Consider the following 57351-nt stretch of genomic DNA (forward strand, 5'->3'; position numbering starts at 1 on the left):
AGGTCATGGCGCCGGGCGCCTTGCGCTTGGCGAACTCCTGGTAACCCAGCTGCGGCGCGGTGTCGCGGGCGTACCGGTTGCCGTTGTAGACGCAGATTGTGCCCACGTCGAGGCGGTCCAGTGCCGGCTTCAACTCGGCCGGCGTCGGGCTGGCGGCGCCGTCCGCGAAGCCGGCGAGCAGCAGTCGGTCCTTGGCGAACTGGGAGTTGAGGTCGTACTCGACGAGGTAGAAGTCACGGGGCAGGACAACCCGGACCTCGCTGGTGACGATCGGCGTGGTGCGCATGATCGTCTTCGGGGCGAGCAGCAGGCCCTGGGGACGGTCCAGGTCCTTGATCCAGAACGCGATCGCCTGACGCTGCTGCGGAAGCTTCCAGGTGGGGCGGTCGTGCACCTCGACCCAGCTCTTCGGCGACCACATCGGCGTGGCGAACAACGCGAACGAGGCGACCAGCAGCACCGCGATCCCCCCGGACGCCGCCCGGCGCAGCGCCCGGGTCGGTGCCGGCACGCGCACCGTGCAGAGCAGACCGATCAGCGTCGGCAGGGCGAGCAGCCACGGCACGCGCCAGAGCACCACCGAGATGCCGCTCAACGCGCTCAGCAACTCCAGCACGCCGGGCACGAACAACACGCTCAGCGCTAGGGCGGCGCCGGCGGCGAGCAGCGCGGGCGTACGCCGACGGGCGATCAACGCGCCGCACCACAGCGCCAGACCGCTGATCACCCCGACCACGCCGAACAGCAGGGTCCGCCGGTAGGTGTACGCCGCGTCGAAGAAGGCGTCGTCCGCGCCGGTCGCGCTCATCCCGCCGAGCAGCAGGCGGGAGACCACCAGCGAGCCGATCGGGTACGCGAGGGCGGCGACCGCCGCGACCACGGCGGCCTTCCACCGGCCGACCAGCAGCATGGCGAACCCGGCGGCGCCGACCAGCATCGGCAGGATGATCGCCGCGGTGTTGGTGAGCCCGATCGCGGTGATCGAGAGCGCCACGATGAGCAGCAGGCTGCGCCGCGACCGGTTGTCGAACCACTCGGTCAGGTAGAGCCACATCAGCGGGATGACCGCCGAGACGAACATGCCCTTGCCCTCGTGCAGCCGGGGAATGTGGAACGTGCCCAGTGCGGCGTCCCCGCCCGCGACGAGGTAGAGGTACGCGATCGCCACGGTGAAGGCGAGCACCGGACGGCGCGGGGCCCACCGGTGCGTCAGCCGCCACAGCGCCAGCGCTGCGAGCACCGCCATGATCGGCAGCAGCACGTACCAGAGGGCCGAGCTGGCGTGGATGCCGATGACGTTGGCGAACGCGCCGTCGAACACCTCGATCGACGGGATGGGCGGCTGCGAACCCATCGACGGCAGCACGTTCTCGGAGAACAGGAAGTCGTTGAGCGGGATCAGGTCACGCTCGGCGATCCACACCGACTTGCCGACGTAGTAGACGTCGTCCGGGGTGTTGCGGGCCATGAAGAACGACGAGATGCCGACCAGGACCGAGACGACCAGCGCGTACGCCGACTGCGCCGGGGTGGGCGCCGGGGCGGCCGGCGTGGGCGTCGGGCCGTTCAGCCAGGCCTGGCGCACCAGCAGCAGCCCGCCGACGGCCGCGAGCAGGCCGGACACGGCCGGGATCCACCAGGAGACGTTGACGCTGGTGTTGGCCAGACCGGCGGAGACGGCGGCCACGGCGGCGGCGACCAGCACACCGATCAGCAGGCGACGGTCGGCGGCGGGCCGCGCGCTGACGGGCTCCTCCCGTGCCGCCGACACGCTGTCGGCCGGGGCGCTGTCGGCCGGGGCGCGGCGGCGGGCGCGCAGCACGGCCACGACCGCGAGCACCACACAGGCCAGCAGCCAGATCCGGAAGGTGACCGACGGACGCAGGTCACCCAGGAAGGCCAGGTGGTAGAGCACTGTGAAGAGCGCGAATGCGATCACCGCACCATCGGTGAGCACCGCCGGGGCGACGGCCACCAGCGCGCGTACCCGGGACAGCCCGGTGCGGGCGTCGGCGGGCCGGGATGCCTGCCCGGGCCGCGGCGTCGGATCCGGTTCGGCGGGCGCTACGGCGATGCTGTCGACGTTGGCCACGGGCGTCCTTACTCGTCGGGCGGATGAGGGGCGTCGGCACGGTGACGGCCGGGTGTCAAGGGGGCAGCGTAGCGGAATCGGGCAGGGGGGCCGTTGCTGCCGACGACCGGGTGTCGGGGAGCTGGTCAACCCGCCATCGGTGCCGCCCGCGGGCGGGGCAGCGCGCTGTCGGCGCCGAGCCCGGCCGCCACGGATTCGACCAGATTGTCGAGGTAGCTGTCGGTCAGTGGGAGACGGGCGATGGCGAGCCGCCAGTAGAGCGGCCCCACGATGAGGTCGACGGCGGCGTCCAGCTCCGTGTCGGCGGGCAGTTCGCCACGCTGCACGGCCCGGGTGACCAGGTGACCGCCGATCTCCTGCTGCCGGGCGTGCAGCACCTGACGCAGGGTCGCGTCGATGCTGGGGTTGCGGGCGGCCTCGGCCAGGAGATCCGGAATGATCTGCGACGCCAGTGGGTGGCGCAGCGCGTGCGCCACCGCCTGGAACAGCAGCGCGAGATCACCGCGCAGCGTGCCGGTGTCCAGTGCGGGGAGCTTGCCGTGTGCCGCAGCGGCGACGACCTCCAGCACCAGATCGAGCTTCGAGCTCCACCGTCGGTAGATCGCCGTCTTGCTGACGCCGGCCCGCCGGGCCACCGCCTCGATGGAGAGCCGGCCGTAGCCGACAGCGGCGAGCTCCTGCATCAGCGCCCGGCGGATCGCCGTGGTGATCTCGTCGCGCAGCACCGCCGCGCCGGCCGGCGCCCGCCTCTTCTCGGTGGTCATCGAGGGCTCTTATCGCAGGTCACGCCGGATAGCGTAGCGCAACGACGGTACGGTTGCGTCCCGACGTGTTTCGGACTACTGTCCTCGCAGCGACGAGGCGGCGCCCCGCGCAAATTTCCCACTAGGATTCGATCGTCGCGAGCAACCCCCGTCTGCACGAAAGATCGGAGCGCCATTTCCATGGCCACCACCGCGCTGGTCGACCCCGACACGGGCCTGACCCAGGCGCAGCTGGCCGCTCGGCACGGGCTACGGGTCGCCGGTGAGCGACCCAGCCTCGTCGAGTACAGCCGCCGACTCTGGGCCTACCGGCACTTCATCGCCGCGTACGCCAATGCCAAGCTCGTCGCCTCGTACAGCAACGCCAAGCTGGGTCAGCTCTGGCAGGTGCTCACCCCGCTCACCAACGCGGCGGTCTACTACCTGATCTTCGGGGTGGTGCTTGCACAGAACAGCATCCCGAACTTCATCGCCTACCTGACCACCGGGTTGTTCATCTTCAACTTCACCCAGAGCGCGGTTCTGGCCGGCACCCAGTCGATCAGCAGCAACCTGGGGCTGATCCGGGCGCTGCACTTCCCCCGGGCCAGCCTGCCGCTGTCCACCACGATCACCCAGTTCCAGCAACTGCTGGCCTCGATGGTGGTGCTGGTCGGCATCGTGCTGGTCACCGGCGAGCCGCTCACCTGGGAGTGGTTGCTGCTGGTGCCGGCGCTGCTGCTGCAGGCGGTGTTCAACGCCGGCGTGGTGCTGCTGGTGGCCCGACTGGGCGCCAAGTCGAGCGACCTGAAGCAGGTCATGCCGTTCATCATGCGTACCTGGATGTACGGCTCCGGCGTCCTCTACAGCGTCAGCCTCTTCGACCGGCTGCCCGGCTGGGCGACGACAGTGGTGCAGTACAACCCGCTGCTGGTCTACATCGAGCTGGCACGGTACTCGCTGCTCGAGGAGGCCCCGCTGCTCAACGAGTCGCTGACCCAGCTCTGGCTGGTCGGCGCCGGTTGGGCGCTGGTCGCCGGCATCGGCGGTTTCATCTACTTCTGGCGCGGCGAACAGGAGTACGGCCGTGGTTGATCACTTCGACGCCCCCACCGAGGCGAGCGCGACGATGACCCGAACCCAGGAGCGCATCCCGACAGTGGTCGTGGACGACGCGCACATCATCTACCGGGTGCACCAGGGTGCCGCCGGTGGCACCACGCCGGTGGCCGCGCTGCGCCGGCTGGTCAAGCGCACCCACGCGCCGAACGTCCGGGAGGTGCATGCGGTCAAGGGCATCTCGTTCACCGCGTACCGGGGCGAGGCGATCGGGCTGATCGGCAGCAACGGCTCCGGCAAGTCCACCATCCTGCGGGCCATCGCCGGTCTGCTGCCGGTGAACCGGGGGGCCATCCACACCCAGGGGCAGCCGTCGCTGCTGGGCGTCAACGCCGCCCTGCTCAACGACCTCTCCGGGGAGCGCAACGTCGTCCTCGGGTGCCTGGCCATGGGCATGCATCCCGATGACGTGGCCAAGCAGGCCGCGGGAATCATCGACTTCTCCGGGATCAACGAGCGGGGTGACTTCGCCAGCCTGCCGATGCGGACGTACTCGTCGGGCATGGCGGCCCGGCTGCGGTTCTCCATCGCCGCCGCCAAGAAGCACGACGTGCTGCTCATCGACGAGGCGCTCGCCACCGGCGACAAGGGCTTCCGTAGGCGCAGCGAGCAGCGGGTGCGGGAGCTGCGGGAGGGCGCGGGGACGGTGTTCCTGGTCAGCCACCAGCTCTCCTCCGTACGGGACACCTGCGAACGGACGATCTGGCTGGAATCGGGCGTCATCCGGATGGATGGCCCCACCGACGAGGTCATCCGGGCGTACGAGGCATACGCGAACAGCAAGTAGAGTTCCGGCGAACGTCCGGCATCGACATGGCACCCGAGGACCGCGTCACCCGCGTTGGGGCGACGCGGTCCGCGCGTTAAGGTTCATTCCGTCGCCGCTCGGGCGGAACCTTCCGTTAACGCATCCCTGAGAGTGAGGATCCGGCAATGACGCAGGACCAGACCCCTGGCCCGGACGCCGAAGCGGAGACCCCGACGCCGTGGCGGCCCTCGCGGACAGTGGCGGTGGTTCTGGCCGGCGGCACCGGGACGCGGCTGGGGCTCGGCATCCCGAAGCAGCTGCTGAAGATCGCCGGTAAGCCGATCATCGAGCACACCCTCGCGGTCTTCGAGGCGGCACCGGAGATCGACGAGATCATCGTGCTGATGGCCACCGGCCACGTCGAGGACGCCCAGCAGATCGTCGAGAAGGCCGGCCTGCGCAAGGTCACCAAGGTGATCGAGGGCGGTGACACCCGCAACGCCACCACCCGGATCGCGCTGGACGCGGTCGGCCCGGAAGACTGCAACATCCTCTTCCACGACGCGGTACGCCCGCTGCTCAGCGGCCGGATCGTGCGCGAGTGCGTCAACGCGCTCTGGAGCTACGACGCCGTGGACGTGGCCATCCCCTCCGCGGACACGATCATCCAGGTTGACGACAACGACTGCATCACCGACATCCCGGTGCGCTCCCGGCTGCGCCGTGGTCAGACCCCGCAGGCGTTCCGCTCCCCCACGATCCGGGCGGCGTACCAGATCGCCGAGGACGACCCGGACTTCGCCGCCACCGACGACTGTGGCGTGGTGCTGCGCTACCTTCCCGGCACCCCGATCAAGGTGATCGACGGTTCGGACGAGAACATCAAGGTCACCCACCCGGTCGACGTGCACCTGGCGGACAAGCTCTTCCAGCTCGCCGCCGCGCAGGCGCCCCGACTGACCGACCACCGCAGCTACAGCGAGGAGCTGACCGGCCGGACCATCGTGGTGTTCGGCGGCAGCTACGGCATCGGCCACGAGTTGGCCGAGCTGGCCCGGCGCTACGGCGCCCAGGTCTTTCCGTTCAGCCGTTCCAGCACGGGCACCCACGTGGAGCGGGCCGAGGACGTCGAGGCCGCGCTGACGACCGCCTTCGAGGCCACCGGCCGGATCGACCACGTGGTGGTCACCGCCGGCATCCTGGAGAAGGGCGCCCTCGCCGAGATGGACGAGGAGACCATGGACCGGGTGCTCCAGGTCAACTTCGTCGGCCCGGTGACCATCGCCCGCCAGGCCCTCCCGTACCTGCAGCAGACCAAGGGCCAGTTGCTGCTCTACACCTCCAGCTCCTACACCCGGGGCCGGGCCCGCTACGCGCTCTACTCGGCCACCAAGGCCGCCCTGGTCAACCTCACCCAGGCGCTCGCTGACGAGTGGGCCGACGTGGGCGTCCGCGTCAACTGCATCAACCCGGAGCGCACCGCCACGCCGATGCGGACGCGGGCCTTCGGCGAGGAGCCGGAGCACACCCTGCTCGCCGCGGAGGCCGTCGCCCAGTCGTCGCTGGACGTGCTGATCTCCGACCTGACCGGTCAGGTGATCGACGTACGGCGGGCACCCGGTGACGGGCCCACGCCGAGCGTGCCGGCGCAGTCCGGGTCGGGTCGGGTCGAGACGCCGGCCGGCGCGACGTCCGCGAACTGACGCCGACGGCTGCGGAACCACGAACGGAGCGACATGCGCGGCGACCTGGTCCGAAAACTGGCCGCCCGGTGCCTGACCACCGGGTTGGCCGTGCTGGCCTTTGTCGTGCTGGCGCTGACCGGCGCCACCGGCTGGGGGCTGGCGTTGGCCGTCGCCGCGCTGGCCGCCTCGGCCGCCGAGCAGCGGATCCGGCCCGGCGCCGACCTGGTGGCGGAGACCACGTTGATCGCCGCGGCGATCCTGGTCGGTTACTCCCGGCGGCTGGACGACGGGCTCAACCTCGCGCTGGTCGCCACGGGGCTGGTCCTGCTGGGGCTGGTGCTGCTGGTGGGGCCGCTGCGCACCGCCGGCGGTCTGGAGATCCGGGCGGCCAACCTGCCGGTACGCGCCTGGACGCCGCTGATCGCCGACCGGCTCGGCACGGCCCTGCTCGGGCTGCTCGCCGCCCTGGCGCTCGCCGCCGCGCTCGCCCTGCCGACCGGTGTGGCGCTGGCCGCCAGCCTGCTGGTCGGCGCGGGCGCCGGTGCGGTCGCACTGGACCTCGCCCGGCGGCGGTTCCGGCCGCGGGCCGGTGGCGGGTCGGTTACCGCCGCGCTGCGCCGGCACCAGCCGGAGTTCCTGCTCTACTTCTCCGCGCCTCCCGGCTCGGAATACCAGGTCACCATGTGGCTGCCGTACCTGGAACGGATCGGCCGGCCGTTCCTGGTCGTGCTGCGTGAGCCGGAGTTCCTGGCACCGATCGCGGCAGCCACCGACGCGCCGGTGGTCTACTGCCCCACCCTGCAGGCGATAGACGAGGCGTTGGTGCCGAGCCTGCGGGCGGCGTTCTACGTCAACCACGGTGCGAAGAACAGCCACTGCGTCCGATTCACCCAGCTCACCCACATCCAGCTGCACCACGGCGACAGCGACAAGGCGCCGAGCGCCAACCCGGTGTCGGGGATCTTCGATCGGATCTTCGTGGCCGGGCAGGCGGCGATCGACCGGTACGCCCGCGCCGGAGTGCAGATCCCGGCGGACAAGTTCGTGGTGGTGGGTCGCCCACAGGTCGAGTCGATCGAGGTACGCCCGGAGCCCGCAAGAGGGTTGGCGCACCCGACGGTGCTCTATACGCCGACCTGGACCGGGCACCACGCCGACGCCGACTACTGCTCGCTGCCGGTGGCCGAAAGCCTGCTGCGCCGACTATTGGAGCGCGGCGCGACGGTGATCCTGCGGGCCCACCCGTACACCGCGCAGAACCCGGCATCAGCCCGCCAAGTGGGCCGCCTGACCGAGTTGCTCGTCGCAGACCGGGCCCGCACCGGCCGCCAGCACCTGGTCGGCGCGGCGGCTCGGGAGCTGAGCCTGACCGAGTGCGTCAACACCGCCGACGCGCTGGTCTCCGACGTGTCCGGCGTGATCTCGGACTTCCTCTACTCCGGCAAGCCGTACGCGGTCACCGACATGGGCGACGAGGGCGACCGGTTCGTGGAGCGGTTCCCGCTGGCCGGGTCGGGTTACGTGCTGCGCCGGGACATGTCCAACGTGGACGAGGTGCTGACCGCACTGCTGGACACCGATCCGCTGGCCGAGGCCCGCTGGGCCACCCGCCGCCGCTACCTGGGTGACTTCCCGGCCGAGTCGTACGCTGAGGCGTTCCTGACCGCTGCCCGCCGGGAGCTGGCACCGGCTGAGACACTGACCGCGTCCACACCGGCGTAGGGTCTGTTTCATAAGGGCGGTCGAGCCGAGGCCGGCCGCCCTGACCGCTCAGCGGTACGGGTCCAGCAGCGCCAGCACCGCCGCCGGGTCCTCCACGTGCGCGTTGTGCCCGAGACCGGGCAGCGTGGCGACCGGTACGCCGTACTCCTTGAGCTGTTCGTCGGTGACCATCGGATCGTTCTCCCCGCGCGCCAGCACCACCGGCACGTCGGTCGCCGCCAGCAGCGCGGTCAGGTCGGGCTCGCCGACGGCGAAGGCGGTCGGGTCCATGGCGAGGCGCCACCGGCCGTCGACCTGGCGCAGCCCGGCGTCCACCACGGGGTGGTCCGGCGGGACCAGGCCGGCCAGCCCGGAGACCCGCAGGTAGCGGCGAGCCGCCTCGGTGCGGCTGGCGAACCAGCTCACCGGGCGGGCGGCGACCTCGGCCGCGCGGGTCAGCTCATCGGGTGACCAGAGCGCCTTGATGCCCAGCCCGACGACCGCGTCCACCGGCGTTCCGGCGTCGCGGGCGGCCAGCGCCAGGCCGACCACCCCACCCAGCGAGTGCCCGAGCACGACGAGCCGGTCGTCGGGAGCGAGGGCCTGCGCGACCTGCTGGGCGAAGCCCGCGAAGGAGTACGACGGCAGCGGCGACGCCCAGCCGTGGCCGGCGAGGTCCGGTGCCAGCCACCGCCCGGGCCAGTGCTGCTCAAGGTACGGGGCCCAGGGCAACCACACGTCCCCGGTCGCTCCCATGCCGTGCAGCAGCAGCAGGACCGGCCTGCGGCCGGCGTGACCACCCGTCTTCTCCACCACGGCCGCAGTCTCCCACGGTTCACGGCCGGGTACGAGAGCCGTCGATGACGGACCGCGCGGACAAACGCCGCGGGCGCCGGCCCCTTGTGGGAGACGGCGCCCGCGGCGGTCAGCGTGCCCGGGTCAGGCGGAGTAGCCCCGGCTGGTGATCCAGTTGGCCAGGTCGATAGTGGTGATCCAGTACGACGGGTCGGCCGGGTTCGCCGAGTCGGCGATCCGTACGGTGCGACCGTTGTCCTTGTAGCCCACCACGGCGATGTAGTGCCCGCCGCCGTAGGAGTGCCAGCCGCCGTCGGTGTCGGTGGCGTCCCCGACGACGTTGGCCACCACGCCCCGGCCGTCGGTGATGGCCTTCACCACGTCGGCCTGGAGGCGGTCCATCTGGGCCGGGCTGGGCGCGCCGGGGAACATCCGGGTCCGGTACGGGGAGCCCTTCACCTCGGCGTTGAGCACCCGCGTGGTGTCCTCGGCCGAGTTGGTGCCCATCTCGGTGGTGCCCAGCTCGGCGCCGAGCTCCTGCTGTGTGCGGTCGATGCCGGCGGCGCTGAGCGCGTTCCGGGTGGCCGCCGGGCCGCAGTTGTAGTAGGTGTTCTGCGCCTCGTAGTCGTAGTCGAGCACCTTGGTCGCGGGCGGCTTCGGCCGCTCCGGCTTCCGGGTCAGGTCGGGGTTGCTGCTGGCCTTGGCGGCGGGCGACGCGGCGCTGGTGGCCGGGGCGGCCGTGGTCGGCACGGCGCTGGCCGAGGGGGACGCGTCCCGAGCCTCGCCGCGGGAGGCGGCGACGTCGCTGCGCATCTCGGCGACAGTGGTCGCGGTGCGCTGGCCGGCCGGGGCGTCGTCGGCAGTGGTGAGCAGGGCGCCGGTGGTGGTGGCGATCGCGAGGGCCGCCGCGGAGGCGGCGACGATCTGGTACGGGCGCTCGGTGGCGAGGCGGCGGAGCTGACGCTGCAGGGTGTGCTTCACGGGGTCCTCCACGGATCGGGGGAGAGCGGCACACCGGGGCCGGACCGGTATCCGGGCAGGCGCCAGCGCGCGGACAGTGGTCCGCGGATGGTGAACCGCTCAGGGGAACGCCCGGCGCGGCCGGGCGGGGAAGGCGATGACCCGGGGGGTCAGCTCACCGTCACGCGACGAATGAGCGGGTGCACCGCCGCGCCGTGGAGGCGAGGGAACAACCGAGGGGTGGAAAGGTGCTGCACGAGGATGGGACTCCTTCCGACACCGCCTACCGGGTTAGCTGACGGATTCGGGCGGGAAGACGCCCTACCGCGGGCCGTGGCTCGCGGATTCACCCCGGACTTACTGGTGGGTCCCCGGTTCGTTGATCACGATTAAGCGGGTCGATGCGGCGTCGCGTCTTGCGATCGGTTACCGCACCGGACGGCACGACACTACTGGCGTCTCAACGCCCTGCCAAGCCAGGTTCACCTGCGTAAACCCCAATCGGCGCGACAATTTCTGCGCGTATTGCCGATGATGTGACTCGATGGGACAAGCGGTTACGGCGACGCCTGCGGGCGACAACCGGACAGGCCGCAAAGAATGCGGCCACAATCGCGTGAACAATCCCGCCGATCGCGTCGGACGTCCGGTTTCCCGATTGGGTGACCGGCCTCACATCACGGATTGGGCTCAACCCGCCCGGGCCGGGCGCCAGCGTGCCACGACGGTGGGACGCAACGCCCCGGCCACCGTGCGGCGCGCGGGGACCAGGGTCGGGCGTAGCCGGGCCGCCGCGGCGTACGCCTCCTCGGCGAGGGCACGAGCCGAATCGGCGGCCAACTCCGCGTCGCGCCAGGCGGCCCGCTCACGGTCGGCGGCCACCTGGTAGTCGGCCAGCCGCGCATCCCGGACCACCCGGCTGATCAGCACCTCCTGCTCGACCGGGTGTCGCCGGGGATCCCAGCCGCGCCGGTGCCCGAACACGTCGCCGAGCTGCGCCATCGTCAGGTCGCCCCGCCAGTACGCCGCCATCGCCGCCCGGTGCAGATAGCGTTCCCGGGCGGCGTACTCGGCCGGGGTGTGCGGGGTCTGCGGGGTGGGCAGCGCCCCGGCGCCCGCGAAGCGACGGGCGGCGGTGTCCGCCTCGTCGTACCCGATCCAGGCCTGCTCCAGCTGCTCCTGAGCGGTCAGCCAGGCGGCGCGTCGTCGCTTGGCGGTGGTGGCCGCGCCGGCCGCGGCGACGGCGACCTCCTCGGCGTAGCGGCGCCTGTCGACGGCCTCGGCGGCGGCCAGCTCCCGAGGAGTGGGCCCGGCCGGGAGCGGGTCGTCAGTTGGCCGGTCCCGTTCGGGGCGGGCGGCCAGCACGGCGAGCAGGCCCAGGGTCAGCAGGAACAGCGTCGACCAGATGGCGGCGGCCCGCGGCATCTCGGTCACGAACTGGTAGAAGACGACGGTCTCCATGGTCGGCACCTCGGGGAGAGAGCAGTGCGATGGGGAGCCGCGCCGACCAGTGGGCCACGGCGGGCCACGGATCGGCGGGTCAGGGGGCGGGTGGGTCGACAGGGCGCGGTGTCGGGACGGTCGTCCCGGTGGCTCAGCGCCCGGGTGGAGCCCGGGAAGCCCGACCACCCGCTGCGTCGACGAGGGACGGCCGGTCAGATTCGGCCGCGCGGACCGGCAGCACGCCGGCCGCGATGGTGCCCTGATCGTCGGGGAGCGCCACCGGCGTGTCGACCGACCACGTCGGGACCGACTCCTCGGCGGCCTCCGGCGGTATCGCCGGGGCCGGGCGGGCCGCACCGTGTGCCTCGGAGTGGCGGTAGCAGGCCGTCAGCGACCCGGCGGCGACCGAGGCTGGCACCGCGCTCGACGTCGGCACCGGGCCGGGTGTTGGCGTGGCGGCCGTGGCCGGGCCTGCGCCGAGCGCCAGGGCCGCGACGACGGCGAGGCTGGTCAGCACCCGAGTCGCCCAGCGCGCCACCCACCACAGCGGACAGGTGAACGCGACCGGAAGCACGTCCCCACGCTACCGTCGCGCCGACCCGGGCGCACCGACCACGGGCGTGTCGGAGCACGCCGCGCCGACCTCGTTGACCAGGGTGGACGTTGTCAGCGAAGGTCGACGTACGTTGATCGACCGGCGGGCTGAGCGACCTCGTCGGCAGGTACGTCGACCTCGCCACGGGCGCTGCCTGCGGGGTCCCGTGCGTCATCGTCGCCGGCCGCCCGTTGTCGGGGGACGGGCGCCGGACGGGCCGCACGGCGCGGCGCGAGCCGGCGCATCATCGGGGTTTCGACGAAGCGGTGCAGCAGCCCGGCGAGGATCAGGTTCGCCGCCAGGAAGCCGAGCACCACGGCCGGGCCACGCCAGCCCGCGAAGCCGATCCCCCACGTCCCGCTCCAGCGCAGCACGCTCGTCATCACCAGGACGTGCACCAGGTAGAAGGCGAACGAGACCTCACCGAGCCAGACCACCGGCCGGGACCGCCACGGCGAGCGCCGACCCCGCACGTCCGCGTCCGCGGCCGCGGTGATCACCAACAGGTACGCGACCGCGAGCAGCGTGGTCCACAGCTCGGCGCGGATCCACTGCGCGGCCGCCACCCAGGTGACCACGAAGATCCCGCTGGCCACTGTCAGCCCGGGACCACGCCAGAGCCCCCGGCGCATCAATTCGGCCGCCACCGCGCCCAGCCAGAACTCCAGCGACCGCACCGGCGGGAAGATCTGGGTGAACCACCAGCGGCTCACCTCCGGCACCAACTCCTGTGCCGGCCAGAGCGCGAGGATCAGCAGCGGCAGCACGACGATCAGCGCCCAGAGCAGCTTCGGTCGGGCCCGGCGCAGCAGCGGCAGCGCCAGCGGCAGACAGAGGTAGAAGAAGAACTCGCAGGACAGCGACCAGCTGACGGTGTTGATGCTGTAGAACCAGCCCGGCCGAGGGTCCCACGCCTGCAACAGCAGCAGGTTCTCCAACGCCGCCGCCGGCAGGACCGGGTCGGCGAACCACCAGGCGACCACCAGCGTCGCCGCGAACAGCACCAGGTGGTTCGGGTAGATCTTGGCGATCCGCCGCCGCCAGAAGGTACGCCGGGAGTCCCCCTCCCGGGCCGACCAGACCAGCACGAACCCACTGAGGATGAAGAAGAACTGCACCCCGGAGAGACCGAGGGTGAACAGCGCGTCAATCACGGCCTTGTAGTCCGGCTCGGCGATGATCCGCATGGTGCCGGCGTGAAAGCCGAAGACCAGCAGCGCGGCGATCCAACGCAGCCCGGTCAGCGAGGGCAGCCGGGGCGGGGCCGGTGCGGGCCGGGCGGCCGACGTCGCGGCGACGCTCGTCATGCCGGGATCCCGGCGCTCGGCAGGGTCACCAGCACGGTCGTAGCCTCCTCGTCGCGGCGTCGGACGGCGCGACGGCGACGCCCACGACGACCCGGCAGGGCCGCACCGAGGCACCCTACCGGGTCACTCCCGGGTGAACCGGACGCATCCCACCCGCCCCACGAGCCCGCGATCCGCGGGTCCGAAAACGCCCACCAGCCCGGCGTTAACCTTCCGCTGGGCGGGAGTTCAGAGAGTCCACCATCGGCGGCAACGTCAGGTTCCGGGGCCGGCCACCCGGGTCGTCGAAGGTGGCGGACGTGGTCAATGAGCCGACGCACGCACCGCTGCTGAGCATCGTCGTGCCCGTGTACGGCGTCGAGGCGTACCTGTACCAGTGCCTCGAGTCGATCCGGGCCGACATCCCGGCGGGCGAGTCGGACGCGGTCGAGCTGATCGCCGTCGACGACGCCTCCCCGGACGGCTGCGGCGACATGCTCCGCTCGTACGCGGTCAGCCGCGACGGCGTGCGCGTCGTGCACCTGAGCAGCAACGTGGGTCTGGGGCTGGCCCGCAACGCCGGGCTCGACGTGGCCACCGGCCGGTACGTCTGGTTCGTCGACAGCGACGACTGGTTGCCGCCGGGCACGATCGCGGCGGTGCTGGACCGGTTGCGCCAGCACCAGCCCGACGTGCTGATGCTCGATCACCTGCGGATGCACGAAGGCGGCAGGCGGGAGGTCGACGCGAGCAGCCCGCTGCTGCGCGGGATCACCGGCGTCACCCGGTTGGCCGACCAGCCGCAGCTGCTGCGGGTGCAGCACACCGCCTGGAACAAGGTGGTCCGCCGGGACTTCATGGACGAGTTGGAGCTGCGGTTCTTCCCCGGCTGGTACGAGGACATCCCGTTCAGCCACCCCCTGCTGATCGGGGCCGAGAAGATCTCCGTGCTGGACCGGGTCTGCTACCTGTACCGCCAGGGCCGCCAGGGCGCCATCACCTCCACCCGCAGCGGCCGGCACTTCGACGCCTTCGCCCAGTACGAGCGGCTGATGGACTGGGTCGCCCGAAAGCACCCGGACGAGCGGTTGCAGGCCGAGCTGTTCGAGCTGATGATCAGCCACTACCTGGTGGTGGTGGGCAACGACGGCCGGCTGCACCCACACCTGCGGCGCGACTTCTTCCACCGGGCCGCCGCGCACTACCGTCGCTACCTGCCCACCGGCGGTTACCCGCTGCCCCCGGGAGTGACCGGGCTCAAGCACCGCCTCGTCGGGCGGGGTGACTGGGTGGCGTACTCGGCGCTGCGCCAGGCCCATCGGGTCGCTGGTCGCCTGCGTCGACCCGGCCCGGCGGTCAGCGCCGACGGCGGTTCGCTCGCCGCCGACGAGGACCCGGGGCGAGGGGCGAGCGCCGGGCCGACGCGCGACGGTGGGCTCGCGCCGGAGCGGCGTGACGCGCTGGCCGTCGGCCGGCTGCCGTGATCGACCCCACCGCGCAGCACGCCGGGAGCCGGGGCGGCTCCCGACGCCCTGATTTCCCAGGTCGTCCGCCCGCCGGGTGGACGACGACAGCACCACCGCACCCCGGTGCGGGCGTACCTGAGCAGAGGTCGGAATGACGGCGACAATCAAGATCGGACCGCACGCGGTCGGTGCCGGGGAGCGACCGTTCGTGGTCGCCGAGATGTCCGGCAACCACAACGGCGATCTGAACCGGGCGCTGGCCATCGTCGACGCGGTGGCCGCGAGCGGGGCGCACGCGCTCAAGCTCCAGACGTACCGGCCGGACACCATCACCATCGACGTCGACACCCCGGCGTTTCGGATCTCCAGCGGGCACGAGCTGTGGGGCGGGGAGAACCTGTACCGCCTCTACGAACGCGCGCACACCCCGTACGAGTGGCACGCCCCGATCTTCGAGCGGGCCCGCGAGCAGGGCCTGACCGTCTTCTCGTCGCCGTTCGACGCGACCGCCGTGGAGCTGCTGGAGTCGCTGGGCGCGCCCGCGTACAAGATCGCCTCGTCGGAGCTGGTCGACCTGCCGCTGATCCGACTTGTGGCCAGCACCGGCAAGCCGATGGTGATCTCCACCGGAATGGCGACGGTCGCCGAGATCGACGCCGCCGTACGCACCGCCCGGGCCGGCGGCGCGGCGGGCATCGTCCTGTTGGCCTGCACCGCGTCCTACCCGGCGCCGCCGGCCGACAGCAACCTGCGCCGGTTGCCGGTGCTGGCCGGCGCGTTCGACGTGCCGGTCGGGCTCTCCGACCACACCCCCGGCATCGGGGTAGCGGTCGCCTCGGTGGCGCTCGGCGCCTGCTTCATCGAGAAGCACGTGACGCTGGACCGGGCCGACGGCGGCGTGGACTCGGACTTCTCCCTGAACCCGGCGGAGCTCACGGCCCTGGTCGCCGAGTCCGGCCGCGCGTACGAGGCGCTGGGCGGCACCGCGATCGGACCGACCCCCGCGGAGCGGGAGGCGCTACGGTTCCGCCGGTCCCTTTTCGTGGTCGAGGACGTCCGGGCCGGCGATCCGGTGACCGCGCACAACGTCCGCTCGATCCGGCCGGCCGGCGGGCTGGCGCCCGTGGAGATCGACCGGGTCCTGGGCCGCACCTTCACCACCGACGTCCCGCGTGGCACCCCCCTGAGCTGGGACCAGATCTAACCCCAGCCGCCCCGCCCCGCGATCTTGCAGTTACTGTTCCGGCGAAAGGCGCGCAAGCCGCGATTCGGCGTCAGAAAGTGCAAGATCGCGGGGCGGGAGGGTCGGGGCGAAGCCGACGGTGACCACCAGGTCGGCCACCCAGAGGGTCCGCCAGATCGCCGATCCGTCGGCCGGCGTACCCAGACCATGGCGCCGCCACCACGCCGCCACCGACACATCGGCCAACTTGCACCAGCATTCGGCCCGCGTCCAGCGGGCCCAGAAGTCCGCCGTGCCGAACCGGCGGGCCAGCGCCGGGGGCACCGGGGCATCGGCGCGCTCCGCGTCGACGGCCACCCGCCAGCCGGGCGCCGGTGGGCCGTACCAGCCGACGCACCGTCCATCGTCGAGGTGACTGCGGGTCACCGCGTCTGCCATCGCGGCCGGCGACCCGATGCGCAGATGCTGCTCGGCGGCGACGAGCAACCCCGGCACCGGACGCGGCAGGGCCGCCCCGCCGTGCCGTGCTGGTTGCACCGGCAGGGGAACACCCCGCAGGTCAGATGGCGGCGGCACCGTCCACCACTATGACCTGGCCGTTGATGTTGGTGTGCTCCCGCAGCAGCATCCGCACGACCGGGGTGACCTCCACCGGCTCGGTCAGGTGACCGGTCGGGGTGCGGCGCACGATCTGGTCGAGCTGGGTCGGACCGAGCACGGCGGACATCTCCGAGGCGAAGAATCCGGGCGCGACCGAGTTGACAAGCATCCGGCCGCCCAGTTCGCGGGCGAGCGAGCGGGTGGCGGCGTCCATGCCGCCCTTGGTGGCCGAGTACGCGACCAGGCCGGGGAAACCGCGCTGCCCGCAGATCGAGGTGATGTTGACGATCCGCCCGCGCAGCCCCTTGGCGAGCATCCGACGGATCACCAACCGGGTCAGCTGAAGCGGGGCCGTCAGGTTGGTCTCGATGATCCGGGCGATGTCGTCGGCGGCGGTGTGTGCGTGCAGGGAGTCCTGCCCCATGGCGGCGTTGTTGACGATGCCGTCGATCGGGCCGAGGCGCTGCTCCACCTCACGGACGAAGATCTGCGCGGCGCGCAGGTCGGTGACGTCCACCGAGCCGACGTGCACCCGGTCGGGGTGCTCGGCGGCGAGCTTCTCCAGCTCCGGGGTGACGGTGCGGGCGAACGCGGCCACGCGTACGCCCGCGTCGAGCAGGTCGGTGACGATGGCCAGGCCCAGGCCACGGGAACCGCCGGAGACGAGGACCACTGAGCTGGGCGGGACGAGCTGGGTGTCGGCTGGCTCAGACATCGCTCTTCAGGGTCTCCTTGACGGGAATGTCGGTCAGGACGCGAATGCGGCGTGGCACCGCGTGCTCGGGAAGCCGGTCGGCGCACCAGCGGACCAGCGCGGCCTCGTCCGGCACACCGGTGTCAGCGCCGGACGGGTCGGCAGCGGCGAGGACCACCTCGGCGACCACCATCCGCCCGAGCACCGGGGCGCGGCGGCCGGTCACCCGGGCCCAGGCCACCGCCGGATGCCCGGTCAGCACGCCGCGGACCAGGCCGGCGGAGACCTTGCTGCCACCGACGTTGATCTCGTCGGAGTCCAGTCGGCCGGTGATCAGCACCCGGCCGTCGAGCACCTGCACCCGGTCGCCGGTGCGGATCGGGCCGGCGAGACCGGCCCCGTGGTACGGGGAGGTGACCACCAGCTCGTCGTCGCGGACGGAGAGCGTCGGCCGGCCCGGGGTCTCCCGGTCCAGCCAGTCGACCGGGAACCCGGCCCGCCCGTCGTGCACCACAATGGACGCCCCCACCTCGGAGGACGCGTAGATCCAGGAGATCCGGGCCGTCGGGAAGACCTCCCGCAGCTGGTCCAGGATCGCCTGGTCCACCGGCTCGCCGCCGAGGGTGATCTGACGCAGCGGCACCCGGGCCAGCGCTTCGGCGTCGCGGTAGAGGGTGCGCCGCCAGAAGGTCGGGGTGCCGGACGCCGCGTCCACCCCTTGGGTGGCCGCGACAGTGGGCCAGTCGTCCAGCTCGTCCGGCTCGACCACCACCAGGTGCTGGCCCGGCTGGGTCAGCGACAGGGTGACGACCTGCCACCAGGCGTACGTGCCGGGGGCGTACGGGCAGAGCCAGGTGCGGTCGGGCTGATCGGCCCGCACTGTGGTCAGCGTGTCGAGGGTGTGCCCGACCCGCTTCGGACGCCCGGTGGAGCCAGAGGTCAGCAGCCAGAGCCGGCCCGGCTCGGCGGCTCGCGGCCGGGCCGGTGCGCTCGGGTGCACGCCGTCGTCGTCGAGGACGCTGACGGTGAACCCGGCGGCCAGCAGCTCGGTGCGCATCGCCGCGTCGACCCGACTCGCGGTGCTGAGCAGCAGCTCGGTGCCGTGCACGGCGTGCTGCCGCGCCGCGGTGAGCGCGTGTACTGCCGAGTGGGCGAGCACCGCCACCGGGTCGGGCAGGGTGGGCGTCGGCAGCGAACGCCAGGTCAGCGCGGCGCCACCGACGACGAGCCGGTTGTCGACACCGGCCGGCTCCGGGCTGGCGGGGGTCAGGTGGCGCGACGTCGCGACGGTCACTGGTGTTGAAGCTCGACGAGGAAGTCGAGGACGTCCCCGACGGTGGCGATGCGACGCAGCCCGGGGGCGTCGAAGTTGAGCTCCTCCCCCGTCTCGTCCTCCACCCGCAGGGCCAGTTCGGAGAAGTCGAGCGACCGGAAGCCGATCTCCCGCAACTGCGCCGCGTCGTCCGCGGGCAGCTCCTTGTCCTGATTCTTCAGGACCTGAGCCATGAGGTCGCGGATCTGCGCGCGACTCAATTCGTTCATGCGCCGCAGTCTACAACCCAACGAATGCCTATCTGATTTCCCGGTAGGCCCGGGTAAGGTGCCGGAACCCGACATGAACGGCTAGGAAAGCGAGACGCACGTGCTGCGCGAAGCGACGACGGACGACGTTCATCTGATGTTGTCCTGGCGTAATCAGGAAACCAATCGACAGGTCAGCAAGACCAGTCACGAGATCACCGCCGAGGAGCACGCCCGGTGGTGGTCGGCGGTCCGCGACGACCCGTCCCGGCGAGTGCTGGTGTACGTCCGCGACGACCGGCCCTGCGGTGTGGTCACCTTCTTCGACCTGCGGTTGGACGGCCCCCGAACCGGCGCGTGGGGCTTCTATCTCGACGCCGACGGGCTGGACGGGCGAGGCGAGACACTGCCGGCCTGGCTGGGTGTCATGCGGGAGGCCGTCGAGTACGCCTTCGACGGGCTGCACCTGGACCGACTCGACGGCGAGGTGCTCGGCCACAATACCGTCGTACGACAGATGAACCGGCGTTTCCGATTCGTCGAGGGCACCCCACGACAGGAGCTGTCCGACGGTCGGGAAATCACCGTCATCCCGATTTCCCTGGCTCGGGCCGACCGCCGCCAGCGCTGATTGTCGGACACTTTTCCGTAATGGACGGGAACCATTAACCGACAGTGCTCCCGGTGGACATCCGCCGTTCACGAATAGCGGTGTCCACCGGGGCGGGGTGGGTCAGGCCCGCCGCCAGGCCGCCCAGTGCTGTTCCGGGTTCCCACCGAGTCGGACGAAGCCGTACGCCGTGCCGTCCCAGTCGTCGACCTGCCCCGGTGCCCAGCGGGCGAACACGACCTGCGCCGCCGCAGGCGGCTGCTTGTCGCCGAACCACCGGACGTCGGTCCAGGTCACCTGATGGCTGAGGTTGAACCGGAGGACGTAGTGCACGCCGGTCGAGGCCCACACCCGCTCGCCGGGGCGGACGCCGACGTCGGCCACCCGGGGCGTCGGGGCGGTGCTCTCGGCGGCCGGTCGCACGATCCGTTGGTCGATCACCTGCATCGTGACGAGGTTGACCACCACGAGGGCGCCGAGGATCGGCAGCCGCAGGCGGGGCACCCGGGCCGCGACGACGAGCAGCACACAGCCGGCGATGCCGACCAGCGACCCGACCACCGGTCGCAGCTCCCGCCAGCCCCCGGTCAACGCCACCAGGTCCGGCGCGCTGAACCCGCCGTAGCGCAGCTGATGGCCCTGGCTGGCCACGTACGCGAGTCGGGCCGCGATCAGCGCACCGCCACCGACCAGCAGCGCCACCGCGACCGCCGCCCGGCGCAGCACCACCCGCCAGCCGGCGGTGAACAGCACCCCCAGCCCGACCAGCAGCCAGAACGGCGCCAGCATCTGCACGTACCGGCCATAGATCGCGTCCAGCGGCTTGCCGGTGATGCCGGACAGGATCACCGACGCGCCGCCGGCCACCCCGACGGTCACCACCAGCGCCACGCCCATCGTCCAGCGGGCCGCGTCGCCGTGCCGTGGACGCCACAGCTCGCGCACCGCGCCGGCCCAGGCCACCCCGGCCATTCCGAACGTGATCACCACGAGGTACCAGAGCTGGGTGGTGACAGCGGCGCTCACCCGGGCCACGCCCTGGGCGGAGGCGATCGCCTCGAACGTGCTACCGCCAGGGGTGCTGCCGAGCAGGTAGACCTTGCCGCCGAGATAGCGGATGGCGGCCTCGTTGACGAGCGCCATGGCGAGCACCGGCAGCAACGCCGCGAGCACCACGGGCGGGCTGATCCGGCGACGGACGAACAGCAGCAGCACCAGCCCGGCGTGCACGGCCACGATCACCAGGCCGCGGGAGTGCAGCAGGTGGAACCCGCCGACGAGCAGGCCCACGGTGGCGGCGGCGAGCGGGCCGGGCCGGGTGATCCACCGGTGCACGGCGAGCAGCCAGGCGACCACGAGCGGTGCCATCACCGCGTCGATCATGGCGACGCCCGCGTAGAAGGCGGTGGCCGGCAGGGTCGCCGCCGCGACCGCGCCGAGCAGCGCGTACGAGCGGCGCAGCTGGAACAGGCGGCGACCGAACAGGTACGCCAGCGGCAGCAGCGCCGAGTTCACCATCGCGTTGATCAGCTGGACGATCCGGTAGCTGTCGGTGAAGTCCCGGTCCCCGAGGAACGCCGGCGAGATCAGCATCGGGTAGCCGACCCGGCGCAGCAGGTCGTTCTCGCTGCTGAAGCCCCCCGGACCCCCGGCCAACGCGCGGGCGGTGTTCAGGTAGCTGTCCTCGTCGGTGTGGGCGATCGGCAGCACGACGTGCCGGGACCACCACATGCGCCAGGCCACGCTGAGCACCCAACCGACGACCAGCAGCAGCGGCACCAGCCAACGTCGGGAGGGCGGGCCGCTCGGCGTCTCGGCCACCACCACCGGCCGTTCGACCACGTCACTACCGGGTGCCATGAACGCCTCCAGAATTGCCGGCCGGACCGGGCCCGCGCTGGTCCGACGGGCCCACCGGCCGGCGTCGGTGACGTCCGGGGTGGCCCGCTCGCATCGAGCCGGTGTGGATGTCGGGTGAACGTGGGACCCGGCTGCGCGCCGGGCCGCCGGGTCGTTCGCGCGGTCACTGTAACGGCCCGTTCCGGCCAGGTCAGCCCACATTCGGGACGGTCGGAAGTGTTCGCCTATGCGGTGTTCGGCATTCACGGGAGCAGAGGTCGTGGTTCACCCGCGAGCGCCGAGGAGTTAACCCGCCATGGCTAGCGTGTCACCCCGGTCGGCCGGCCCAGGGCCGCTCGTTCATCCACGAACACGGGAGCACCACATTGAGTGAGTTGAATGGATCGTCCATTCTGATCACCGGGGGAACTGGTTCCTTCGGCAGGACGTTCCTCCGGCACATCCTCAACGAGGCCGACCCCGCCCGCGTGGTGGTGTTCTCCCGCGACGAGCTCAAGCAGTACGAGCTGCGCCAGCAACTCGGCGACGACCCGCGGCTGCGCTGGTTCATCGGCGACATCCGGGACCGGCACCGCCTCACCAGGGCCATGCACGGCGTCGACCACGTGGTGCACGCCGCCGCGCTGAAGCAGGTGGACACCGCGGAGTACAACCCCTCGGAGTACATCGCCACCAACATCACCGGCTCGCAGCACGTCGTCGACGCGGCGATCGAGGCCGGCGTCAAGAAGGTCATCGCGCTCTCCACCGACAAGGCGTCCAGCCCGATCAACCTGTATGGCGCGACGAAGCTGGTCGGCGACAAGTTGTTCGTCTCGGCCAACCACTACGCCGCCCAGCACCCCACCCGGTTCGCTGTGGTGCGCTACGGCAACGTGGTGGGCAGCCGCGGCTCGGTGGTCCCGCTGTTCCGCCGGCTGGCCGCCGAGGGCAAGAGCCTGCCGATCACCGACAAACGGATGACCCGCTTCTGGATCACCCTGGATCAGGCCGTGCAGTTCGTCATGGACTCGTTCGACCAGATGCAGGGTGGCGAGCTTTTCGTGCCGCGCATCCCGAGCATGCGCATCCTCGACCTGGTCGAGGCCGTGGCCCCGGACGCCACCACTCACGAGATCGGGATCCGGCCGGGCGAGAAGCTGCACGAGGAGATGATCGCGCCCGACGACAGCCGGCGGACGCTTCGCGCCGACGGCCGGTTCATCGTCCAGCCGACCATCGCCACCTGGGGCTACCAGGCGCCGGTCGACTGCGACCCGGTGCCGGACGGCTTCGCCTACCAGTCGGACACCAACGACGAGTGGCTCACCGTCGAGCAGTTGCGCGACATGCTCGGCATCAACGGATGACGGGGATGCTCCCGTACGGCCGGCAGTCGATCAGCGAGGACGACGTAGCAGCCGTCGCCGACGTGCTACGCGGCGACTGGCTCACCACCGGTCCGCAGGTCGACGCCTTCGAGGCCGACCTCGCCCGGTGGACCGGCGGAGTCGGTGTCGCCGCCGTCTCCAACGGCACCGCGGCACTGCATGTGGCGTACGCGGCGGCCGGGGTGGGGCCGGGCGACGAGGTGGTCGTCCCGCCGATGACGTTCGTGGCGACCGCCAGCAGCGCGGTCGCCCTCGGCGCGAAGATCGTGTTCGCCGACGTCGACGACGAGACGTTCTGCCTCGACCCGGCGGCGGCCGCCGCCGCGGTCACCTCGCGGACGAAGGTCGTCGCCGCTGTCGACTACGCCGGTCACCCCGCCGACTACGACGCGCTGCGCACGTCGGTCGAGGGCAGCGACGCGCTGCTGCTCGCCGACGCGGCGCACTCGATCGGCGGGACGTACCACGGTCGGCCGGTCGGTTCCCTCGCCGACCTGACCACGTTCTCGTTCTTCCCCACGAAGAACCTGACCACCGCCGAGGGCGGCGCCGTCGCGGCGCTGGACCCGGAGATCCTGAAGCGGGCCCGCCGGTTCCGCGGCGTCGGCGTGGTCCGCGAACGCGGCGACCTGCGTTTCCCGGATGAGGGCGGCTGGCACCAGGAGGTGCACGAGTTCGGGCTGAACTACCGGCTGCCGGACGTGCTCTGCGCTCTGGGTCGCAGCCAACTGCGTCGACTCGGCGAGTTCACGGCCCGCCGCAGCGCCCTGGTCGCCCGCTACGACGAGGCACTGGCCGACCTCGACGGCGTACTGCTGCCGAACCGCAGGTCGTGGGCCGACCCGGCCTGGCACCTCTACCCGATCCGGGTGCTCGACGGGCGTCGCCGCGAGGTGTACGACCGGATGCGGGCCGCCGGCATCGGCGTCCAGGTCAACTACATCCCGGTGCACTGGCACCCGGCCTTCGCCGACCTGGGTTACCGGCGCGGGTCCTGCCCGGTGGCCGAGTCGTTCTACGCCCAGCAGCTGTCGCTGCCGCTGTACCCGGGACTCAGCGACGCCGACCAGGACCGCGTCATCGATGCGCTGACCGCCGCGGTGCGGGTCGGCTCGGTGCGTTCCGCCGCCTGATGGGAACCTGATGCACCACGCCAACCACTTCTACGGCCACGCGCACGTGCTGGCCCGGTACGCCGGCCTCGGTGACCGGCACCCACCCCGGATCAACGGGTACGTGCAGCACGGCTGGAACATCGGTGACGGCCTGGCCCCCGGCCACCCGTACGCCGAACGCACCCCCAGCCTGCTCTGGTCGGAGCAGACCCGCCGCCGGGCCTGGTCCGTGGGGCGACGCAACGTGGTCGTCATCGGCGCGCCGTTCAGCTACCTGTTGGCCATGCGGCCCGAGGAACCACCGGCCGAGGAGCGGGAGGGCACCATCTGGTACCCGTTCCACGGCTGGGAGGGTCAACACGTCAAGGGCGACCACCGCAAACTGATCGCCCTCATCCAGGACACCGAGCCCGGCCCGGTCACGGTCTGCCTCTACTGGCACGAGTACCGGATGCGCAACGTGCGCCGGCTCTACGAGCGCGCCGGGTTCCGGGTGATCTGCCACGGCTACCGGGGGCACTGGTGGAAGGACACCGACCCGGAGTTCCTCGACCGACAGCTCACCGAGCTGCGCCGTCACCGCCGGGTAGCGTCCAACCGGCTGACCAGCGCGATCTTCTACGGCATCGCGGCGGGGTGCGAGCCGGCGGTCTACGGCGACCCGATGATCCTGTCCAACGAGGACCCCACCTTCGGCGGCACCGCTCGGATCCGACGGCAGTGGCCGCAGCTGCACGGCACCACTGTCGACCTGCCCACCGCGGTCGAGATCGCCCGCGCCGAGCTGGGCACCGACCACCGCTGCACGCCGGCCGAGCTACGCGAGCTGCTCGGTTGGGCGAACCTCCAGGAGGAAGAGGAAGACCGTGACGACTGAGACGGCACCCGCCGACCGGATCACCCTGCCGGGCGGCGAGATGCTGGCCTGGTCGGACCTGCCGCAGGAACGGCTGGCCAACGGGGGGCCGCTCGCCGCGCTGGCCGCCCGGTTGGTGCCGCCCGGCGCCCGGGTCCTGGTGGCCGGTCCACACGACCCGGCGCTGCTCGACCAGCTCACCCACGCCGAGGTCACCTGCCTGCTGCGCAGCCACCCGGACGCGGTGGCGCTGGCGCACCGGGCCGCCCGCGTGGTGGTGGGTGGCCCGGCCGGGCTGCCCGACGACGAGACGTACGACGTGGTGATCGCCGCCGCCGGGCTGGACCCGGTGGAGTCGGTGGAGGGCACCCGGCTCGGCTGGGACGCTGTGCTGGCGCGACTCGTCGCCGCGGTGCGACCGGGTGGCGCGTTGCTGCTGCGCCTGGACAACCCGCTGGGCCTGCACAGACTGGTCGACACCACCCCCTGGTACGCCCGCCGCGACGACTCCGCCTGGGCGATCGGCGGCGTGCTGGACCGGGCCCACCCCGCCAACCGGGACCAACTGCGCCAGCGCCTCGGCGCCGTGGGGCTGCGGCCGGCCGCGTGCTGGGCCGCGTACCCCGGTGTCAGCACCCCGACGGCGCTGCTGGACGCCGACCACCTCGACCGGGACGCGGGCTCCGGCCTGTTCGACGCGGTGCTGCACGGCGCCTGCGCCGGGGGTTTCACCAGCGCCACAGTGCTCCAGGACCCGGCCCGGCTCGCTGTGGACGCGCTGCACGCCGGGCGCGCCGCCGACCTCGCACCGGGCTGGCTGACCCTCGCCCACCGGCCCGCCGACCCCACGGACCCGACCACGCCGACCGTCGACCGGAACCTGCCGGTGGCTCTCGTGCAGACCGGTCGCCCCGGGATCGGCGTGCTGGAGGTGCTGAACGGCCCCTCGGGTTGGCGCTGGGGGCTCATCCCGACCACCGAGGCGACGACGCCGGCCGTCGCGCCGTTCGCCAGCCGCGAGGCCGCGTACCGGGACGCGGACGCGCTGTCCGGACCGGTGCCGTCCGGCCGGCTGCTGCGTACCCTGCTGCTCGACGCGGCCCTGCGCCGCGACCTGGCCGCCCTGCGCGCGCTGCTGCGCGGGTACGCGGGCTGGCTCGCCGACCAGGCCGACACCGACGGCCGAATCGCCGGCGCGGCGGCGCTGGCCGGCACCGACAACGTGGTGGTCGACGGCGAGCGGTACGGGGTGCTCGACCCCAGCTGGCGGGCCACCGCCGCGCTGCCCGGCGACGTGGTGCTCGCCCGCGGGCTGTGGCGCTTCGCCGCGGGCCTGCTCACCGGCGGGTACGCCCACCCGTGGTCGTCCACTCTCGACGTCGCGGGCCTGACCGTGGTGCTCGGCGGACTCGCCGGTCACGACCTCGACCGCGCGACCGTCAGCGAGGCGGTCGAGGCCGAGGCGGCCATCGCCGCCGCGCTGCACGGGCTGGGCGCCGACGGCACTGTCGGCCTCGCCACCGAGCTGCACGCCGTCGCGCCGACCGACCCGCCGGTCGGCGGGCACAGCTACCAGCAGCTACGCGAGGCGTGGCTGCGCCAGCGCGAGGAACTCACCCGGTTGGCCGCGCTGACCGCGTGGACCGAGGAGCTGCTCACCTCGCGAGAACGGGCGCTGCGCCGGGCCGAGACGACGATCGGCCTGCTCAGCGGGTCGCTCAGCTACCGGGTGGGCCGGCTCGCCATCACCCCGGCCCGCCTGGCCAAGCGGGGTGCCCGCGCCGCAAAACGTCGGGCCACCGCCGTGCTGGCCCCCAAGCAGGAGGAGCAGCAGTGACCGGCGTACCGGTGCCCGGGGTCTCCGCGGACGACGCGGGGCCACGGATCGTCGGCATCGTTCAGGCACGGATGGGCTCGTCCCGGCTGCCCGGCAAGGTTCTCCGCCCGCTCGCCGGACGCTCCGTGCTGGGCCGGGTCGTACGCGCCGCCTCCGACAGCGGCGTCCTGGCCGACCTGGTGGTCGCCACCAGCACCGACACGGTCGACGACGCGGTGGCCGCCGAGTGCGCGCGGCTCGACGTGCCGTGCCACCGCGGGCCGGTCGACGACGTGCTGGACCGGTTCCTGGGTGCCCTCGCGGCGCACCCGGGGGACGCCGTCATGCGGTTCACCGCCGACTGCCCTCTGCTCGACCCGGAGATCATCACCCTGGTCGCGTCGGTGTACCGGGCGGTCCCCGGGCTGGACTACGCGAGCACGTCGATCGCCCGGACCCTGCCCCGAGGGCTGGACGTCGAGATCATCCGAGCGGAGACGCTGCGTACCCTGGGCCGGCTCGCCACCGACCACCACCGCGTGCACGTCACCTCGTACGCGTATACCCATCCGGAGCTGTTCCGGGTGCTCGGGGTGACGCTCACGCCGGACCGCTCCGCGCTGCGGCTCACCCTCGACACCGAGCAGGACTGGACGCTGGTCAGGGCGATCATCGACCACTTCGGTGACGTCAGCGTGCCGCTGGCCAAGCTCGCCGACTGGCTCGACGGTCAGCCCCGGCTGCGGGCGCTCAACGCCGACGTACGACAGAAGAACCTGGAGGAGTCCTGAGCACCCTGAGGGTCGGGTTGCGCTGCGACGCCGGGCCACGGCGCGGCGTCGGCCACCTCGTCCGCTGCCTGGCGCTCGCCGAGGAGTTCCTCGCCCGGGGCGCCGACGTCACAGTGTTCGGCACCGTCGAACGGCTCGACTGGGCAACCTCGGAGCTGGCCGCGCGAGGCATCCCGCTGCTTCCCGGCCCGGACTCGGCGGCCGAACTGGTCGAGGTGGCCCGCCGACACGACCTGGACGTGCTGGTCCTCGACTCCTACGAACTGGACCCGGCCGGGGCCGGTGCCCTGCGCGCCGCCGGCGTCTACACCCTTGCCATCATCGACGGCGACAGCCGAGGCCAGGTAGCGGACCTTTACCTCGACCAGAACTTCGGAGCGGAGCTGCCCGGGCCGGGTTCCGGGGCGGCACTGCCCGGCCGGCTGCTCGCCGGGAGCGGGTACGCCCTGCTGCGCGACACCGTGATCAGCGCCCGGCCGCCGGTCGTCCCGCCCGCCACGGCGGTCAGCCGCCCCCGGGTGCTGGCCTTCTTCGGCGGCACCGACGCGGTCGGCGCGGCACCGGTCCTGACCCGGGTGCTGGTGGCCACCGGTCACCCGATGGACCTCACTGTCATCGTCGGGCGACCCGAGATCGAGGCGGAGGTCGACGATGTCGCGCCCGGCCGGGGGCAGACCATCCGGCCGGTCCCGCCCACCACCTCGCTGCCGGCACTGATCACCCAAGCGGACCTGGTGGTCAGCGCCGCCGGCACGTCCACCTGGGAACTCTGCTGCCTCGGCGCACCCAGCGCACTGGTCTGCGTGGTCGACAACCAACGTGAGTCGTACACCCGGGTGGTGCGGCACGGCCTGGTCGCCGGCCTCGGCGAGCTGCCGGAGCTGACCGCCGGTGGCGTCGCCGGACGAGCCGCCCGCGCGACGGCGGCACGGACCCTGCACGGGCTGCTCAGCTCGCCGCAGCGGCGCGCGACGCTGGCCGCGCGCGCCTGGTCCACCGTCGACGGGCAGGGCCGGGCGCGCGTGGTGGACGCGGTGTTCGACGCCGTACGCGCCGCCGCCGTCCCCGGCTGACCGCGGCGGGCCAAGGTCGGAGCGGGCCGGCACCGTTCGGCGCTAGCACGGGTGTACTAAAATGCTGCTAGGGTGGCCGTATGACGCAGGCCGCCTATCAGCCGTCGATGCTCGACCTGGCCGACGCCGGGCCAACGCTGGGGCCGCTGCCCGGCCAGATCCGCCGACACCAGCTCAGCCGGGGCGCCTGGGTCGACCACCTTCCCGGCTGGGTGCGCGGCTCCGACACCGTCCTCGACACCCTGCTCACCGAGGTGCCCTGGCGTGCCGAGCGGCGCACCATGTATGACGCCGAGGTCGACGTGCCCCGCCTGCTCTGCTGGTACGACGGCGCGAGGCAACTCCCCCATCCCGTGCTCACCGCCGCGCGGGCCGCACTCACCGAGCACTACGCGCCCGAGTTGGGCGAGCCCTTCGTCACCGCCGGCATGTGCCTCTACCGCTCCGGGCGCGACAGCGTGGCCTGGCACGGCGACACCATCGGTCGCTCGGCGCACACCGACACGATCGTCGCGATCGTGTCGTTCGGAGCACCCCGACCGCTGCTGTTGCGCCCACGCGGCGGCGGCGGCGAGAGCCAGCGCTTCCCGGTGGGCCACGGCGACCTGATCGTCATGGGCGGCTCCTGTCAACGCACCTGGGAGCACGCCATCCCCAAGACCACCCGACCCGTGGGCCCCCGGGTGAGCGTCCAGTTCCGCCCCCACAACGTCGCCTGACCGTGGCCCTGCACTAGGGCGTCAGACGTTCGAGGCGGTGGCGGACCTCCTCGGCTGCGGGGTCGCCCACGTCCTCATAGATCCGCGCGGCCAGGCGCCAAGCGGCAGCGGCAGCGTCCCGGTCACCCATCCCTTCCCGGGTGTCCCCGAGTCGGATGAGAGTCTCCGCCTCGTGATACCGGTCCGCGGAGTCACGAAAGAGTGTGATCGCCTGCTCGTAGCAGTTGGCCGCGCGGTCGCGTTCACCGAGGCGGTCGTAGGCGAAGCCGAGGCTGTCCAGCGTCGCGGCCTGACCGTTGCGGTCGTCGGTCCGTCGTTGCTGGTCGAGGGCCTCGCTGCAGCTGGCGATGGCCTGGACATAGTCGCCGGTGCTGGCGAGCAGCCAACCAATCGCGTTGAGCGTCCGGGCTTCGCCCGCGTGATTGCCGACCAGCCGGTAGAGCCGCAGCGCCTCGCGACCGTGTTCGAGCGCCTCGTCGAGCCGGCCGTCCAGGTAGCAGAGCTCGCAGTAGTTGTGCAGCGTCTGGGCCTGGCCGATCGGGTCGCCGAGACGTTCGTGCAGCTCAAGCGCGCGCTTGAGCCGGTACTCGGCAGTGGTGCGGTCGCCCAGTCGGGTCAGCGCGCGGGAGACCAGCCGGTTGGCGACGGCTTGACCGGCGAGGTCGTCGATCTTCTCCGCGGCACCCAGCGCGACCTCTTGGATGGCGAGCTGGTCCTGCCAGAGGCCGCGCGGCGCCACGAAGGTGGTCAGCGCCCACGCAATCTGCCAGGCATACGTCTCGAAGCCGTTCTCGGCGGCCTGTCGGACCACCCGGACCAGCACTCGATGCTCCGCCGTGAACCAGGCGAGCGCGCCGTCGTGATCGGTCACCGGTCGCCTGGCGGATACGGGCAGCGGCGGCATCGGCTCGATCGGGGGCCACTGCGGCTGGAGTAGCCGGGCGGCGGGATAGGCGGAGTGCAGGTAGTGGTCGTACAGGCGATGTCGGGCTGCGACGTGCTCGTCGCCGCGCTCCGACGACTGTGCGAGCTCGGCCGCGTAGGCGCGCAGAAGATCGTGGAAGGCGAACCGGCCGGGCGCGTGCTCCGCCAGCAGATGGAGCCGGGTCAGTTCCCGCAGGATCGGCGTAACGGCCGCAGCCGACTCACCGGCGAGCGCCGAGGCCGCGGCGGTGGTCAGGTCCGGGCCCGGATGCAGCCCAAGCAGGGTGAACAGCCGGGCCGCGTCCACCCCCAGGGCCAGGAACGACCACGAGAAGACGCGCCGGACGTCGCCGTCGGCCAACGCGTCCAGCCTCGCCTCGGCCGAGTGCAGTTCGGCGGCGATCGCGCTGAGCGGGAACGTGGGATGGGTCGCGACACGCGCCGCCACTATCGACAGTGCCAGCGGAAGCCGGCCTGCGGCCTCGATGATGTCGGCCACCGCCACCGACTCGGAGGCGAGCCGGCTGACCCCGAGACGCCTGGCGAGCAGGCTCCTCGACTCCTCCGCCGTCAGTACGTCCAGTGTCAACGGCGTGGCACACTCGGCGGCGATCAGGCCGCCGAGCCGGTCACGGCTGGTGACCACGACCATGCAGCGGCCCGCACCGGGCAGCAGGGCGCGCACCTGGGCGGAGTCGCGAGCGTTGTCGAGCACCAGGAGCATCCGACGGGAGGCCAGCAGGCTGCGGTAGAGACCAGTCCGGGCCTCCATGTCGGAGGGTATCCGGGCGTGGGGCACACCGAGCGCTTCGAGGAAGCCGGACAGGGCGTCGGGCGGGGACACCGCGCCAGCTTCGTCGTAACCACGAAGGTTCACATAGAGCTGGCCGTCCGGGAAGCGGTCGGCAACCCGGTGCGCCCAGTGCAACGCCAGCGCCGTCTTGCCGACTCCGGCCATGCCGGACACCACAGAGATGGCCCCGCTCGTCGGCCCCTCAGCCCCGCCGTGCAGAAGCCCGTCGAGGCCCGCCAGCTCGACGTTGCGTCCGACGAACTCCGGCACCGCACGCGGCAGTTGCTCGGGGCGCTGGATGAGCGGCCCCACTGTCGTCTCCGGCGCCGGCCGGTCCGGCCCGGTTGGCGGTTGCGCCGTCAGGCCCGGGCGGTGATGCAGGATGTCGTCGTACAGCGTGACGAGCTCGGGTGCGGGATCGAGGCCGGTCTCCTCCGCCAGCGCCTGTCGGGCCTGCCGGAAAGCATCCAGTGCGCCAGCCACGTCTCCGATGCGGTACAGGCCCACCATCAGCTGGCCCCACGCCCGCTGCCGCAGCGGATGCCGGTCGAGCAGGCCGCGCAACCGGTGCACGACATCGGCCGACGCGCCGAGGGCCAGCACCGCCTCGGCGTAGTCCTCCTCGACGAGCAGCCGGCGCTCCTCCAACTGCGCCACCCGCCGAGCCAGTGTCGAGCGCAGCGGGAGGTCGGACAGCGGCGCGCCACGCCACAGGCGCACCGCGGCGGAGAGTTCGGCCTCGGCCCGGTCCAGATCGGAAACGGCGAGCGCCTCGCGGCCCCGCGCCGCCGCAGCGTCGAACAGGTCCACGTCCCGTTCGTCTGGGCCCACCCGCAGCAGGTAGCCGCCGGCCGCAGCGGTTATCCCATCCCAGGTCGCCCCACCGCCCAACGACCGCCGCAGCCCGCGCACATAGGTGCGCAAATTCGCGGCGGCCGACGCCGGTTCTTCGTCGCCCCACAGCATCGCGGCCAACTCGTTGGTGCCGACGACCTCATTCGGGCGCAGCAGCAGGGTCGCCAGCAGGAGACGCTGCTTCACCGAGCCCAGTGGAACCGACCGGCCGTCGCGGTACACCCGGAACGGGCCAAGGAGTTCGAAACGCAACCAGGCACCTCACATGTGGGCGCTGCCATGTGCCGCCACGCCTACAGCACCCGGATGACGCGGGCGAGTAGATGAGCTGTGCGTGAGTTGTACGGCGGTTGTACCGGCCCCACCGTACCTTCTCCACGGGGGGCCCGGAGCGGTGAGGACGGTTCTACCGTCCTCACCGCCCCATCCAAGAGCACCGATCGCCAGGCCTGGTTGCACGACGGTGGCGCGAGGCCAAACGGGACCGTCTGTCCACCTGGCACGAGGCCACCTCGCCTGGTCGTGCCAGGTGTGACACCGCCGGCTGGCGCAACGCCCCAGCACCGCTGCCCCTCATGAATCCCGACCAGAGGAGATACATGTCGTCGCACCGCTCCACCCGCCGCGTCCTCAAGAGAGTCGCGATGCCCGCCATCGGCGCGGCACTGGCCATCGGCATCAACGTCACCATCGCCACGCCGGCCGCGGCCAGCGGCTCCTACACGGGCCGGGCGTTCGTCCATGGCACCGGCGCGGTGTCTGACGACTTCGATGACGAGGGCGTCACCAACGTCACCACGCACCGCAACTCGAACGTCGCCTGTCTCTGGCAGACCATTCTCTGGGCGAATGGCTACCTGCCCTCCTCCGGGGTCGACGGCGTCTTCGGCGACCAGACCGATGCCGCGACGAGGAACTTCCAGCGCGACAAGGGCCTCTCAGCGGATGGCTCCGCAGGCCGGAACAGCTGGACGAAGGCCGGCGACAAGCTGGTGCAGCACGACAACCAGAACGGGTGGCTGTACGTGGTGTACCACGGGGCGACGGGTTCCCGGAGCCCGTACGGCTCGCACCAGTTCGTCCTACAGCGTTCGCCCGACGGGAACTACCGGTTCTACCCGCCGCAGGGCAGCGGCCCCTACTGGGCCGCCTACAACTCCCGCACCTGCTGACCTCGCCCAGGACCACGACGGGGCGGATGCCGGGCCAGCCCGTGTCCCGATCCGGAGGAAAAATACGAAGTTCAACGGCTACACCGGTGTCATCGACGGCATCGCCGGGCCGGGCACCAAGGCGGCGTTCTGGCGCAAGGCCCCTACTCCAACCCGGCGGTCTGACCAACTGAGCATCATCGCGAGTGGCCCGACCCCCACTCGGTGACCAGCGACTCGCAAGGTAGGTCCGGACGCGACGGGACCGTTGTCCGGACCTACCTTGCGGCTCTCCGGCCTGATCGCCATTGATCGGCGACCGGGCGCCCCACTAGAGGAGGCCGGCCAGTTTGTAGAGGACCAGGGAGCCGGCGACCGCGACGTTCAGGCTGTGGCCGTGGCCGACCATGGGAATCTCCACCGCCGCGTCCAGCTGGTCGAGCGCCTCGGGCGGAATGCCCGTCGCCTCGTGCCCCAACAGCACCACGGTGCGCCCCCGAGCGGCGGGCAGATCACCGAGCCGGACGGCCTCGTCGGCCAGTTCCACCCCGAGGACCCGGGTGCCGGCGGCCCGTTCGGCGGCCAGCCAGCGCAGCGGACTGCCGACCCGGTGAACGCAGCCCGGCCGCCGCAGCGTGTTGCCCCGGGCCACTGCCTCGTCCACCCAACGAAACGGGGGCACGGCGAGGCAGGCGCCGACCGCGTCGCACGTACGCAACAGGGTGCCCAGGTTCGCGCCGTGCAGCGGCCAGAGCGGCGCGGCGATCAGGTGACCCCAGCAGCGGTGTGGCCGGGGACGGCGGGCGGCGCGTAGCTCACGCCTCGGCCGGACCCGGATGGCGGCGCTCACGCCGCACCGGCGACTCCGCCGGACAGGAAAGAAATCATGTTGAGGGGCGCTTCGCGGTGCACCCGGACCCTCACCGACAACAGAGGGCACCACCCTACCGTGCTGGCGGAGACCCCACCCCGCATGATCGTGCTCGACCCGGGATCGAGTGGCATCACCGCGTCGGTGATGCCACTACTTCCAGGATCGAGCACGATCTTCGGGCCGCATGTGTCGGGCCGGCCCCGGGGACGGCCCGACAACGCGGGTGGGTCAGTCGCGTTCGATCAGGTGGCCTACCACCGTCGGGCCGAGCATCACCGCGAAGCCGCTGCCGTCACGGCGTGGGTCCGCCGCGGGCAGCTCCACCGGGTCGCCGGTGGCGGTCGCGCCGACCGGTCGCGGGCCCACCCAGGCGACGGCCACGTCCGTCTCACCCTTGAGGAAGCGGTGCGCACGCACGCCGCCGGTCGCCCGACCCTTCGCCGGGTACGCCTTGAACGGCGTCACCTTGACCGTCGCGCCGGTGGAGGTGACCACCATCGGCTCGCCGTGCCCCGGATCGTCGGTGCGCACCGCGCCGAAGAACGCGACCCGCGCCCCGGCCGGCAGGTTGATGCCGGCCATCCCGCCGCCCTTGAGGCCCTGCGGCCGGACCAACCCGGCGGGGAAGCGCAACAGCGACGCCTCCGAGGTGACGAAGGTCAGCGTCTCGGTGCCGTCGGTCAGCCAGGTCGCCCCGACCACCTCGTCACCGTCTCGCAGACCGATCACCTCGAACTCGTCGGAGCGCACCGGCCACTCCGGCGAGCAGATCTTCACCGCGCCCTGCCGGGTGCCCAACGCCAGCCCCGGTGAGCCCTCCGCCTGCCCGCCCAGCGGGGCCAGGCCGACGACGGTCTCCCCCGCCGCCAACGGCACCAGCTCGGCCGCGGACATACCGCCACGCAGTGACACGGTGCCCGCCTGCTCGGGCAGCACCGGCAGCGGCAGGACGTCGACCTTGAACGCCCGACCGGCGCTGGTCAACAGCAGCACCCGACCACGGGCGGTGGAGTGCGCGATGGCGCGTACCGTGTCGTGCTTGACCCGGCCGTTGCGTCGGCGCCCCTCGGAGCTCTCCTCCGACTCGGCAGCGGTTCGGGCGACCAGCCCGGTCGCGGAGAGGATCACCTGGCACGGGTCGTCGGCGACCTCCAGCGGGCCGGCCGGCGCGGACGCGGCCAGCACCTCCTTCAGGTCACCGTCGACAAGCGTCGTACGACGTTCGGTGGCGAACTGCTTGACCACGGCCGCCAGCTCGTCGGAGACCACCTTCCGGAGCACCCGCTCGTCGTCGAGGATCTTGCTCAGCTCGGCGATCTCGGCGCGCAGCCGCTCCTGCTCGGCCTCCAACTCGATCCGGTCGAACTTGGTCAGCCGGCGCAACGGAGTGTCCAGGATGTACGTGGCCTGGATGTCGGAGAGGCCGAACCGGCTCATCAGCCCGTCCTTCGCGGCCTGCGCGTCGTCGCTGCCCCGGATCAGCCGGACCACCTCGTCGATGTCCAGCAGCGCGATCAGCAGACCGTCGACCAGGTGCAGCCGCTCCTGACGCTTGCGCCGGCGGTACGAGGTGCGCCGGGTGACCACCTCGTACCGGTGGGCCAGGAAGACCTCCAGCAGCGCCTTGAGGCCCAGCGTGCGCGGCTGCCCGTCGACCAGGACCAGGTTGTTGACGCCGAACGACTGCTCCAGCGGGGTGAGCCGGTAGAGGTCGGCGAGCAGCGCCTGCGGGTTGACTCCGACCTTGCACTCGACGACGAGCCGGGTGCCGCTCTCCCGGTCGGTGAGGTCCTTGACGTCGGCGATGCCGGTCAGCCGCTTGGTCTTGGTGACCTCGTTGGTGATCGCGGCGATGACCTTCTCCGCACCGACGCCGTAGGGCAGCTCGACCACTGTGATCGCCTGACGGCCCCGGCTGCCCTCGATCGGGCCGATCTCCACCTTGCCGCGCATCCGCACCACGCCACGCCCGGTCTCGTACGCCCGGCGCACCTCGTCCAGCCCGAGCAGCACCCCACCGGTGGGCAGGTCGGGGCCGGGGACGAACTCCATGAGTTTGTCCAGAGTGGCGTCCGGGTGGTTGATCAACCAGCGGGCCGCGGAAACGACCTCCGCCAGGTTGTGCGGGATCATGTTGGTGGCCATCCCGACCGCAATCCCGGACGCGCCGTTGACCAGCAGGTTGGGGAAGGCCGCCGGCAGCACGGTCGGCTGGGTCAGCGACCCGTCGTAGTTGGGCTCGACGTCGACCGTGTCCTCGCCCAGCTCACCGACGAGCAGCATGGCCTCGCGGGACATCCGCGCCTCGGTGTAACGCGAGGCTGCCGGCCCGTCGTCCGGTGACCCAAAGTTTCCATGCCCATCGATGAGCGGCACGTTGAGGGAGAAGTCCTGCGCGAGGCGGACCATGGCGTCGTAGATCGCCGTGTCCCCGTGCGGATGGTACTTACCCATTGTATCGCCGACAATTCGGGCAGACTTCACGTGCCCACGGTCGGGGCGGTAGCCCTGCTCGTACATCGACCAGAGGATGCGGCGGTGCACGGGCTTGAGGCCGTCGCGGGCGTCGGGCAGGGCTCGGGAGTGGATGACCGAGAACGCGTACTCCAGGTAGGAGTCGGAAACCTCGGTGACCAGCGGGTTGTCGAACACCCGCGCGCCGGCCTGGTCGAACGAGGAGAGGTCGACCTTGTTTTCCTTACGGCGTGCCATGACTCAGCTCTCCACTGGAACGGAACGGGCGCTCATGCGTCGATCGCATCCCGGTCGACGCGGTCGGCGGAGTCGATGAGCCAGTTGCGACGCGGCTCGACCTTCTCGCCCATCAGCAGTTCGAGGATGCGTTCGGCGGCGTCGACGTCATCGAGGGTGATCCGACGGACGGCCCGGGTGGCCGGGTTCATCGTGGTGTCCCACAACTCGTCGGCGTCCATCTCACCGAGACCCTTGAACCGTGGGATGGGCGTGACGATTTGCTTGCCGGCCTTCTCCAGCTTGCGGACCGTCGTCTCCATCTCGGCCTGCGTGTAGGTGTAGACGGTCTGCGGGCTGCGCCCCTTGGTGGTGATCTTGTGCAGGGGCGGCATCGCGGCGTAGAGCCGACCGGCCTCGATCAGCGGCCGCATGTACCGGGCGAACAGGGTGATCAGGAGCGTACGGATGTGGGCGCCGTCCACGTCGGCGTCGGCCATGATCAGCACACGGCCGTAGCGCAGCGCGGAGAGGTCGAAGGTGCGCCCCGAGCCGGCGCCGAGGACCTGCACGATGGCCGCGCACTCGGCATTGTCCAGAACCTGCTGGAGGTTGGCCTTCTGCACATTGAGGATCTTGCCGCGGATCGGCAGCAGCGCCTGGTATTCCGAGGAACGGGCCATCCGGCTCGTCCCCAATGCGCTGTCGCCCTCGACGATGAACAACTCGCTGCGATCGATGCCGGTGGCCCGGCAGTCGACAAGCTTCGGCGGCATGGACGCGCCCTCCAGGGCGGTCTTGCGCCGGGCAGCGTCCTTCTGTTGCTTCTGGGTGAGTCGCACCCGGGCTGCGTCGACGATCTTCTGCAGGACGGTGCGCGCCTCGGCCTTGGTGCGCCGGTCCTCCAGCCAGGCCTTGATGTGCGCGTCGACCAGGGACTGGAGAACCTTGGTGATGCCGGTGGTGGAGAGCTCGTCCTTGGTCTGCGAGGTGAACTGCGGCTCGGGGATCCGCACGTGCACCACCGCCGTCATCCCCTCCAGGACGTCGTCCAGGGTGGGCGGCTCCTCCTTGGCCTTGAGCAGACCGCGGGTGTTGCGGATCGCGTCGGCGAGCGCGCGGACGAGCGCCCGCTCGAAACCCTTGCGGTGGGTGCCGCCGTGCGCGTTCCGGATGGTGTTGGTGAAGCACTCGACGGTGCGCTCGTAACCGGTGCCCCACCGGAACGCCACCTCGACCTCGGCGCGCCGCTGCACGTTGGACTGCATGACGCCGTTGGCGTCGGCGGCGTTCTCCCGGTAGGTGCCCTCGCCGTTGACCAGCAGGGTGCCGGAGACCGGGCGGTCGCCGGCCGGGGCGAGGAACTCCACCATGTCGCTGAGCCCGTTGGGGTAGTGGAACCGCTCCTCGGCGGGCGCCTCACCGGTCAGGTCGCGCAGCAGGTAGGTCACGCCGGGGACCAGGAACGCGGTGTTGCGAAGCTTCATCCGGACGGCGTCGACGTCGAGCGCGGCGCCGGTCTCGAAGTAGCGGGCGTCGTGCCACCAGCGGATCGAGGTGCCGGTGCGCTGGCCGCGCTTCATGGCACCGGTCACCTGGAGCCCGGGGCCGGCGGTGAAGGGGGCGTCCGGCCCGTCGCCGTCGAAGATGCCCGGGACGCCGTGCCGGAACGACATCGCGTGGATCTTGCCGGCCCGGCGGACGGTCACGTCGAAGCGGCGGGACAGCGCGTTGACCGCCGATGCGCCGACGCCGTGCAGACCGCCGGAGGTCTTGTAGCCGGAGCCGCCGAACTTGCCGCCGGCGTGCAGCCGGGTCAGCACCAGCTCGACGCCGGAGATGCCGGACTTGGCGTGCACGTCGGTGGGGATGCCGCGGCCGTCGTCGTCGACCTGCACCGAGCCGTCGGCGTGCAGGATCACCTCGACGTGGCTGGCGTAACCGGCGACACCCTCGTCGGTGGAGTTGTCGAGGATCTCGTTGACGAGGTGACCCACGCCACGGCTGTCGGTGGAACCGATGTACATGCCGGGCCGCTTGCGGACAGCGTCCAGCCCCTCAAGGTGGGTGAGGTCATCGGCCCCGTACAGGGTGTCAGGCTCTGCGGTCAACTGGTCGTACTCCCCGGTCTCGGCGGTGTGCTGCCGGTCACCGGCGACATCAGCCGGCGTGGCGCGCCGCAGCGAGCCTAGCCCGAGGCTAGGACAACCACCGGAGGACCTACGCGACCCGCCGCGCGCGCCCCTCCGGACGTGAGCCAACGAACAGCCGCCGCGTGATCATGGGACCACGCAGAGACACCGCCACCGGTACGCTCAGCCATGATCGCGGCCGGTTGAGCGCGGGGTGCACGCCGGACCGGGTCGAGGAGATCGGGAGGCGGTCGAGGTGGACGAGACGATTCGCGACGCGCTGCGGCGCTCCCTCGGCACGCCGGCCCGGCGGTGGCTGCTGGTGGGCACCCTGGTGACCGGGCTGCTGGCCGCCGTGGCGCTGGTCGCGACGGCGGATCCCGCCGACCGGACCTTCGCCGAACTCTCGGGCACCGTGCAGAGCCTGATGTCGGTCGCGACCCCGCTCTTCGGCATCCTGCTGGTACGCGACCAGCGCCGGGCGCCCATCGGCCTCCGGGTTCTGCCCACAGTGCTCGCGGTGGGGCTGCCGGCGGTCGTCATCGGCGTGGTCGGCGTGCTGATCTGCGCCGCGACGCTGGCCCTCACCCCGGCCGACGTCGCCGACGCGCCGTGGCGGTTCGCCTTGACGGTCGCGGTGGGCAGTGTGCTGGTGCAGGTCGTCGCCGGCCTGGTGGGCACCGGGCTGGGCCTGTTGCTGCGCTCGGTGGCGCTGGCGTTCCTGGCCACGATCATCCTGCCGCTGGGGCTGTTCGCGCTGCTGGGTGCCGTGGACGCGCTCCGTCCGGCGCAGCCGTGGCTCACCCCGTTCGGCAGCGTGCGCAACCTGCTGTCCGGCGAGATGAGCGCGCTGGGGTGGGTGCAGTGGCTGTGCGTACTCCTGATCTGGGGTGTCGGGCTGAACGCCGTGGGCGCGGCCCTGTTGCACCGCCGCGGCCGCCCGGCCGGTCGCTGACTCCACGCCGAGGGGCGGTCGACAACCCGGAGCGCGGGTCCTATCTCGACGCGGTAGCCCGTCATGCCTACGGGCGCATGTCTTTCGTCGAACGAATCTGTTAAGGGCCATTGACGCCTGTCGCGCCGGGGTGATCTGATCGCGCTCTCAGAGAATCTTTCATCTTTCGATGGTTGGGGGCCCCATGCCCAGGTTCCGGCGTACCGCGCTCGCCGCGGGACTAACGATCGCCATGGCCGCGTTGTCGACCGCCGTCGCGCTGCCCGCACCCGCGTCCGCCGCGTTGCCCACCGCCGCGGTGGCACTCGGGGACAGCTTCATCAGTGGCGAGGGCGCCGGGGCGTACACCCCGGTCGTCGACGTCAACGGAGTCAGCCAGGGCTTCCCCGGTTGGACCGCGGCGAACAACAACGCGTTCTTCTGCCACCGCTCGGCGAACGCCTCGCTCAACCAGGCCAACCTGCCAGGCATCCAGAACCGGTTCAACCTGGCCTGCTCCGGTGGTCAGCCACACGACATCGCCAACGCCTCCCAGGCGCGGACCAACGGTCGTACGGTCGCCTCGCAGCTGAGTCAGCTACGCGCCGTCGCGCAGACCCAGGACATCGACCTGGTGCTGGTCGGCCTCGGCTCCAACAACAGCTCGTTCACCTTCGGCAGTGTCGCGGAGAAGTGCGCCAACCGGTTCATCGCCGACGCCTGGACCGGCTGGTGGGAGTTCTGGGCGTACCTGAACGGGCCGGTGGAGCAGAAGCCGTGCAGCGACGCCGACCTGGCCACCGCCGCGCAGCTCAGCGCCGCGACCGCCGAGACCACCGCGGCCGTACGCCAGATCCTGACCACCCTCGACCAGGTGGACGCGGACGGGCAGCACCGGGTGGTGTTCCAGGACTACACGAACCCGCTGCCGCTGGACCTGAACCCGCAGTTCCACGAGGAGGACAGCCGGGACGACACCCGGGACAAGTTCCGTGACCTGGGTGCCGAGCGGTACGCGGGCGGTTGCCCGATCCACCGGGCCAGCCTGGCGCCGGGGCACCGCTTCTCCCAGGGCCTGGGCAGCATCGTGAAGTCCACCCGGGACACTCTGGCCGCCGAGTTCCCCGCCGACGAGCTGGTGTACCTGAACGTGCAGCAGGCCTTCAACGGTGCCCGGCTCTGCGAGCAGACCAGCAGCCCGAGCGGCGCGCTGGCCACTCCGATCCGGCTTCAGGACGGTGCGACCGGCACCTTCGTCACCAGCCTCGCCGGCAAGGACAAGATCGCCATTCAGCGCATCGCCAACACCTGCGTCACCTACTTCCAGACCTGCCAGGAGTCGTGGCACCCGAACGCCACGGGGCACCAGGTGCTCGGCCAGTGCCTGAGCGGCGCGGCCTCCACCAGCGCCCGTTCGGTGGCCTGCGTGCGGGCCACCAACGGGGCGATCTCGGTCTCCTGACCGCAGCGTCCTTCGGAGGGCTTCGCCGTTCGGCGGGGCCCTCCGTCGCGTCCGTCGAGCGCGCGGCACGTCTGCCCACCGCTGTCGTGGACCCCAAAGGTCTGCTGCTACCCGCCGGTAACGTCAGGCCGTAGTCTGGGCCGATGAACGGGGACCCGGAGTACGCGCAGGAGTACGTCGACGTCGACGGTGGCCGGTTGGGTGTGCAGGTCTATCCGGAACCGGACGGCGTGTCGGCCGCGCCGGTGGTCGTGATCTGGCCCGCGATGGGGGTCCGGGCCCGGTACTACCGGCCCTTCGCCGCCGCGCTGCGCGCCGCCGGGCTGGCAGTGGTCGTGGCCGACCTGCGCGGCACCGGGGCGAGCACGCCCGCGCCGAGTCGGGCGGACCGGCACGGTTACGCCGAACTGGCCGACGACGTCGGCGCCGTCCTGGCCGCCCTCAAGCCACGTCTGGACGGACGCACCCGACTGCTCCTCGGGCACTCGCTCGGCGGGCAGGCCGCGCTGCTGCACCTCGCCCTGCACGGCAGCGACGAGGTGGACGGGTTGGCGCTGGTGGCGGTCGGCATCCCGTACTGGCGGAGCTACCCGGGCCGGCGCGGCCTCGGCGTACTGCCCTACACCCAGGGGATCGCCGCCACGGCGGCGCTGCTGGGGGTCTGGCCGGGCTGGGGCTTCGGCGGTCGGCAGGCACGCGGCGTGATCCGCGACTGGGCCCACACCGCGCGAACCGGCCGATTCCCCCAGCTCGACGGTACGGACACCGAGGCCGCCGTCCGCGCGGTGCGGACCCCGGTGCTGGCCGTCAGTGTGGACGACGACCAGTTCACCCCGCACGAGACCATGGACCACCTCTGCGCGAAGCTCGCCGACGCCCCCGTTACCCGGGAGCGGTACACAGTGGCGCAGGCCGGTACGACGTTGGACCACTTCACCTGGGTCCGCGCCAGCATCCCGCTGGCGCGGCGGATCGCCGGTTTCGTCGGCGACCTGCCGCCCCGCTGAGCCGTACCGGTCGGTCGGCTCACTCGTCCTGGTCCAGCGGCACCAGTTCACCGTCGCGTTCCACCTGAATCTCGGCGTGCTCCTTGCGGGGTGCGACCTCTGCGGTGTTCCGGTGTGGGTCGTTGTCGGGGTGCATGAGCACTGCGTCTGTTTTGGGGGTCTTCTCCCGGCTCTCGTCCGGCTGTGACATCGCGTTCCCCTCTCGTCGGCGTCGCTCGGGATCTACCCACCACCGGGCGAGTGACTCCTGCTCGGGGCAGATCGACCCGCCGACGCCAGGGATGTCCGGTAGCGGCCCTCCAGGGCGCGGATCGGCCCGCCCGGGGCGGGGTTAGCCGCCCGACCGGCGGGTAAGCCGCACCGCCCGACACGGCGGAAGGGGATCACATGTCCGAACGGCACACCGCACTGCGCTCGATGCACGATCTGGGCCTGGCGGCCTGGTTTGGCGGCTCCCTCATGGGTGCCTTCGGTGTCAACGGCGCAGCGGCGAAAATCAGCGACTCGACCCAGCGACTCCCGGTCGCCTCGGCCGGATGGTCCAAGTGGACCCCGGTCAACGCGGCCGCGATCGGCGCCCACCTGGCCGGCGCCGTCGGCGAGCTGGTGACCGAGAGCCCACGGGTGGCGGCCCAGTCCGGCGTAGGCCGGGCCAGCGCCATCAAGACGGCGTTGACCATCGGCGCGCTGGCGGTCACCGGCTACAGCCGGTTGGTCGGAATGCGGCTGGAGAAGGCCGGCGGGCCGTCGGTGAGCGGCGCCACCGAGCCGAACCACCAGACCCCGGCCAGTGTGGCCTCGTCGCAGCGGCAGATGAAGCTGCTCCAGTGGGCCATTCCGGCTCTGACCGGGACGCTGGTCGTGGTCACCGCGTACATGGGTGAGCAGCAGAAGCCCGGACAGGTGTTCCGCGGGATGCTCGGTCGCACCGGTGGGATAAAGGGCGCCTCGAAGACCATGATCAAGATGGCGGGGATGAGCAACGGCAAGCGGCCGATGGCGATGGCCGGACGCTGAACGTCGGGCCGGTCGTCGTCCCGCCGCCACCTCGACGGCGGGGCGCTGGCCGGCCCTACGCGCGCACCGGAGCGACAACGGATGCCACGTGCGCGGCGGCGTGCCGGCGACATGTCGTGCGCCGCGCTCGGGCGGGCGGTCCGGGCCCGAGGACGGCACATCGTCCGCCGCTGGCGGCGGACCGACGAGCGGGGTGGCCATGACGGCGCACAAGGGACGCAGCGGGGACAACGACCGGCTGGAGCCGGAAGCGACCAAGCCGTGGGGTACCGGCGACGGCTTCGACGCCGACGCGCCCTGGGGCACGGCCGACGACTCACCGATGGACGAGGGCAGCGAGGAGACCGCGGTGCCCGAGGGACGGCGCGGCGAGCGACGCGCGGGTGCTCCGGCGGGCCGGTCGGACCCGGCGGGACGGCACGGCTTCGGCTCGGTCGAGCCGACCCGTACGACGATGGCCGGACCGGGTGCCCCACCCGATCCCGCCCCCAGCGGCCGGAGCTTCCCCGACGACGCGGACATCGGCGAGTCGACCCAGGACGCCCTGCGCAGCCGGGGACGACGGTCCTGAGCGGACCGGCGTCCGGCCGGGCAGCCCGTGCCGCGATCAGCCGGTCGCCGGGACGGCCTGCTCGACGACCATGGTCTCGGCGAGCAGTTGCGCCAGCCGGGTGGCGTCGCGCTGGGCCTGCCCTGCGCAGCAGTTGTTGAACAACACGTGCAGTTCGTCGGGGAGATCGGCGAACTCGGCCAGCCGTCCGGCCCAGTGCCGCAGCTCGTTCTCGGCGTACGCGTACCGGAACTTCTCCTGCTTGTCGCCCTCGCCCCAGGCGTCGCTGTGACCGTGGAACCGGACGATCGCCGGTTCCGCCGTCATGGTCAGGATCGGTGGCACCGACGACGGGTGCCCCTGTGGCATGTCGACGCAGACCAGCGACAGGTCGTGGGCGCGTAGCAGATCCAGAGTGTCCGCCGCCACGTCGTCGTCCAACCAGGAGCCGTGCCGCAGCTCCACAGCGACCCGCCACGGCCGGCAGCGCTGCGCCAGCTCGATGATCCGGCGTTCAGCTGCGGGGCTGCGCACCAGCCACGGCGGGAACTGCAACATCACCACACCGAGCTTGCCGGCCGCCGCGATCGGGTCGAGGGCCGCGCGGAACCGGGCCCACAGCTCGTCGTATGCCGGCTCCGGCAGGTCCCGGCGGCGGATCCGGCTCGGGCCGCTGGCCGGTCGCAGGTCCCGGGGCAGCACGGCGACCGGTGTCGGGTGACCGGTGAAGAGGCTGAACGCCTTGACGTCGAAGGTGAAGTCGTCAGGTGTGGCGTCCACCCAGCCCTGGGTCGTCTCCGGCACCGGGATGGCGTAGTAGGACGTGTCCACCTCGACCATCGGGAACTGGCTGGCGTAGAAGCCCAGCCGACGGGCCGGCGTGCTGGCCGAGCGTGGGTACCACCCGGAGCGCAGCAGGGACTGGTCCGCCCAGGACGACGTGCCCACCTTAATCACACCCATGTCATTCAGTTGACCGCCACGGGCGCGGATCGGCAACCGCTGGCGGTTCTTCGGTCGAGCTGGTGTCGTGCCCGAAAGTGTCGGTGCCTCGCCCTACGGTGGCACCGGGTGGACATCAACGAAGGGTGGCGGCATGACCAGCACTGAGCAGCTCACCGGTGAGCGCACCGACCTCCTGCAGAGCCTGCGCAGGCACCGCGCTTTCCTCTTGCAGACGGTCGACGGGCTCACCGACGAGCAGGCGGCCAGCCGCCCCACCGTCAGCGGGCTCTGCCTCGGTGGCCTCATCAAGCACGTGTCCGGCGTCGAGCGCCGGTGGATGCTCTTCGCCGTCGACGGCGCGGAGGCGATGGGCCGCGAGGAGATCGACTGGGTCGGTCAGTTCCAGATGTTGCCGGGCGAGACCCTCGCCGGGCTGGTCGAGCGCTTCCAGGCGGTGGCCGCCCAGACCGACGAGTTGGTCGCCACCCTCGACCTGGACGCGGCGCACCCGCTGCCGCAGGCGCCCTGGTTCGAGCCGGGGGCGAGTTGGACGGTCCGCCGGGTGCTGCTGCACCTGATCGCCGAGACGGCCCAGCACGCCGGGCACGCCGACATCCTGCGGGAGTCCATCGACGGCGCCAAGACGATGGGCTGACCCCGACGTCGACCGTCGCCGGGCCGAGCGCTGCCGCACCGCCTCAGCGCAGGCGGCGCCGGCGTTCGGTGCTCCGGTCTCTCGCGTAGGCGTCGGAGTGACCCCAACGGCCCGGGATGTCCAGCAGTTCCAGCCGACCGAACCCCTCCGGCACCGCCGGGTTCACCAGCAGGTTGTCGCCGGTGGGTCGCAGGCCCAGCATGGTGCCGAGCAGCATCAGCAACGCCCCTGACGACCACGCCTGCGGGCGGCAGCTCGTCGTCAACTGGACGGGGTAGGTCGTCAGGTCGCGCTCGTACCCGGCGATCACTCCCGGCGTCGCGCCACCGAGCGTCTGCGCCATGTCGAAGATGCCGTCGGCGATCCGGGCCGCCTGCACGTCGAGGCGGTAGCGGCGCAACCCGGCGGCGATCAGCGCGTTGTCCGACGGCCACACCGCGCCCAGGTGCGTGCCCACCGGGTTGTACGCGCGCTGCCCCGTGGCGAACGTCCGTACTCCCCACCCGCTGAACAGTCGCGGCCCGACCAGGTGCTCGGCGACCGCCTCCGCACGGTCGTCCGCGACGATTCCGCTCCAGAGCAGATGCCCGATGTTGGAGGCCAGCGCGTCGACCGGTTCGCCGTACGGGTCGAGCGCCAACGCGTAGTACTCCCCGTGTGGCAGCCAGAAGTCCCGGTTGAAGCGCTCCTTCAGCGCTGCCGCCTCCCGTTCCAACCGGTCGGCGTACGTGGGGTCGCCCCAGAACTCCCGGGCCAGCCGAGCGCCACGCCGCTTCGCGTCGTACGCGTAGCCCTGCAACTCACAGGTGGCGCGGGGGAAGGCGGGTTGCCGACCGTGGGCGTCGACGATGGCGTCCGGGGAGTCCTTCCAGCACTGGTTGATCGTGCCGTCGCGTTCGTTGCGACGCTGGTAGCGCAGGTAGCCGTCCCCGGTCAGGTCGCCGTACTCGTCGATCCAGTCCAGCGCCATCCGGGCCGGGTGGCGCAGCTCGCGGACCAGGTCCGCGTCACCGGACCAGCGCTCGTACTCGTCGAGCAGTACGACGAAGAGTGGGGTGGTGTCCGCCGCGCCGTAGTACAGCGCGCTCGCCCGGTCGCTGAACGCCCCCGTCTCGCCGTACCGGAGCTGGGCCAGGATCTTGCCGGGCTCCTCGTCCAGCGAGTCGTCGAGTTGGCCGCCCTGCATGAGCGCCAGCATCCGTAGCGTCGCGGGAGCCAGTTCGGGGGTGAAGGCCATCGTCTGGAGGCAGGTGATCAGGGCGTCCCGTCCACACAACCCCATCGCCCACGGCAGACCACCGATCGGCACCCGCTCGCGGTACGACAGCGGCCTGTAGCGCAGCGCCGCCAGGTCCGCGAGGCTGCCCTGGTAGAGCTCCTCCAGGCCCTTGCGTTCGGCCACCAGCTGCGGTGCCCGGTCCAGCCACTGCGCCAGGTCCTCGCGCATCCCCGTCCGCACAATCTGCTGGTGCGACTGGAGGTCGGCGCGGAGATCCCGGCCGTCCTCGCCGCCCATGGTCACGCTGACGTGCAGGTCGGTCTCCCACTTGCCGTCGGGCGCGATCCGGATCCGGAACGTCATCCCCCGCTCGTCCACCTCGGCGGGGACGGTGCTGCGCACTGTGGTCTCCCGGACGAACCGGTCCCGCTGGTAGCGCAGCACGAGTTGCTGGTTCGCCGAGTCGGCGCTGACCTCGACGGCCCGCTGCCGGAGCTGCCCGACCTCGATGATGTCGGTGAAGTCGCTGGCCATCTCCACCCGGACGGTGAACTCGGCGGGCTGCGACGAGTGGTTGAGCACTGTGAGGTTCTCGTGGAAGCAGTCGTGCACCGAGCGGTGCCTGATGATCGACACGTCGGCGTCGACGTAGTGGCTCGCCGCACCGGGGACCAGGAAGAACCGGGTCTCGAAGTAGGTGAGGTCGTCGCGGGAGAGCGCGTTGATCCGTTCACCGTCGATCCTGAGCACCCAGTGGGACAGGAACCGGGTGTCGTAGGCGAAGAGTCCGAGCGGGGCCTGCGGATCGACCTCGATGTCGCCCTGGGCGTCGCTGATCGCGAAGAGATTGCCGGCGATGACGTGCACCAGTTCCTGCTTCACGACCGCTCATTCCGAGCGGTCGTCGCGGCCCGGCCAACCAGCGCGGCCCGGCCCAGCTCGTGCGGGTGACGGGCGCCGTCCGGCCCGGAGAAGATCCGCCGCAGCAGCATCAGCAGTTGCATGTTGCCCTGCACGGTCAGCTCGTTGCGCAACAGGCCCGCGCCGGGGTGCAGCTCACCGCGGGCCATCCGGTCGAAGACCGCCCGGTCGGCCCGCACCACCAGCTCGGCGTCGTCCGCCGAGCGGGTCACCCGGACCCGTTGATCGGCGATGGTCAGGTACCAGTGATCGGTGCTGCCGTCGTCACGGACATCCAGCCGCAGCGTCCCCGCGGTGGTCTCCGGCAGGTCGGGCCGCCGACCGGTGTCCAGCTGTCGCAGGTACTGCTCCGCCGTAGCGCCCATCGGGTCCCCTCCCCACGGTTTCCCGCAGGATCACCCGCGCCGGGGTGAGCCCGGCTCACCCGAAGAGGGTGAGGTGCCAGATCTGCCCTGGCGTCGGCCTGTTTGCTCTGGGACGAGGTGGGCAGGCCAGTGGTTCAGCCGAGACGGACGGGAGCACCGGTATGCGCGCGCTGCGGTTGAAGGAGTGGAAATCGGAGCCGGAGTTGGTCGAGGTTCCCGACCCGACGCCCGGGCCGGGTCAGGTGGTGGTGCGGATCGGCGGTGCCGGCGCCTGCCATTCGGACCTGCACCTGATGGACGAGTTCGAGCCGGGCACGATGCCCTGGAACCCACCCTTCACGCTCGGGCACGAGAACGCCGGCTGGGTGCACGCCCTCGGCGACGGTGTGACCGGGCTTTCCGTCGGGCAACCGGTCGCTGTGTTCGGCGCATGGGGTTGTGGCACCTGCGCCCGTTGTCGGGTCGGAGTCGACCCGTACTGCGAGAACCCGTCCGCTGCGCCGGTACCGAGCGGCGGCGGCGGGCTCGGACTGGACGGCGGAATGGCCGAGTTCGAGCTGGTCCCGGATGCGCGGCACGTCGTGCCTCTTCCGGAGGGTTTGGATCCGGCGGAAGCCGCACCGCTGACCGACGCGGGACTTACCCCGTACCACGCCATCCGACGCTCCTGGCCGAAGCTGCCACCGGGCAGCACGGCCGTGATGATCGGGGTCGGCGGGCTGGGGCATGTGGGTGTGCAGATCCTCAAGGCCACCACCGCCGCGCGGGTGATCGCCGTGGACACCCGAGCCGAGGCGCTGCGGTTGGCCGAGGAGTGCGGCGCCGACCGCACCGTGACGTCCGGACCGGCCGCCGCCGAGGAGATCCGGGACGCCACCGGAGGGCGGGGCGCCGATGTGGTGCTGGATTTCGTTGGCACGGACACCACCCTGGCGCTCGGCGTGGCGGCGGCCCGCACCGTGGGCGACCTGACCATCGTGGGGATCGGCGGCGGCACCCTGGGGGTGTCGTTCTTCTCCGTGCCGTACGAGGTGAGTATCGCGACCACCTACTGGGGCAGCCGCCCCGAGCTGGTGGAGGTACTCGACCTGGGTGCCCGGGGCCTGGTCCGCCCGAAGACCACAACCTTCGCACTGGGAGGCGCCCTGGACGCGTACCGCCAGATGCGCGACGGGACCCTGGAGGGCCGGGCGGTGATCGTGCCGTGAGACCGGCGTTCAGTCGGCCTGGATGAGGCCGCGGACGAAGGCGGCCTGGCCCACGTGTTGCAGGTCGTCGTCGACGATGCTGACCAACCGGACGCCGAGGGTGACCGGCGGGTCCCACCCCTCGTCGACCACGCGGTCCAGGTCCGCCGGTCCCAGGCCGGCCAGCAAGCTTCCGGTACGCGCCGCGACCGCCTGGTAGTAGTCGATCAGCGCCTGCGCGCTCTCCGGCCGCACGGCAGCGACCTGAGCGGGCGAGTGCCCGTAGCCGGTGTTGTCGGGGTCGGCGGCGAGCCCGAACCGACCCGCCCAGTCGCCGCTCACCCAGATCTGCTCGGCGTCGAGCAGGTCGGCGACGTGGTGGTCCTGCACCCGGGTGAGGTGCCAGACCAGCCAGCCGACCGAGTTGGCGCCCGGCCCGGGCTGCTGGCGCAGTTGCTCGGGGCTGAGGCCGTCGACGGCCGCGCGGACGAGGTCGGGCAGCCGGTCGTACGCCTCGGTCAGCAGGTCACTCACGTCCACGGGTACGCCTTCCTGGTCGGTTTCCGAACAGGTACCGCCGGACCAGGGCGCGCAAACCTCGACGGCTACGGTGATCGAATGGTCGCCGCGGTGGAGTTGTACCTGGACCCGGACGCCACCCGCCGGATCCGGGTGCTCTGGGACGCGCTGGAGGCCGAGGGGGTGCAGAGCATGCGCTCGCTGCTGGAGCAGCGCCATCGTCCGCACGTCTCGCTCATGGTGGCGCCCCGTTTTGACCCGGAGCAGGTCGCCGAGGCGCTACAGGGGACGGTGGTGGCCGCCCCGCTGCGGCTCGACTTCCAGCACGCCGGCCAGTTCGTCGGTCGGGTGCTCTGGCTCGGCCCGGCGCCCACACCGGAGTTGCTGGCGCACCACCGGCTGGTGCACGACCGGCTCGCCGCCGCCGGCATCGCCCTCGCCGAGCACTACCAGCCGGGGCGGTGGGTGCCGCACTGCACGCTCTCCATGCGGGTGCCGAACACGCTGATGGCCGCCGCGGTGCGCCGCTGCCTGGAGGTGTTGCCGCTGGCCGCGACAGTGGTCGGCGCGGCGCTCACCGATCACGCACGCGGCATCGCCCACCCGCTGCCTTGACCGCGCCTCGACCGTCGAGGCGTAATGTCCGGTTTGGCGGGCGACAGTCGGAAACCCGAAAACAAGCGGTGCGGATGCGGCCGGGCGTGGGAAGGTTCGAGTGGCTGTCGTACCGGTGGTGGGCTGCTCACAGGCGGTCCGCCCATCCGGTGTGGCGCGGGGTCACCCCGCGCCGCCCACGGCGGCTTCGACGAGGAGAGGCAGGGCCCATGCAGGCTCAGCGCAGGCCACCGCGCACGGAGCGGAGCCAGACCCGGGACGACCGGACCGGCGGCGGAATGACCGGGGCGGCCACGCCACTGACGATCTGGGCGGCCGCCGTACTGCTCGGCCGCATCGGTGCCGGCGACGACGACGTCGAGGACGAACGGCACATCCTGCGCGGCATCGAGTGATCCCGGCCGCGCGGCTCAGAGCCAGCCGCGCCGCTTGAAGATCACATAGAGGGTGCCGCAGACCAGCAGCATCAACAGCAGCGCGAAGAGGTAGCCGAAGCGCCAGTTCAGCTCCGGCATGTGGACGAAGTTCATGCCGTACACGGTGCCGATGAGCGTGGGAGCGAAGAGGATCGCCGCCCAGGAGGAGACCTTCTTCAGCTCCTCGTTCTGGCTGTAGCTGGCCGCGGTGAGGCTGCGCATCTCCTCGTTCTGCTGCTGCGAGACGAGGGTGGCGTTGACGGTGAGGATGTTCTGCAACAGGTGCCGGAAACTGTCCACCCGCTCCACCACCTGGGTCAGGTGGTCGATCACGTCGCGCAGGTAGCGGCGTAGCTCCTCGTCCGCGCTGGCGCTGCCGGCGCCGTCGGCCAGCGCGTCGAGCACGCTGAGCAGCGGGCGGGCGGCCCGCTGGAACTGGATGACCTCGCGGCTGAGCCCGTAGATGCGGCGGCTGGCGTTCGGGTCGCCACCGAACACCTGGGTCTCGATCTCGTCGATGTCGTTCTCCAGTCCGGCCACCACCGGCGCGTACCCGTCGACGACCTGGTCGAGGATCGCGTACAGGACCGCCTCCGGCCCCCGGGCGAGCATCTGCGCCTCGGTCTCCAGCCGCCGACGCACGGCGGCCAGGTCGGGCGCCTCGCCGTGTCGGACGGTGACCACGAAGCCCGGCCCGATGAACAGGTGCAGCTCGGAGAACTCGACCTCCTCCCGGAGGTCGTTGTAGCGGGCGGCGCGCAGCACCACGAACAGGGTGTGCCCGTACCGCTCCAGCTTGGGCCGCTGGTGGGCGTTGATCGCGTCCTCGACCGCCAGGTCGTGCAGCCGAAACTCCCGGGCCAGCGAGGTGATCTGCTCGATGTCGGGCCGGTACAACCCGATCCAGGCCATCGCGCCGTCCTGCTCCTGGAGGCAGCGGTACGTCTCGGCGAGGCCGGACGGCGAGGCGAACCGGTGCCCCCGGATGTAGACCGCGCTGTCCACCAGGCCGCCGTGGGACGCGGCGGGCGACTCCGCAGACGGCGCCACACCGACCCTCGTCTCGTACTCGTCGAGTTGGCGGCCGAAGCCACCACCCGGGCGGAAGCGACGGCCGCCGACCATGCCCTGTCCCCTCCCCCGGTGCCGTCCCATCCAGCCCGGGGCGCTGCTTCCCCCCTGTCCTGGGCCCTGAAACCCGCCGTGGCGTCGGCTGGGTTCCGCGCACCGGCGGACGGGGGCGGCCCGTCGGGCGGATACTCACGGTGACCGTGGGCGGGATGACGGGGGACGCGCCGGTGACTGTCGACAGACGCGGCGGCCGGTTGCGGGGGTGGCTGCTCGACGCCGGCTCGGACCAGGCCGTGCAGCACCCGGGGCCGCACGGGCGCCCGCCGGAGCACCGGCACCACCCGTGGTGGAAGGTGATGTGCCTGACCGGGGTCGACTACTTCTCCACGTTGGGTTACCAGCCGGGCATCGCGGCGCTGGCCGCCGGGGCGCTCTCACCGGTGGCGACCCTGGTGCTGGTGCTGGTGACCCTGCTGGGGGCGCTGCCGGTCTACCGGCGGGTGGCGGTGGAGAGCCCGCACGGTGAGGGCTCCATCGCGATGCTGGTACGCCTGCTGAGCTACTGGCCGGGCAAGTTGCTGGTGCTGGTGCTGCTCGGTTTCGCGGCCACCGACTTCATCATCACCATCACCCTCTCGGCCGCCGACGCGACGGCGCACATCGACGAGAACCCGTTCTGGCCGAGCGGGCTCAAGGGTCACGAGGTGCTGGTCACGCTGCTGCTGGTGTCGCTGCTGGGCGCGGTGTTCCTCAAGGGATTCACCGAGGCCATCGGGATCGCCGTCGTCCTCGTCGCGGTCTACCTGACGCTGAACGCGGTGGTGGTGGCCGACGCGCTGTGGCGGGTGGCGACGCACCCGAGCGCGGTCGGCGACTGGACCACCATGCTGACCACCGGGCACGGCGATCCGTGGCTGGTGGTCGGGCTGTCGCTGTTGGTCTTTCCGAAGCTGGCGTTGGGCCTGTCCGGCTTCGAGACCGGGGTGGCGGTCATGCCGAGCGTACGGGGTGACCCGCAGGACTCGGAGGCACGACCGCTGGGCCGGATCCGTGGCGCCCGCCGGCTGCTCACCACCGCAGCGGTGATCATGAGCGTCTTCCTGATCACCAGCAGCGTGACGACCACCGTGCTCATTCCGCCGGAGGCCTTCCAGCCGGGCGGGCCGGCGAACGGGCGCGCGCTGGCCTACCTGGCACACGCCCACCTCGGCGAGGTGTTCGGCACCGTCTACGACCTGTCCACCATCGGAATCCTCTGGTTCGCCGGGGCATCGGCGATGGCTGGTCTGCTCAACCTCGTGCCGCGCTACCTGCCCCGCTACGGCATGGCGCCGACCTGGGCCCGAGCCGTCCGGCCGCTGGTGCTGGTCTTCACCGCCGTGGCGTTCCTGATCACGATCGTTTTCGAGGCCAGCGTGGACGCGCAGGGTGGCGCGTACGCCACCGGGGTCCTGGTGTTGATCACCTCGGCCGCGACGGCGGTGACGCTCGCGGCGCAGCGGCAGCGTCAGCGCGGTCGCACCATCGCGTTCGGAGTCGTCGCGGTGATCTTCGTCTACACCACAGTGGCGAACGTGGTGGAGCGCCCGAGCGGCGTCAAGATCGCGGCCTGTTTCATCGGCGGGATCATCCTGGTGTCGGTGCTGTCCCGGCTGATCCGGGCCTACGAGCTGCGCGTCGACCATGTCGAACTGGACCACGCCGCGGCCCGGATGATCGACGAACGCGCCGGACGACGGATCCGCCTCATCGCACACGAACCCGACCGGCGCGACGAGGCGGAGTACCGCGCCAAGCTGGCCCAGACCATGGCGGACAACGACTTTCCCGACGACGGCGACGTCATCTTCGTCGAGGTCACTGTCACCGACCCCTCCGACTTCGAGACGGAGCTGCTGGTCCGGGGCAGCGTGGCCGACGACCGCTTCCCGGTGCTCAGCCTGGCCAGCTCGTCGGTGCCCACCGCGCTCGCCGCTCTGTTGCTGGAGATCCGCGACCGCAGCCGTCGGCGCCCCCACATCTACTTCGAGTGGTCCGAGGGCGGCCCAACCCGCAACTTCCTGCGCTACCTGGCGTTCGGACAGGGCGCCATCGCCTCGGTGACCCGGGAGATCCTGCGCCGCCAGGAGCCCGACCCGCACCGTCGACCGCACGTGCACGCCGGCTGACCTGCGAGTCGACGGTCCGTCGCGCACAGTGAGCGTGGTCATAACGACTGGACGATCCACCCGTTCCTGCTGCTAGCCTCGGCGCAGGTCATGAGCGCCAGCGCGAAGCCCCGGCTCGCTGGCCGGCAACCCTCCTCCGCGGTGGGGTGCCCCGGGTGAAGACCAGGCACCGGCAGGACGTCGGTGCAAGCGTGGCCTGGCACCCAGGTCAGCACAGACCCGGGAGAACCATGCGCATCCTCAGCACCACCCCACCGACCGACGTCGCGGACTCCCGCACCGGTCGACCCTCGCCCGCACTGATCCGGCGACGGCACGTGGACATGATGCGAATGTGCAGCGCCGCCTGTCGTCGCGGCACCGCGCTCTAGCACCCCCTTCCCGAGCTCCTTTCCCACCGGTACGCCCATCGGGCGCACCGTCGGTGGCGCACGTCCGTGCGCGCCGAGACACCACCCTTCGGAGACACCCGTGCGATTCCTTCCTGCCCTGACCCGCGCCGCCGCCCTGGGCGCGGCCACGATCCTGGCCGCCACCGCCCTCACCGCCTGCGGCGACGACAGCTCGTCCGACGCCACCGCCAACCCGTACGGCCTGGCCCAGTCGGGCGTACTGCGCGCCGGAACGCTGACCGACGCCCCGCCGAACGTGTACCTCAAGGACGGCAAGTTCACCGGCTTCGACAACGACCTGCTGACCGCCGTGGCCGGCAAGCTCGGTCTCACTGTCGAGTTCGTCGGCACCGACTTCTCCGCGCTGCTCAGCCAGGTCAACAACCGCAAGTTCGACGTGGGCAGTTCCTCGATCACCATCACCGAGGCCCGCAGGAAGACCGTCGACTTCGGCAACGGGTACGACTTCGGCTACTTCGGCCTGGACGTCCCGGCCGGCTCGCCGATCACCGGCTTCGACCAGCTCGCCGGCAAGCGGGTCGTGGTGGTGCAGGGCACCGTCCAGGACGACTACGCCACCGGCAAGCAGCTCAACCCGGTGCGGGTGCCCGACTACAACGGCGCGATCAACCAGCTCAAGGCGGGAACCGCCGACGCCTGGATCGCCCCGGCGGAGATCGGCGAGAAGTCGGCCACCGACAGCAACGGCAAGATCACCGTGGCGGCCAAGCAGCTCAGCCCGGCACCTACCGCGTACGCCGTGGCCAAGGGGAACGACAAGCTGCGCGAGGCGCTGAACAAGGGCCTCGACGAGGTCATCGCCGATGGCACCTGGAGCCGGTTGCAGGCGCAGTACTACCCGGGCCGGCCGATCCCGGCGGACTTCACGCCGGGCAGCGGCACTGTGAAGGCCCCGTCCGCGTCGACCGCGCCGTCGGCGTCCGCTACGGCCGTGCCGTCGGCGTCCGCGTCGATCGCGTCCTGAGCCGGTGACGAGCGAGCGGGGCGGGAGGAGGAGCCACCGATGGATCCGTTGAGCACCCTGTGGGAGACCTTCTTCGACTGGGACGCGATGCGCGAGGCGCTGCCCGAGATGCTGACCGTCGGGTTGCCCAACACGCTCATCCTGGCGGTCTCCGCCGCCCTGCTCGGCTCGGTGCTGGGCCTGCTGCTGGCCGTCGCCGGGATTTCCCGCAGCCGCTGGCTGCGCTGGCCGGCGCGGATCTACACCGACGTGTTCCGGGGGCTGCCGGCCGCGGCGACGATCCTGCTGATCGGCGTCGGGCTGGCCCCGCTGGGCATGCAGGTCTGGGGGCCGGATCCCTACCCGTTGGGCATCCTGGCGCTGTCGCTCATCGCCGCCGCGTACATCGGAGAGATCTTCCGCTCGGGCATCCAGTCGGTGGAGGCCGCCCAGTTGGAGGGCGCCCGGGCGCTCGGCTTCTCCTGGGCCGACGCGATGCGGCTGGTGATCATTCCGCAGGGCATCCGGCGGGTGCTGCCGGCCTGGGTGAACCAGCTCATCGCACTGATCAAGGACTCCAGCCTGGTCTACTTCCTCGGCCTGGTGGCCAGCCAGCGGGAGCTGTTCCGGATCGGGCAGGACTACGCGGCCACCACCGGCAACGAGTCGGCGCTGCTGCTGGCGGGGCTCTGCTACCTGGCGTTGACGGTCCCGCTGACGCACGTCGTGAACTGGATCGACCGGCGGCTGCGCAACGGCCGGCCGGCCACCGCGTCGACCGAAGAGGACGACGACATCGCGTCGTACGCCGCGACGGAAGGAGATCGGCGATGACCACCGCCACGACGACCTCGGTCAGCCTCGACGTACGCGACGTGCACCTCGCCTTCGGACCGAACCGGGTGCTGCGCGGCGTCGACCTCTCGGTGCCGCGAGGCGCGACGGCCTGCGTCATCGGGCCGTCCGGGTCGGGCAAGTCCACGCTGCTGCGCACCATCAACCGGCTGATCGAACCGGACCGGGGCGACGTGCTGCTGGACGGGCGCAGCGTGCTGGGCGACGACCCGGACGCGCTGCGGCAGCGGGTGGGCATGGTGTTCCAGCAGTTCAACCTCTTTCCGCACATGAGCGTGCTGCGCAACGTCACGCTGGCGCTGCGGCGGCTGCGCAAGCTCGGTGCGGACGAGGCGGAGACCGTCGCCCGGGCCCAGTTGGAGCTGGTGGGGCTGGCCGGCAAGGCGAACTCCCGGCCGGCGCAGCTCTCCGGTGGTCAACAGCAGCGGGTGGCGATCGCCCGCGCGCTGGCGCTGCGGCCCGAGGTGATGCTCTTCGACGAGGCCACCTCGGCGCTCGACCCGGAGTTGGTCAAGGGCGTCCTCGGGGTGATGGCCGACCTGTCCGCCGCCGGCATGACCATGGTGGTGGTGACCCACGAGATGGGCTTCGCCCGGCAGGTCGCCGACACCGTCGCCTTCATGGACCGGGGCGTGGTGCTGGAGGCCGGCCCACCCGAGGCGATCTTCGAGCGGGCCGAGCATCCGCGGCTTCGCCGTTTCCTCGACCAGGTGCTCTGAGCCGCGCGGCCCGACGGGTTGCCGACGGTCACTCGTTGGGCCCGCGCCCCAGCAGCCGGATCTCCTCGTTGTCCAGCGCGGACTGAAGTTCCTGGAGCACCAGATCGTCGATCTCCCGGTTGTCGCGCAGCCGGGTGACCTCCCGCCTCTTGTGGGCGAGAACGCCGAGGCGCAGTCGGCGTTCCAGGCGGCGCTCCTCGGCGGTGTTCCCACCGCTCTCGTCGAGGTCCTCCAGATGCCGCCGGTACTCGGCTTCCAGCCGACGCACCGATTCATTCTGGGCACCGATCTCCGCGGCGACCTGGGGAAGAGCGGCCAGGCCCACCTCGGTGGCCCGCCGCCGGGCGTTGCGGGCCTCGTCGACGCGTTCCGGGTCGCCGCTCAGCCCGGCCCAGCGCACGACCAACGGCAGGGTGGTGCCCTGAAGCAGCATGATCAGCACGATCACCAGCGCGGTGACGAAGATGATCAGATCCCGTTCGACCACCGGTTGACCGTCGACCATCACCGTCGGGACGGCCAGGGCGGCGGCCAGCGAGACCGCGCCCCGGAAACCGGACCAGCCCGCGACGGTCCCCACCCGCCAGGCGGACGGCCCCTGGCTCGGGTCCATTATCCGCCGGCGCCGCAGCCGCGCCGACTGCGCGGTCAGGTAGACGAAGAGCAGGCGGGTGCCGATCACGACCAGGGTGACCACCAGCACGATCAGCAGCGCCCGCTCGGGCGAGGTGCTGGTGATGCTCCGCACCGAGCGGGGAATCTGCGTGCCGAGCAGGACGAACAACCCGCCGTTGATCAGAAACGTGGAGAGGTCCCAGAACGCGTACGCCAGCACCCGGGACCGGGCGCGGATCACCCGTGGGCCGGCGTAGGCCAGCACCAGGCCGGCGACCACCACCGCCAGCACACCGCTGGCGTGCACCGCGTCGGCGAGCAGGAAGGCGCCGAACGGGGTCAGCACGCTGAGCGCGCCCTCGCGCAGCGGATCGTCGAGCCGCTTGCGGATCAGCACCACGGCGGCCCCCACCAGCAGACCGGCGACCACGCCCCCGACGCTGGCGCCGACGAACTCCTCACCGATGCCCAGCACGCCCGGCCTGGCGCTGTGG

At 71.7% G+C, this 57351-nt stretch carries 51 protein-coding genes and 2 riboswitches (2 of these 53 running past the window's edge); of the genes, 28 read left to right on the top strand and 23 right to left on the bottom strand.

Annotation, left to right across the window (positions count from 1 at the left end; translation table 11 throughout):
- Window positions 1-2092, bottom strand: the 5' portion of a protein-coding gene (locus tag MED15_RS25410; protein ID WP_112601695.1) for a DUF6077 domain-containing protein. 20 nt of this gene lie to the left of the window's left edge; only the first 2092 of its 2112 coding nucleotides appear in the window; it begins with the start codon at window positions 2090-2092; the stop codon falls past the left edge of the window.
- Window positions 2093-2217: 125 nt separating this feature from the next.
- Window positions 2218-2856 (bottom strand): TetR/AcrR family transcriptional regulator, encoded by a 639-nt coding sequence (locus tag MED15_RS25415; protein ID WP_112601694.1) that lies wholly within the window; start codon window positions 2854-2856, stop codon window positions 2218-2220.
- 180 nt (window positions 2857-3036) lie between these two features.
- Here MED15_RS25415 and MED15_RS25420 point away from each other — a divergent pair, with 180 nt between their 5' ends.
- From MED15_RS25420 to MED15_RS25435, 4 genes are all read left to right on the top strand, one after another.
- Window positions 3037-3930: an ABC transporter permease gene (locus tag MED15_RS25420; RefSeq protein WP_112585543.1), complete on the top strand. Its 894-nt coding sequence runs from the start codon at window positions 3037-3039 to the stop codon at window positions 3928-3930.
- A 34-nt stretch (window positions 3931-3964) separates the two neighbouring features.
- On the top strand, window positions 3965-4741 hold the full coding sequence (locus tag MED15_RS25425; RefSeq protein ID WP_112585647.1) for an ABC transporter ATP-binding protein: 777 nt from the start codon (window positions 3965-3967) through the stop codon (window positions 4739-4741).
- 146 nt (window positions 4742-4887) lie between these two features.
- Window positions 4888-6405, top strand: a complete 1518-nt coding sequence (locus MED15_RS25430) for a bifunctional cytidylyltransferase/SDR family oxidoreductase (RefSeq protein WP_112585541.1) — start codon at window positions 4888-4890, stop codon at window positions 6403-6405.
- 33 nt (window positions 6406-6438) lie between these two features.
- Window positions 6439-8109 (top strand): CDP-glycerol glycerophosphotransferase family protein, encoded by a 1671-nt coding sequence (locus tag MED15_RS25435; RefSeq protein ID WP_112737122.1) that lies wholly within the window; start codon window positions 6439-6441, stop codon window positions 8107-8109.
- Between the two features lie 48 nt (window positions 8110-8157).
- Here MED15_RS25435 and MED15_RS25440 read toward each other — a convergent pair whose 3' ends face one another.
- From MED15_RS25440 to MED15_RS25460, 5 genes are all read right to left on the bottom strand, one after another.
- A complete protein-coding gene (locus MED15_RS25440) occupies window positions 8158-8904 on the bottom strand; it encodes an alpha/beta fold hydrolase (protein WP_112585537.1) in 747 nt (248 codons plus the stop codon).
- A gap of 123 nt (window positions 8905-9027) precedes the next feature.
- Window positions 9028-9876, bottom strand: a complete 849-nt coding sequence (locus MED15_RS25445; protein ID WP_181541904.1) for a C39 family peptidase — start codon at window positions 9874-9876, stop codon at window positions 9028-9030.
- Window positions 9877-10108: 232 nt separating this feature from the next.
- A riboswitch (cyclic di-AMP (ydaO/yuaA leader) is annotated at window positions 10109-10249 on the bottom strand.
- Between the two features lie 284 nt (window positions 10250-10533).
- Window positions 10534-11304 (bottom strand): hypothetical protein, encoded by a 771-nt coding sequence (locus MED15_RS25450; RefSeq protein WP_112731674.1) that lies wholly within the window; start codon window positions 11302-11304, stop codon window positions 10534-10536.
- A 133-nt stretch (window positions 11305-11437) separates the two neighbouring features.
- Window positions 11438-11860, bottom strand: coding sequence for a hypothetical protein (locus tag MED15_RS25455; RefSeq protein ID WP_112737124.1), 423 nt, complete (start codon window positions 11858-11860; stop codon window positions 11438-11440).
- A gap of 92 nt (window positions 11861-11952) precedes the next feature.
- Entirely contained in the window at window positions 11953-13188 is a 1236-nt protein-coding gene (locus MED15_RS25460; protein WP_244220581.1) for an acyltransferase family protein, read from the bottom strand.
- Between the two features lie 299 nt (window positions 13189-13487).
- On the opposite strand from MED15_RS25460, the gene MED15_RS25465 reads away from it, so the two are divergent.
- Complete coding sequence (locus MED15_RS25465) at window positions 13488-14651, top strand: glycosyltransferase family 2 protein (protein ID WP_112737217.1); 1164 nt, start codon at window positions 13488-13490, stop codon at window positions 14649-14651.
- A gap of 133 nt (window positions 14652-14784) precedes the next feature.
- On the top strand, window positions 14785-15837 hold the full coding sequence (gene pseI / locus MED15_RS25470; protein WP_112737126.1) for a pseudaminic acid synthase: 1053 nt from the start codon (window positions 14785-14787) through the stop codon (window positions 15835-15837).
- A gap of 30 nt (window positions 15838-15867) precedes the next feature.
- Here the strand turns inward: pseI and MED15_RS25475 are convergent, their stop codons facing one another.
- From MED15_RS25475 to MED15_RS25490, 4 genes are read right to left on the bottom strand one after another with little or no spacing between them, the layout of a single operon-like run.
- Entirely contained in the window at window positions 15868-16392 is a 525-nt protein-coding gene (locus MED15_RS25475; RefSeq protein ID WP_208646723.1) for a hypothetical protein, read from the bottom strand.
- The gene (locus tag MED15_RS25480) at window positions 16376-17131 is read right to left on the bottom strand and encodes an SDR family NAD(P)-dependent oxidoreductase (protein WP_112699883.1); all 756 of its coding nucleotides are present in this window, start codon (window positions 17129-17131) and stop codon (window positions 16376-16378) included. The genes MED15_RS25475 and MED15_RS25480 overlap by 17 nt, the downstream gene beginning before the upstream one ends.
- Complete coding sequence (locus tag MED15_RS25485; protein WP_112699882.1) at window positions 17124-18404, bottom strand: AMP-binding protein; 1281 nt, start codon at window positions 18402-18404, stop codon at window positions 17124-17126. Before MED15_RS25485 ends, MED15_RS25480 begins: the two co-directional genes overlap by 8 nt.
- A complete protein-coding gene (locus MED15_RS25490; RefSeq protein WP_091401397.1) occupies window positions 18401-18652 on the bottom strand; it encodes an acyl carrier protein in 252 nt (83 codons plus the stop codon). Before MED15_RS25490 ends, MED15_RS25485 begins: the two co-directional genes overlap by 4 nt.
- A gap of 100 nt (window positions 18653-18752) precedes the next feature.
- Here MED15_RS25490 and MED15_RS25495 point away from each other — a divergent pair, with 100 nt between their 5' ends.
- Complete coding sequence (locus MED15_RS25495) at window positions 18753-19262, top strand: GNAT family N-acetyltransferase (RefSeq protein WP_091401394.1); 510 nt, start codon at window positions 18753-18755, stop codon at window positions 19260-19262.
- A 102-nt stretch (window positions 19263-19364) separates the two neighbouring features.
- Here the strand turns inward: MED15_RS25495 and MED15_RS25500 are convergent, their stop codons facing one another.
- Window positions 19365-21101 carry a hypothetical protein gene (locus MED15_RS25500; RefSeq protein ID WP_167457724.1) on the bottom strand — a complete coding sequence of 579 codons (1737 nt, stop codon included), beginning with the start codon at window positions 21099-21101 and terminating at the stop codon, window positions 19365-19367.
- Window positions 21102-21466: 365 nt separating this feature from the next.
- On the opposite strand from MED15_RS25500, the gene pseB reads away from it, so the two are divergent.
- The 7 genes from pseB to MED15_RS25535 all read left to right on the top strand — a co-directional run bounded on the left by pseB (window position 21467) and on the right by MED15_RS25535 (window position 28841).
- A complete protein-coding gene (gene pseB / locus MED15_RS25505; protein ID WP_112585521.1) occupies window positions 21467-22450 on the top strand; it encodes a UDP-N-acetylglucosamine 4,6-dehydratase (inverting) in 984 nt (327 codons plus the stop codon).
- The gene (locus MED15_RS25510) at window positions 22447-23604 is read left to right on the top strand and encodes a DegT/DnrJ/EryC1/StrS family aminotransferase (protein ID WP_112585519.1); all 1158 of its coding nucleotides are present in this window, start codon (window positions 22447-22449) and stop codon (window positions 23602-23604) included. Before pseB ends, MED15_RS25510 begins: the two co-directional genes overlap by 4 nt.
- 10 nt (window positions 23605-23614) lie before the next feature.
- Window positions 23615-24463 (top strand): hypothetical protein, encoded by an 849-nt coding sequence (locus MED15_RS25515; RefSeq protein WP_112585517.1) that lies wholly within the window; start codon window positions 23615-23617, stop codon window positions 24461-24463.
- On the top strand, window positions 24453-26279 hold the full coding sequence (locus tag MED15_RS25520; protein ID WP_112737130.1) for a class I SAM-dependent methyltransferase: 1827 nt from the start codon (window positions 24453-24455) through the stop codon (window positions 26277-26279). Before MED15_RS25515 ends, MED15_RS25520 begins: the two co-directional genes overlap by 11 nt.
- Window positions 26276-27049: a cytidylyltransferase domain-containing protein gene (locus MED15_RS25525; RefSeq protein WP_225855159.1), complete on the top strand. Its 774-nt coding sequence runs from the start codon at window positions 26276-26278 to the stop codon at window positions 27047-27049. The genes MED15_RS25520 and MED15_RS25525 overlap by 4 nt, the downstream gene beginning before the upstream one ends.
- The gene (locus MED15_RS25530; protein WP_112601686.1) at window positions 27046-28122 is read left to right on the top strand and encodes a PseG/SpsG family protein; all 1077 of its coding nucleotides are present in this window, start codon (window positions 27046-27048) and stop codon (window positions 28120-28122) included. Before MED15_RS25525 ends, MED15_RS25530 begins: the two co-directional genes overlap by 4 nt.
- Before the next feature lie 80 nt (window positions 28123-28202).
- Window positions 28203-28841: an alpha-ketoglutarate-dependent dioxygenase AlkB gene (locus tag MED15_RS25535; protein ID WP_112601685.1), complete on the top strand. Its 639-nt coding sequence runs from the start codon at window positions 28203-28205 to the stop codon at window positions 28839-28841.
- 13 nt (window positions 28842-28854) lie between these two features.
- On the opposite strand, the gene MED15_RS25540 is transcribed toward MED15_RS25535, so the two are convergent.
- The gene (locus MED15_RS25540) at window positions 28855-31599 is read right to left on the bottom strand and encodes an AfsR/SARP family transcriptional regulator (RefSeq protein ID WP_244220582.1); all 2745 of its coding nucleotides are present in this window, start codon (window positions 31597-31599) and stop codon (window positions 28855-28857) included.
- Between the two features lie 413 nt (window positions 31600-32012).
- Between MED15_RS25540 and MED15_RS25545 the strand changes: the two genes are divergently transcribed.
- Complete coding sequence (locus MED15_RS25545; RefSeq protein WP_167457725.1) at window positions 32013-32585, top strand: peptidoglycan-binding domain-containing protein; 573 nt, start codon at window positions 32013-32015, stop codon at window positions 32583-32585.
- Window positions 32586-32895: 310 nt separating this feature from the next.
- Here the strand turns inward: MED15_RS25545 and MED15_RS25550 are convergent, their stop codons facing one another.
- From MED15_RS25550 to MED15_RS25560, 3 genes are all read right to left on the bottom strand, one after another.
- Window positions 32896-33414, bottom strand: coding sequence for a TrmH family RNA methyltransferase (locus MED15_RS25550; protein WP_112699877.1), 519 nt, complete (start codon window positions 33412-33414; stop codon window positions 32896-32898).
- Window positions 33415-33666: 252 nt separating this feature from the next.
- Window positions 33667-36150 (bottom strand): DNA gyrase/topoisomerase IV subunit A, encoded by a 2484-nt coding sequence (locus MED15_RS25555; protein ID WP_112585503.1) that lies wholly within the window; start codon window positions 36148-36150, stop codon window positions 33667-33669.
- A 32-nt stretch (window positions 36151-36182) separates the two neighbouring features.
- Window positions 36183-38240, bottom strand: a complete 2058-nt coding sequence (locus MED15_RS25560) for a DNA gyrase/topoisomerase IV subunit B (RefSeq protein WP_112726669.1) — start codon at window positions 38238-38240, stop codon at window positions 36183-36185.
- Between the two features lie 277 nt (window positions 38241-38517).
- On the opposite strand from MED15_RS25560, the gene MED15_RS25565 reads away from it, so the two are divergent.
- The 3 genes from MED15_RS25565 to MED15_RS25575 all read left to right on the top strand — a co-directional run bounded on the left by MED15_RS25565 (window position 38518) and on the right by MED15_RS25575 (window position 41664).
- Window positions 38518-39216, top strand: a complete 699-nt coding sequence (locus MED15_RS25565) for a hypothetical protein (RefSeq protein ID WP_112726668.1) — start codon at window positions 38518-38520, stop codon at window positions 39214-39216.
- 184 nt (window positions 39217-39400) lie between these two features.
- Complete coding sequence (locus tag MED15_RS25570) at window positions 39401-40657, top strand: SGNH/GDSL hydrolase family protein (protein WP_112699874.1); 1257 nt, start codon at window positions 39401-39403, stop codon at window positions 40655-40657.
- 143 nt (window positions 40658-40800) lie between these two features.
- Entirely contained in the window at window positions 40801-41664 is an 864-nt protein-coding gene (locus MED15_RS25575) for an alpha/beta hydrolase family protein (RefSeq protein WP_112699873.1), read from the top strand.
- Between the two features lie 19 nt (window positions 41665-41683).
- Here MED15_RS25575 and MED15_RS33625 read toward each other — a convergent pair whose 3' ends face one another.
- Entirely contained in the window at window positions 41684-41854 is a 171-nt protein-coding gene (locus MED15_RS33625; protein WP_158629581.1) for a hypothetical protein, read from the bottom strand.
- A 197-nt stretch (window positions 41855-42051) separates the two neighbouring features.
- Between MED15_RS33625 and MED15_RS25580 the strand changes: the two genes are divergently transcribed.
- The gene (locus tag MED15_RS25580; protein ID WP_112585495.1) at window positions 42052-42681 is read left to right on the top strand and encodes a hypothetical protein; all 630 of its coding nucleotides are present in this window, start codon (window positions 42052-42054) and stop codon (window positions 42679-42681) included.
- A gap of 199 nt (window positions 42682-42880) precedes the next feature.
- The gene (locus MED15_RS25585; protein ID WP_091401355.1) at window positions 42881-43252 is read left to right on the top strand and encodes a hypothetical protein; all 372 of its coding nucleotides are present in this window, start codon (window positions 42881-42883) and stop codon (window positions 43250-43252) included.
- Between the two features lie 36 nt (window positions 43253-43288).
- Here MED15_RS25585 and MED15_RS25590 read toward each other — a convergent pair whose 3' ends face one another.
- Window positions 43289-44194 (bottom strand): DUF72 domain-containing protein, encoded by a 906-nt coding sequence (locus tag MED15_RS25590; protein WP_112585493.1) that lies wholly within the window; start codon window positions 44192-44194, stop codon window positions 43289-43291.
- Window positions 44195-44327: 133 nt separating this feature from the next.
- Here MED15_RS25590 and MED15_RS25595 point away from each other — a divergent pair, with 133 nt between their 5' ends.
- Entirely contained in the window at window positions 44328-44831 is a 504-nt protein-coding gene (locus tag MED15_RS25595; protein WP_112585492.1) for a DinB family protein, read from the top strand.
- 43 nt (window positions 44832-44874) lie between these two features.
- Here MED15_RS25595 and MED15_RS25600 read toward each other — a convergent pair whose 3' ends face one another.
- Together MED15_RS25600 and MED15_RS25605 are read right to left on the bottom strand one after the other, a co-directional pair.
- The gene (locus MED15_RS25600) at window positions 44875-46932 is read right to left on the bottom strand and encodes an amylo-alpha-1,6-glucosidase (RefSeq protein ID WP_112699872.1); all 2058 of its coding nucleotides are present in this window, start codon (window positions 46930-46932) and stop codon (window positions 44875-44877) included.
- Window positions 46929-47336, bottom strand: coding sequence for an SCP2 sterol-binding domain-containing protein (locus MED15_RS25605; protein ID WP_112585488.1), 408 nt, complete (start codon window positions 47334-47336; stop codon window positions 46929-46931). Before MED15_RS25605 ends, MED15_RS25600 begins: the two co-directional genes overlap by 4 nt.
- A gap of 161 nt (window positions 47337-47497) precedes the next feature.
- On the opposite strand from MED15_RS25605, the gene MED15_RS25610 reads away from it, so the two are divergent.
- Window positions 47498-48544 carry an NAD(P)-dependent alcohol dehydrogenase gene (locus MED15_RS25610; RefSeq protein WP_112585486.1) on the top strand — a complete coding sequence of 349 codons (1047 nt, stop codon included), beginning with the start codon at window positions 47498-47500 and terminating at the stop codon, window positions 48542-48544.
- Between the two features lie 9 nt (window positions 48545-48553).
- Here MED15_RS25610 and MED15_RS25615 read toward each other — a convergent pair whose 3' ends face one another.
- Window positions 48554-49063, bottom strand: coding sequence for a mycothiol transferase (locus MED15_RS25615; RefSeq protein ID WP_112726666.1), 510 nt, complete (start codon window positions 49061-49063; stop codon window positions 48554-48556).
- A gap of 78 nt (window positions 49064-49141) precedes the next feature.
- Here MED15_RS25615 and MED15_RS25620 point away from each other — a divergent pair, with 78 nt between their 5' ends.
- Together MED15_RS25620 and MED15_RS33280 are read left to right on the top strand one after the other, a co-directional pair.
- Window positions 49142-49657, top strand: coding sequence for a 2'-5' RNA ligase family protein (locus tag MED15_RS25620; RefSeq protein ID WP_112585483.1), 516 nt, complete (start codon window positions 49142-49144; stop codon window positions 49655-49657).
- 209 nt (window positions 49658-49866) lie between these two features.
- A complete protein-coding gene (locus MED15_RS33280; protein WP_091401337.1) occupies window positions 49867-50052 on the top strand; it encodes a hypothetical protein in 186 nt (61 codons plus the stop codon).
- 15 nt (window positions 50053-50067) lie between these two features.
- Here MED15_RS33280 and corA read toward each other — a convergent pair whose 3' ends face one another.
- Entirely contained in the window at window positions 50068-51198 is a 1131-nt protein-coding gene (gene corA, locus MED15_RS25625) for a magnesium/cobalt transporter CorA (protein WP_112585481.1), read from the bottom strand.
- 155 nt (window positions 51199-51353) lie between these two features.
- On the opposite strand from corA, the gene MED15_RS25630 reads away from it, so the two are divergent.
- The 4 genes from MED15_RS25630 to MED15_RS25645 all read left to right on the top strand — a co-directional run bounded on the left by MED15_RS25630 (window position 51354) and on the right by MED15_RS25645 (window position 56242).
- Window positions 51354-53312, top strand: a complete 1959-nt coding sequence (locus MED15_RS25630) for an amino acid transporter (protein ID WP_112737133.1) — start codon at window positions 51354-51356, stop codon at window positions 53310-53312.
- A gap of 86 nt (window positions 53313-53398) precedes the next feature.
- A riboswitch (SAM riboswitch) is annotated at window positions 53399-53510 on the top strand.
- 273 nt (window positions 53511-53783) lie between these two features.
- Window positions 53784-54689 (top strand): ABC transporter substrate-binding protein, encoded by a 906-nt coding sequence (locus MED15_RS25635; protein ID WP_112737135.1) that lies wholly within the window; start codon window positions 53784-53786, stop codon window positions 54687-54689.
- 39 nt (window positions 54690-54728) lie between these two features.
- Complete coding sequence (locus MED15_RS25640; protein ID WP_112737137.1) at window positions 54729-55502, top strand: amino acid ABC transporter permease; 774 nt, start codon at window positions 54729-54731, stop codon at window positions 55500-55502.
- Entirely contained in the window at window positions 55499-56242 is a 744-nt protein-coding gene (locus tag MED15_RS25645; protein ID WP_112585475.1) for an amino acid ABC transporter ATP-binding protein, read from the top strand. The genes MED15_RS25640 and MED15_RS25645 overlap by 4 nt, the downstream gene beginning before the upstream one ends.
- A 28-nt stretch (window positions 56243-56270) precedes the next feature.
- Here MED15_RS25645 and MED15_RS25650 read toward each other — a convergent pair whose 3' ends face one another.
- Window positions 56271-57351, bottom strand: the 3' portion of a protein-coding gene (locus tag MED15_RS25650; protein ID WP_208646724.1) for a Na+/H+ antiporter. It continues 494 nt past the right edge of the window; 1081 of the gene's 1575 nt are visible here — the last part of the coding sequence; the start codon falls outside the window, past its right edge; it ends in the stop codon at window positions 56271-56273.

The organism is Micromonospora noduli, from assembly GCF_003264475.1.
Taxonomy (GTDB): Bacteria; Actinomycetota; Actinomycetes; order Mycobacteriales; family Micromonosporaceae; genus Micromonospora; species Micromonospora noduli.

What these genes read in the sequence shown, in the direction of transcription:
- pseI (WP_112737126.1), top strand. Translation starts at nt 14,785, where the DNA reads ATGACGGCGACAATCAAGATCGGACCGCACGCGGTCGGTGCCGGGGAG.
- MED15_RS25595 (WP_112585492.1), top strand. Translation starts at nt 44,328, where the DNA reads ATGACCAGCACTGAGCAGCTCACCGGTGAGCGCACCGACCTCCTGCAG.
- MED15_RS25415 (WP_112601694.1), bottom strand. Translation starts at nt 2,856, where the DNA reads ATGACCACCGAGAAGAGGCGGGCGCCGGCCGGCGCGGCGGTGCTGCGC.
- MED15_RS25570 (WP_112699874.1), top strand. Translation starts at nt 39,401, where the DNA reads ATGCCCAGGTTCCGGCGTACCGCGCTCGCCGCGGGACTAACGATCGCC.
- MED15_RS25515 (WP_112585517.1), top strand. Translation starts at nt 23,615, where the DNA reads ATGCACCACGCCAACCACTTCTACGGCCACGCGCACGTGCTGGCCCGG.
- MED15_RS25480 (WP_112699883.1), bottom strand. Translation starts at nt 17,131, where the DNA reads ATGTCTGAGCCAGCCGACACCCAGCTCGTCCCGCCCAGCTCAGTGGTC.
- MED15_RS25420 (WP_112585543.1), top strand. Translation starts at nt 3,037, where the DNA reads ATGGCCACCACCGCGCTGGTCGACCCCGACACGGGCCTGACCCAGGCG.
- MED15_RS25575 (WP_112699873.1), top strand. Translation starts at nt 40,801, where the DNA reads ATGAACGGGGACCCGGAGTACGCGCAGGAGTACGTCGACGTCGACGGT.
- MED15_RS25450 (WP_112731674.1), bottom strand. Translation starts at nt 11,304, where the DNA reads ATGGAGACCGTCGTCTTCTACCAGTTCGTGACCGAGATGCCGCGGGCC.
- MED15_RS25605 (WP_112585488.1), bottom strand. Translation starts at nt 47,336, where the DNA reads ATGGGCGCTACGGCGGAGCAGTACCTGCGACAGCTGGACACCGGTCGG.
- MED15_RS25610 (WP_112585486.1), top strand. Translation starts at nt 47,498, where the DNA reads ATGCGCGCGCTGCGGTTGAAGGAGTGGAAATCGGAGCCGGAGTTGGTC.
- MED15_RS25510 (WP_112585519.1), top strand. Translation starts at nt 22,447, where the DNA reads ATGACGGGGATGCTCCCGTACGGCCGGCAGTCGATCAGCGAGGACGAC.
- MED15_RS25460 (WP_244220581.1), bottom strand. Translation starts at nt 13,188, where the DNA reads ATGACGAGCGTCGCCGCGACGTCGGCCGCCCGGCCCGCACCGGCCCCG.
- MED15_RS25620 (WP_112585483.1), top strand. Translation starts at nt 49,142, where the DNA reads ATGGTCGCCGCGGTGGAGTTGTACCTGGACCCGGACGCCACCCGCCGG.
- MED15_RS25645 (WP_112585475.1), top strand. Translation starts at nt 55,499, where the DNA reads ATGACCACCGCCACGACGACCTCGGTCAGCCTCGACGTACGCGACGTG.
- MED15_RS25430 (WP_112585541.1), top strand. Translation starts at nt 4,888, where the DNA reads ATGACGCAGGACCAGACCCCTGGCCCGGACGCCGAAGCGGAGACCCCG.
- MED15_RS33280 (WP_091401337.1), top strand. Translation starts at nt 49,867, where the DNA reads ATGCAGGCTCAGCGCAGGCCACCGCGCACGGAGCGGAGCCAGACCCGG.
- MED15_RS25580 (WP_112585495.1), top strand. Translation starts at nt 42,052, where the DNA reads ATGTCCGAACGGCACACCGCACTGCGCTCGATGCACGATCTGGGCCTG.
- MED15_RS25585 (WP_091401355.1), top strand. Translation starts at nt 42,881, where the DNA reads ATGACGGCGCACAAGGGACGCAGCGGGGACAACGACCGGCTGGAGCCG.
- MED15_RS25500 (WP_167457724.1), bottom strand. Translation starts at nt 21,101, where the DNA reads ATGGCACCCGGTAGTGACGTGGTCGAACGGCCGGTGGTGGTGGCCGAG.
- MED15_RS25590 (WP_112585493.1), bottom strand. Translation starts at nt 44,194, where the DNA reads ATGGGTGTGATTAAGGTGGGCACGTCGTCCTGGGCGGACCAGTCCCTG.
- MED15_RS25545 (WP_167457725.1), top strand. Translation starts at nt 32,013, where the DNA reads ATGTCGTCGCACCGCTCCACCCGCCGCGTCCTCAAGAGAGTCGCGATG.
- corA (WP_112585481.1), bottom strand. Translation starts at nt 51,198, where the DNA reads ATGGTCGGCGGCCGTCGCTTCCGCCCGGGTGGTGGCTTCGGCCGCCAA.
- MED15_RS25555 (WP_112585503.1), bottom strand. Translation starts at nt 36,150, where the DNA reads ATGGCACGCCGTAAGGAAAACAAGGTCGACCTCTCCTCGTTCGACCAG.
- MED15_RS25630 (WP_112737133.1), top strand. Translation starts at nt 51,354, where the DNA reads ATGACGGGGGACGCGCCGGTGACTGTCGACAGACGCGGCGGCCGGTTG.
- MED15_RS25435 (WP_112737122.1), top strand. Translation starts at nt 6,439, where the DNA reads ATGCGCGGCGACCTGGTCCGAAAACTGGCCGCCCGGTGCCTGACCACC.
- MED15_RS25640 (WP_112737137.1), top strand. Translation starts at nt 54,729, where the DNA reads ATGGATCCGTTGAGCACCCTGTGGGAGACCTTCTTCGACTGGGACGCG.
- MED15_RS25535 (WP_112601685.1), top strand. Translation starts at nt 28,203, where the DNA reads ATGACGCAGGCCGCCTATCAGCCGTCGATGCTCGACCTGGCCGACGCC.
- MED15_RS25490 (WP_091401397.1), bottom strand. Translation starts at nt 18,652, where the DNA reads ATGAACGAATTGAGTCGCGCGCAGATCCGCGACCTCATGGCTCAGGTC.
- MED15_RS33625 (WP_158629581.1), bottom strand. Translation starts at nt 41,854, where the DNA reads ATGTCACAGCCGGACGAGAGCCGGGAGAAGACCCCCAAAACAGACGCA.
- MED15_RS25425 (WP_112585647.1), top strand. Translation starts at nt 3,965, where the DNA reads ATGACCCGAACCCAGGAGCGCATCCCGACAGTGGTCGTGGACGACGCG.